General features: G+C 64.4%; 57 protein-coding genes (2 of these 57 only partly in view). 22 read left to right on the forward strand and 35 right to left on the reverse strand.

The genetic code is table 11. The annotated features are described in order from the left end of the window. Positions 1–856, forward strand: partial view of a methyl-accepting chemotaxis protein gene (locus F753_RS47255; RefSeq protein WP_023447053.1) — the 3' portion only. Its footprint begins 779 nt before the window's first position; only the last 856 of its 1635 coding nucleotides appear in the window; its start codon lies beyond the left edge, outside the window; it ends in the stop codon at positions 854–856. A gap of 17 nt (positions 857–873) precedes the next feature. Here the strand turns inward: F753_RS47255 and F753_RS47260 are convergent, their stop codons facing one another. After that, entirely contained in the window at positions 874–1068 is a 195-nt protein-coding gene (locus F753_RS47260) for a hypothetical protein (RefSeq protein WP_023447054.1), read from the reverse strand. 222 nt (positions 1069–1290) lie between these two features. Between F753_RS47260 and F753_RS47265 the strand changes: the two genes are divergently transcribed. The 5 genes from F753_RS47265 to F753_RS47285 all read left to right on the forward strand — a co-directional run bounded on the left by F753_RS47265 (position 1291) and on the right by F753_RS47285 (position 6037). Beyond that, positions 1291–2208 (forward strand): aldo/keto reductase, encoded by a 918-nt coding sequence (locus F753_RS47265; protein ID WP_023447055.1) that lies wholly within the window; start codon positions 1291–1293, stop codon positions 2206–2208. Between the two features lie 7 nt (positions 2209–2215). Further along, the gene (locus tag F753_RS47270) at positions 2216–3541 is read left to right on the forward strand and encodes an NTP/NDP exchange transporter (RefSeq protein ID WP_023447056.1); all 1326 of its coding nucleotides are present in this window, start codon (positions 2216–2218) and stop codon (positions 3539–3541) included. 60 nt (positions 3542–3601) lie between these two features. Beyond that, positions 3602–4024: an HPF/RaiA family ribosome-associated protein gene (locus F753_RS47275; RefSeq protein ID WP_014821952.1), complete on the forward strand. Its 423-nt coding sequence runs from the start codon at positions 3602–3604 to the stop codon at positions 4022–4024. A 111-nt stretch (positions 4025–4135) separates the two neighbouring features. Continuing rightward, positions 4136–4696, forward strand: coding sequence for a histidine phosphatase family protein (locus F753_RS47280; RefSeq protein ID WP_031298447.1), 561 nt, complete (start codon positions 4136–4138; stop codon positions 4694–4696). A gap of 129 nt (positions 4697–4825) precedes the next feature. Then, positions 4826–6037, forward strand: a complete 1212-nt coding sequence (locus tag F753_RS47285; RefSeq protein WP_023447057.1) for an aldose 1-epimerase family protein — start codon at positions 4826–4828, stop codon at positions 6035–6037. Positions 6038–6539: 502 nt separating this feature from the next. Here F753_RS47285 and F753_RS47290 read toward each other — a convergent pair. The 6 genes from F753_RS47290 to F753_RS47315 all read right to left on the reverse strand — a co-directional run bounded on the left by F753_RS47290 (position 6540) and on the right by F753_RS47315 (position 12012). Next, positions 6540–6752, reverse strand: coding sequence for a cold-shock protein (locus F753_RS47290; protein WP_014821949.1), 213 nt, complete (start codon positions 6750–6752; stop codon positions 6540–6542). 685 nt (positions 6753–7437) lie between these two features. Continuing rightward, complete coding sequence (locus F753_RS47295; protein WP_023447058.1) at positions 7438–9387, reverse strand: response regulator; 1950 nt, start codon at positions 9385–9387, stop codon at positions 7438–7440. Then, positions 9377–10249 carry a sensor histidine kinase gene (locus F753_RS47300; RefSeq protein ID WP_014821947.1) on the reverse strand — a complete coding sequence of 291 codons (873 nt, stop codon included), beginning with the start codon at positions 10247–10249 and terminating at the stop codon, positions 9377–9379. The genes F753_RS47295 and F753_RS47300 overlap by 11 nt, the downstream gene beginning before the upstream one ends. Then, on the reverse strand, positions 10242–11252 hold the full coding sequence (locus F753_RS47305; RefSeq protein ID WP_023447059.1) for an ATP-binding protein: 1011 nt from the start codon (positions 11250–11252) through the stop codon (positions 10242–10244). Before F753_RS47305 ends, F753_RS47300 begins: the two co-directional genes overlap by 8 nt. Then, a complete protein-coding gene (locus F753_RS47310) occupies positions 11249–11653 on the reverse strand; it encodes an ATP-binding protein (protein ID WP_003281109.1) in 405 nt (134 codons plus the stop codon). Before F753_RS47310 ends, F753_RS47305 begins: the two co-directional genes overlap by 4 nt. Continuing rightward, positions 11650–12012, reverse strand: coding sequence for an STAS domain-containing protein (locus F753_RS47315; RefSeq protein WP_031298448.1), 363 nt, complete (start codon positions 12010–12012; stop codon positions 11650–11652). The genes F753_RS47310 and F753_RS47315 overlap by 4 nt, the downstream gene beginning before the upstream one ends. Positions 12013–12096: 84 nt before the next feature. Here F753_RS47315 and F753_RS47320 point away from each other — a divergent pair, with 84 nt between their 5' ends. Next, positions 12097–13182, forward strand: coding sequence for an IS5-like element ISPst12 family transposase (locus F753_RS47320; protein ID WP_011913346.1), 1086 nt, complete (start codon positions 12097–12099; stop codon positions 13180–13182). A gap of 164 nt (positions 13183–13346) precedes the next feature. On the opposite strand, the gene F753_RS47325 is transcribed toward F753_RS47320, so the two are convergent. Continuing rightward, positions 13347–14195: an STAS domain-containing protein gene (locus F753_RS47325; protein WP_023447061.1), complete on the reverse strand. Its 849-nt coding sequence runs from the start codon at positions 14193–14195 to the stop codon at positions 13347–13349. A gap of 196 nt (positions 14196–14391) precedes the next feature. Next, positions 14392–15291, reverse strand: a complete 900-nt coding sequence (locus F753_RS47330) for a LysR family transcriptional regulator (RefSeq protein ID WP_023447062.1) — start codon at positions 15289–15291, stop codon at positions 14392–14394. A gap of 102 nt (positions 15292–15393) precedes the next feature. Here F753_RS47330 and F753_RS47335 point away from each other — a divergent pair, with 102 nt between their 5' ends. From F753_RS47335 to F753_RS47350, 4 genes are all read left to right on the forward strand, one after another. Then, positions 15394–16632, forward strand: coding sequence for a 3-hydroxyacyl-CoA dehydrogenase (locus tag F753_RS47335; protein WP_023447063.1), 1239 nt, complete (start codon positions 15394–15396; stop codon positions 16630–16632). 2 nt (positions 16633–16634) lie between these two features. Next, the gene (locus tag F753_RS47340) at positions 16635–18425 is read left to right on the forward strand and encodes an acyl-CoA dehydrogenase C-terminal domain-containing protein (protein ID WP_023447064.1); all 1791 of its coding nucleotides are present in this window, start codon (positions 16635–16637) and stop codon (positions 18423–18425) included. Positions 18426–18633: 208 nt separating this feature from the next. Further along, on the forward strand, positions 18634–19797 hold the full coding sequence (locus F753_RS47345; RefSeq protein WP_014821939.1) for an iron-containing alcohol dehydrogenase: 1164 nt from the start codon (positions 18634–18636) through the stop codon (positions 19795–19797). A 33-nt stretch (positions 19798–19830) separates the two neighbouring features. Then, the gene (locus F753_RS47350; RefSeq protein WP_014821938.1) at positions 19831–20262 is read left to right on the forward strand and encodes an acyl-CoA thioesterase; all 432 of its coding nucleotides are present in this window, start codon (positions 19831–19833) and stop codon (positions 20260–20262) included. A gap of 112 nt (positions 20263–20374) precedes the next feature. On the opposite strand, the gene F753_RS47355 is transcribed toward F753_RS47350, so the two are convergent. The 6 genes from F753_RS47355 to yrfG form a co-directional block, all read right to left on the reverse strand. Continuing rightward, complete coding sequence (locus tag F753_RS47355) at positions 20375–20836, reverse strand: glycine zipper domain-containing protein (protein ID WP_003303059.1); 462 nt, start codon at positions 20834–20836, stop codon at positions 20375–20377. Between the two features lie 196 nt (positions 20837–21032). After that, positions 21033–21881, reverse strand: a complete 849-nt coding sequence (gene fdhD / locus F753_RS47360) for a formate dehydrogenase accessory sulfurtransferase FdhD (RefSeq protein WP_023447065.1) — start codon at positions 21879–21881, stop codon at positions 21033–21035. Between the two features lie 270 nt (positions 21882–22151). Beyond that, positions 22152–24713 (reverse strand): PAS domain-containing hybrid sensor histidine kinase/response regulator, encoded by a 2562-nt coding sequence (locus F753_RS47370; protein WP_023447067.1) that lies wholly within the window; start codon positions 24711–24713, stop codon positions 22152–22154. A 169-nt stretch (positions 24714–24882) separates the two neighbouring features. Then, positions 24883–26118 (reverse strand): formate dehydrogenase accessory sulfurtransferase FdhD, encoded by a 1236-nt coding sequence (fdhD, locus tag F753_RS50265; RefSeq protein ID WP_023447068.1) that lies wholly within the window; start codon positions 26116–26118, stop codon positions 24883–24885. 270 nt (positions 26119–26388) lie between these two features. Next, on the reverse strand, positions 26389–28950 hold the full coding sequence (locus F753_RS47380) for a PAS domain-containing hybrid sensor histidine kinase/response regulator (RefSeq protein WP_023447067.1): 2562 nt from the start codon (positions 28948–28950) through the stop codon (positions 26389–26391). A 169-nt stretch (positions 28951–29119) separates the two neighbouring features. Beyond that, a complete protein-coding gene (yrfG, locus tag F753_RS47385; RefSeq protein ID WP_023447069.1) occupies positions 29120–29800 on the reverse strand; it encodes a GMP/IMP nucleotidase in 681 nt (226 codons plus the stop codon). A 119-nt stretch (positions 29801–29919) separates the two neighbouring features. On the opposite strand from yrfG, the gene nudE reads away from it, so the two are divergent. Further along, entirely contained in the window at positions 29920–30486 is a 567-nt protein-coding gene (gene nudE / locus F753_RS47390) for an ADP compounds hydrolase NudE (RefSeq protein WP_014821934.1), read from the forward strand. Further along, positions 30483–31301 carry a 3'(2'),5'-bisphosphate nucleotidase CysQ gene (cysQ, locus tag F753_RS47395; RefSeq protein ID WP_023447070.1) on the forward strand — a complete coding sequence of 273 codons (819 nt, stop codon included), beginning with the start codon at positions 30483–30485 and terminating at the stop codon, positions 31299–31301. The genes nudE and cysQ overlap by 4 nt, the downstream gene beginning before the upstream one ends. Positions 31302–31378: 77 nt before the next feature. Here the strand turns inward: cysQ and F753_RS47400 are convergent, their stop codons facing one another. Both F753_RS47400 and F753_RS47405 read right to left on the reverse strand, forming a co-directional pair. Then, positions 31379–31831, reverse strand: a complete 453-nt coding sequence (locus F753_RS47400) for a thioesterase domain-containing protein (RefSeq protein WP_003303048.1) — start codon at positions 31829–31831, stop codon at positions 31379–31381. A gap of 182 nt (positions 31832–32013) precedes the next feature. Next, positions 32014–32421, reverse strand: coding sequence for a YkgJ family cysteine cluster protein (locus F753_RS47405; protein ID WP_230358060.1), 408 nt, complete (start codon positions 32419–32421; stop codon positions 32014–32016). A gap of 197 nt (positions 32422–32618) precedes the next feature. On the opposite strand from F753_RS47405, the gene F753_RS47410 reads away from it, so the two are divergent. From F753_RS47410 to F753_RS47430, 5 genes are all read left to right on the forward strand, one after another. Then, entirely contained in the window at positions 32619–35069 is a 2451-nt protein-coding gene (locus F753_RS47410) for a glycogen/starch/alpha-glucan phosphorylase (protein WP_031298456.1), read from the forward strand. A 183-nt stretch (positions 35070–35252) separates the two neighbouring features. Continuing rightward, a complete protein-coding gene (locus F753_RS47415) occupies positions 35253–36263 on the forward strand; it encodes a class 1 fructose-bisphosphatase (RefSeq protein ID WP_014821930.1) in 1011 nt (336 codons plus the stop codon). A gap of 3 nt (positions 36264–36266) precedes the next feature. After that, entirely contained in the window at positions 36267–36869 is a 603-nt protein-coding gene (locus tag F753_RS47420; RefSeq protein WP_023447074.1) for a DUF924 family protein, read from the forward strand. Between the two features lie 81 nt (positions 36870–36950). Then, a complete protein-coding gene (bamE, locus tag F753_RS47425; protein ID WP_023447075.1) occupies positions 36951–37205 on the forward strand; it encodes an outer membrane protein assembly factor BamE domain-containing protein in 255 nt (84 codons plus the stop codon). A gap of 27 nt (positions 37206–37232) precedes the next feature. Then, positions 37233–37769, forward strand: coding sequence for a lipocalin family protein (locus F753_RS47430; protein WP_023447076.1), 537 nt, complete (start codon positions 37233–37235; stop codon positions 37767–37769). 13 nt (positions 37770–37782) lie between these two features. Here the strand turns inward: F753_RS47430 and F753_RS47435 are convergent, their stop codons facing one another. Next, on the reverse strand, positions 37783–38208 hold the full coding sequence (locus tag F753_RS47435) for a hypothetical protein (protein WP_031298458.1): 426 nt from the start codon (positions 38206–38208) through the stop codon (positions 37783–37785). A 78-nt stretch (positions 38209–38286) separates the two neighbouring features. Between F753_RS47435 and pip the strand changes: the two genes are divergently transcribed. Then, complete coding sequence (pip, locus tag F753_RS47440; protein ID WP_014821925.1) at positions 38287–39258, forward strand: prolyl aminopeptidase; 972 nt, start codon at positions 38287–38289, stop codon at positions 39256–39258. Positions 39259–39273: 15 nt separating this feature from the next. After that, entirely contained in the window at positions 39274–39711 is a 438-nt protein-coding gene (gene dtd / locus F753_RS47445) for a D-aminoacyl-tRNA deacylase (protein ID WP_023447078.1), read from the forward strand. A 10-nt stretch (positions 39712–39721) separates the two neighbouring features. Here the strand turns inward: dtd and F753_RS47450 are convergent, their stop codons facing one another. From F753_RS47450 to ubiE, 10 genes are all read right to left on the reverse strand, one after another. Next, positions 39722–40141: a UPF0158 family protein gene (locus F753_RS47450; protein ID WP_023447079.1), complete on the reverse strand. Its 420-nt coding sequence runs from the start codon at positions 40139–40141 to the stop codon at positions 39722–39724. Positions 40142–40314: 173 nt separating this feature from the next. After that, the gene (locus tag F753_RS47455; RefSeq protein WP_014821922.1) at positions 40315–41022 is read right to left on the reverse strand and encodes a 16S rRNA (uracil(1498)-N(3))-methyltransferase; all 708 of its coding nucleotides are present in this window, start codon (positions 41020–41022) and stop codon (positions 40315–40317) included. Next, a complete protein-coding gene (gene tatC / locus F753_RS47460; RefSeq protein ID WP_023447080.1) occupies positions 41019–41822 on the reverse strand; it encodes a twin-arginine translocase subunit TatC in 804 nt (267 codons plus the stop codon). Before tatC ends, F753_RS47455 begins: the two co-directional genes overlap by 4 nt. Continuing rightward, entirely contained in the window at positions 41819–42235 is a 417-nt protein-coding gene (gene tatB / locus F753_RS47465; protein WP_014821920.1) for a Sec-independent protein translocase protein TatB, read from the reverse strand. Before tatB ends, tatC begins: the two co-directional genes overlap by 4 nt. 71 nt (positions 42236–42306) lie before the next feature. Further along, positions 42307–42540: a twin-arginine translocase TatA/TatE family subunit gene (tatA, locus tag F753_RS47470; RefSeq protein WP_014821919.1), complete on the reverse strand. Its 234-nt coding sequence runs from the start codon at positions 42538–42540 to the stop codon at positions 42307–42309. A 20-nt stretch (positions 42541–42560) separates the two neighbouring features. Then, complete coding sequence (locus tag F753_RS47475; RefSeq protein WP_011911574.1) at positions 42561–42893, reverse strand: phosphoribosyl-ATP diphosphatase; 333 nt, start codon at positions 42891–42893, stop codon at positions 42561–42563. Further along, positions 42886–43281, reverse strand: coding sequence for a phosphoribosyl-AMP cyclohydrolase (gene hisI / locus F753_RS47480; RefSeq protein ID WP_023447081.1), 396 nt, complete (start codon positions 43279–43281; stop codon positions 42886–42888). The genes F753_RS47475 and hisI overlap by 8 nt, the downstream gene beginning before the upstream one ends. A 49-nt stretch (positions 43282–43330) precedes the next feature. Further along, positions 43331–44941, reverse strand: coding sequence for a ubiquinone biosynthesis regulatory protein kinase UbiB (gene ubiB, locus F753_RS47485; protein ID WP_023447082.1), 1611 nt, complete (start codon positions 44939–44941; stop codon positions 43331–43333). Further along, entirely contained in the window at positions 44938–45561 is a 624-nt protein-coding gene (locus F753_RS47490; RefSeq protein WP_023447083.1) for a ubiquinone biosynthesis accessory factor UbiJ, read from the reverse strand. The genes ubiB and F753_RS47490 overlap by 4 nt, the downstream gene beginning before the upstream one ends. Beyond that, a complete protein-coding gene (ubiE, locus tag F753_RS47495; RefSeq protein ID WP_023447084.1) occupies positions 45561–46331 on the reverse strand; it encodes a bifunctional demethylmenaquinone methyltransferase/2-methoxy-6-polyprenyl-1,4-benzoquinol methylase UbiE in 771 nt (256 codons plus the stop codon). Before ubiE ends, F753_RS47490 begins: the two co-directional genes overlap by 1 nt. Before the next feature lie 235 nt (positions 46332–46566). Between ubiE and F753_RS47500 the strand changes: the two genes are divergently transcribed. Then, complete coding sequence (locus tag F753_RS47500) at positions 46567–46842, forward strand: polyhydroxyalkanoic acid system family protein (protein ID WP_014821915.1); 276 nt, start codon at positions 46567–46569, stop codon at positions 46840–46842. A gap of 154 nt (positions 46843–46996) precedes the next feature. On the opposite strand, the gene F753_RS47505 is transcribed toward F753_RS47500, so the two are convergent. The 5 genes from F753_RS47505 to F753_RS47525 all read right to left on the reverse strand — a co-directional run bounded on the left by F753_RS47505 (position 46997) and on the right by F753_RS47525 (position 52473). Further along, positions 46997–47371: a gamma-butyrobetaine hydroxylase family protein gene (locus tag F753_RS47505; RefSeq protein WP_023447085.1), complete on the reverse strand. Its 375-nt coding sequence runs from the start codon at positions 47369–47371 to the stop codon at positions 46997–46999. Positions 47372–47419: 48 nt separating this feature from the next. Further along, complete coding sequence (gene hslU / locus F753_RS47510) at positions 47420–48763, reverse strand: ATP-dependent protease ATPase subunit HslU (RefSeq protein ID WP_023447086.1); 1344 nt, start codon at positions 48761–48763, stop codon at positions 47420–47422. 107 nt (positions 48764–48870) lie between these two features. Further along, positions 48871–49407, reverse strand: a complete 537-nt coding sequence (gene hslV / locus F753_RS47515; RefSeq protein WP_014821912.1) for an ATP-dependent protease subunit HslV — start codon at positions 49405–49407, stop codon at positions 48871–48873. Between the two features lie 120 nt (positions 49408–49527). Then, on the reverse strand, positions 49528–51900 hold the full coding sequence (locus F753_RS47520; protein ID WP_023447087.1) for an FdhF/YdeP family oxidoreductase: 2373 nt from the start codon (positions 51898–51900) through the stop codon (positions 49528–49530). Between the two features lie 90 nt (positions 51901–51990). After that, positions 51991–52473 carry a tRNA (cytidine(34)-2'-O)-methyltransferase gene (locus F753_RS47525; protein ID WP_023447088.1) on the reverse strand — a complete coding sequence of 161 codons (483 nt, stop codon included), beginning with the start codon at positions 52471–52473 and terminating at the stop codon, positions 51991–51993. Here F753_RS47525 and F753_RS47530 point away from each other — a divergent pair. Beyond that, positions 52472–52921 carry a hypothetical protein gene (locus tag F753_RS47530; protein WP_023447089.1) on the forward strand — a complete coding sequence of 150 codons (450 nt, stop codon included), beginning with the start codon at positions 52472–52474 and terminating at the stop codon, positions 52919–52921. The two genes, F753_RS47525 and F753_RS47530, sit on opposite strands and share 2 nt — an antisense overlap. A 90-nt stretch (positions 52922–53011) precedes the next feature. Here F753_RS47530 and ntrC read toward each other — a convergent pair whose 3' ends face one another. Beyond that, positions 53012–54448 (reverse strand): nitrogen regulation protein NR(I), encoded by a 1437-nt coding sequence (gene ntrC / locus F753_RS47535; RefSeq protein ID WP_014821908.1) that lies wholly within the window; start codon positions 54446–54448, stop codon positions 53012–53014. Further along, positions 54445–54976, reverse strand: partial view of a nitrogen regulation protein NR(II) gene (glnL, locus tag F753_RS47540; protein WP_014821907.1) — the 3' end only. It continues 551 nt past the right edge of the window; the window shows 532 of its 1083 coding nt (coding positions 552–1083); the start codon falls outside the window, past its right edge — the gene reads right to left on this strand; it ends in the stop codon at positions 54445–54447. The genes ntrC and glnL overlap by 4 nt, the downstream gene beginning before the upstream one ends.

The following is a 54976-nucleotide window of genomic DNA, read 5'->3' on the forward strand; positions in this document are numbered from 1 at the left end:
CAAACTGCAGCCGCTGATCGCCGAGGTAGGACGGGTTACCGCGGAGGTCGAGAGCGCCGCGCGTGGCATGGCGGCGATGGCTGAAACCAACGATCAGCTGATCAGCAGCGAACACGCCGCGGTCGATCAGGTGACCACCGCGGCGACCGAGATGAGCGCAGCGGTGCACGAAGTCGCGCTCAATGCGCAGAACGCATCGGACGCCGCGCGTGCGGCGGAAACCCAGTCACGCCAGGGTGCGTCGGTGGTCAGCAGTACCATCCAGTCGATCCGCCAGCTGGCCGGGGAGGTCGAAGGCGCATCGCAGACCATCGGTGCGCTTGCCGAGGAAACCGCCAGCATCGGCGCGGTGCTGGAAGTGATTCGCGGCATCGCTGAGCAGACCAATCTGCTCGCGCTCAACGCCGCCATCGAGGCCGCGCGCGCCGGTGAGCAGGGCCGCGGTTTCGCCGTGGTGGCCGACGAGGTAAGGGCACTGGCCGCGCGCACGCAGGCTTCGACCAAGGATATCCAGGCGCGCATCGAGCGCCTGCAGAGCGGCGTCGATAAGGCCGTACAGGCCATGCAGATCGGTAGTGACAAGGCGCGAGACAGTGTCGAGCGGGCATCCGGCGTCGATCAGGTGCTGGCGGAAACCTCCGTGTCGGTGCAGCGCATCAACGATATGGCCGCCCAGATCGCCACCGCGTGCGAGGAGCAGAGCAGCGTTACCGAGGAAATCGCGCGCAACATCACCGATATCCGTGACCTGTCCAACGAGGCGGCCACTTATTCCTCGCAGAGCATGCTCGCCAGTCAACAGCTGTCCGGGCTGTCGAAGACGCTGGCGGAACTGGTTGGCCGTTTCCGCACCTGAGGCCGGGCGCGCTGCCGTTACAGCGAGCCCCACAGCAGCCGACCCAGACCGCTGTCGTTCGGCAGCAGAAGCAGGCTGAGAATGAACACCAGCAGCAGTCCGGCGGCATAGCAGAGGCTGCTCAGCCTGGAGCGTGCACGGGGCGGGCGCGACGCGGCAGGTGCTTTGCCGCCGGGGCTCGGCTGGCGCGACTGGGGTAGGTTGCAGGACATGCTCGGCTCGACAGTTATCTACCCGCCGTCAACGCAGCAGGCATCGGAAGCGGCGCAGTAAAGCGCAAATAAAGGCATATTGCCACCACCGTGGCGTCGCTTCCTTACGCCTTGCGTCGCTCTGAAACATCAGGAAAAGCTCCGTACGTCGCCGGGCCGGTATCGCGGGATGGCTCGACCATACTCAGAGGTCGATACCGCAAACGACCGGAGACCCCACCCATGCCGACGCGCCGCCAGATCATTCAACGTACAGCCGTGGCCGCAGCGATGCTGGCGCTCGGTCCGCTGTTGCCGTCGCTGGTGCGGGCAGCCGAGGCGCTGCGTCGACGCGAGATTCCTTCCACCGGCGAGATGCTACCCGTCATCGGCCTCGGCACGTCACGCACCCATGACGTGGCCCTGGACGATCCCGAGATGACGCGGCTGCTCGAGGTGCTGCGCGTGCTGCTCGATGGCGGCGCATCGCTGATCGATACCGCACCGAGCTACGGCAATGCCGAGCGCGTCGTCGGTGAGCTGGTCGAGCGCCACGGCCAGCGCGACAAGGTCTTCCTCGCCAGCAAGGTATCCTCCAGCGGTCGCGAACGCGGCATGGCGCAGATCGAAGCGAGCTTCAAGGCGCTGCAGACCGACACCATCGACCTGATCCAGGTGCACAACCTGCAGGACACCCGCACCCAGCTCGGCCTGCTGCGCGAACTCAAGCAGGAGGGGCGGGTGCGCTACATCGGCGTGACCCACTACCTGGAGTCGGCCCACGACCGCCTGCTGGAGACGCTGAAGCAGGAGAAGGTCGACTTCGTGCAGTTCAACTATTCGGTGGGCGAGCGCAACGCCGAGAAGCAGCTGCTGCCGTACTGCGCCGACCACGGCATCGCCACGCTGATCAACCGGCCGTTTACCCGTGGCAACCTGCTGTCCAGGGTCAAGGACAAGCCGCTGCCGGCCTGGGCGGTGGAGATCGATGCCAGCTCCTGGGCGCAGCTGCTGCTCAAGTTCATCCTTGCCGAGCCGGCTGTAACTGCGGTCATACCGGCGACTTCCAACCCGCGCTACATGGCCGACAACCTGCTCGCCGGCCAGGGGCGGCTGCCGGATGCGCGACAGCGGCAGATGATCGTCGACGCCTTCCGCTGAGCGCCGAATGCCGACTTCGCTAGCCGCTCGCGGGGCCGCTCTGATCAATGCCCGCCCCGGGGAACTGCGTGCCGCGCTGGCCGGGTTCAGCCTGTTCTTCTGCCTGTTCTCTGGCTACTTCATGCTGCGGCCGATTCGCGAGTCTATGGGCATTCAGGGCGGCGTCGAGAACCTGCAGTGGCTGTTTACCGCGACCTTCATCGCCATGCTGGTGGCGGTGCCACTGTTCGCCTGGCTCAACTCGCGGGTCGCGCGCATCCATTACATCGACTGGGTGTACGGCTTTTTCTGCGTCAACCTGCTCGTGTTCGCGGGGCTGTTCTTCCTGCTCGGAGACAGCGTCTGGCTGGCGCGGGTGTTCTACGTGTGGATCTCGGTCTACAACCTGTTCGTGGTCTCGGTCGCCTGGAGCCTGATGGCCGATGTGTTCGACGCGCCACAGGCGCGCCGGCTGTTCGCCTTCATCGCTGCTGGTGCCAGTGTGGGCGGTCTGGTCGGACCGGCGACGAGCGCGCTGTTGGTCGGCGTGCTCGGTCAGTTCGGGCTGATGCTGCTGGCGGCGCTTTTGCTGGTCGTCGCGGTCGCGCTCAAGCACTACCTGATGGTCTGGCGCGAGGAACGGGGTGCCGGCCGTCCCGGCGCCGAACATGCCGAAAGTCCACGGCGACCGGTAGCGGGCAACCCATTCAGTGGCCTGACGCGGGTGCTGGGCTCGGGCTATCTGCTCGGCATCGCGGCGTTCGTGCTGCTGCTGACGTCCGCCAGCACCTTTCTCTACTTCGAACAGGCAAGGCTGGTCGCCGAGCTGTTTCCGGATCGTGCCGAGCAGGTGCGGGTGTTCGGTGCGATCGATTTTGTGGTGCAGGCGGGGGCGCTGTTATCTCAGCTGTTCATCACCGGTCGGATCGCCCAGCGCTTGGGTGTTCGCGTGCTGCTCGCCGCGGTGCCGGCACTAGTTTGCGTGGGCTTCATCGGCCTGGCCCTGGCGCCGACCTTTGTCGTGCTGGCCGCCGTGATGATCGTGCGTCGCGTCGGCGAATACGCCTTCGTCCGCCCGGGCCGCGAGATGCTCTTCGCGCCACTGGATGCCGAGAGCAAGTACAAGGCGAAGAACTTCATCGACACCGTGGTCTATCGCGGCGGCGATGCCCTGAGCGGCTGGGCCAAGAGCCTGCTCGACAGTCTCGGTCAGGGCGTCTGGCTGATCGCCCTGGTCGGCGCCGTGTGCGCGGCGGTCTGGGGCTTGGTGGGCTGGTTTATCGGCGGACGGGCCGACCGCGCTGGCGCCAAGCCGGATGAGCCGCCTCGGTCGGCAACCGGACGAAGCAGCTGAACCTCGCCGACGCACACGCCTCGAACTCTAGTAGGTACGTCATCTATCAGGAGTAGTCGTATGCAAGTGCAGGTCAATAGCAACCACATCCCTGGCAGCGTCGAGCTGCACGAGTGGGTCGGTACGACCGTTGAGGATCGGCTCGAGCGTTTCGACGACTTCCTCACCCGAGTGGAAGTCCATGTCAGCGATGAAAACGCGCAGAAGGCCGGCGCCGATGACAAGCGTTGCCAGATCGAGGCGCGGCCCAAGGGGCATCAGGCGGTGTCGGTGACGCACAAGGCCGAGTCGCTGCAGCTGGCGGTCGATGGCGCGGCGGACAAGATGCAGCACGCGCTGGAGCATCTGATGGGCAAGCTGGACACCCGCGTACTGTCCAGCGGCGAGTTGAATGATCCGCTGCTCGACGAGCAGCCTCAGGCCGTCAAGGATGCGATGCTCGAAGAGGAATTCCTGGAAAAGCAGGACGAGCTCGACAAGTGACCCCGTCGCCCCGGCCGCGTGCCGGGGCGTTTCCACCCCCTTCATCCTCTTTCTATCCCCCTGCTGCCAGGCATGCGCCTTGGCGGCCGGGCCCGTGTATCCGGTAGCCAGATGCAGATCATCCTCGTGCGGCACGGTAGACCCGACCACGGCGCAGCGCGCTGGAGCACGCCGGTTGGCATGAAAACCTGGGTCGAGCGCTACAACGCTGCGGAGGTCGTCGCCGCCGAGCGCCCGGACAGTCTGGTCGCGCTGGCAGGCTCGGTTGGCATCGTGGTCTGCAGCTCCCTGCAGCGCTGCATCGAATCGCGCTCGCATCTTGAATGCGACTGCTGTGAACTACCTGATCCGCTGTTCGCCGAGCCGCACCTGCCGTATCCCGAGTGGGGACTGCCGCTGTTGCCGTCGCGCTTCTGGCGCCTGGCGTTTCGCACCGCCTGGTTTCTCGGCTTCGCCAGCCATACCGAGCACATCCGCGAATCCACCAGGCGTGCCAGCGCAGCGGCTGATCGGTTGATCGAGCTGGCCGAGGCCAATGAAAGCGTGTTGCTGATGGGGCACAAGATCATGAATGCGCTGATCGCCCGGCAACTTCGTCAGCGCGGCTGGCGTGGCCCCGCTCTGCCGCTGCTCACCGGCTACTGGCAGCCGAGTCGCTACAGCAAGGGCTGAAAGCCAAGCTAGAGCACTCCGTACAGCATGCGTTCCGCCTCCCTTCGGTCATTCGGCAACCGCTTTGGCTTGCCAGATGAAACGTTTCAGCTACCTTGATCAGGAGTCATAACAACAAAGGGAACCCCCATGACCCGTTTGCAGCTTCTCCTCGGCCTGGGCATCTGCCTGGCCACTCCTGCCATGGCCTGGGAACAGGTGCTGATCGACCACGACAAGCCGGCGAAGAACTGGCGCATCACCAGCGAAGAGCTGGGCATCGACGCGTCGACGCCATTCTCGGTCAGCATGCGTACCTTGCATGGCGGCCGGCAGGAAGGCGTCAGCCTGATCGAGATCGACAACGGCAGCATGCGCATGACCGTCGTGCCCACGCGCGGCATGAACGTGCTGGAAGCGGTGGCCGGCGATGTACGCCTGGGCTGGGATTCGCCGGTGGATGAAGTGGTCAACCCCGCCTTTATCGAGCTCAACGGGCGCGGCGGGCTGGGCTGGCTCGAGGGCTTCAATGAACTGGTCACCCGTTGCGGCTTCGAGTGGGTCGGCCACCCCGGCGAAGACAATGGCGAACTGCTCACGCTGCATGGCCGTGCGGCGAACATTCCGGCCTCGCGGGTGGTGCTGCAGATCGACGAGAAGCCGCCCTATGCCATTCGCTTGCGTGGCGAGCTGCAGGAGAAGGCCTTCAAGAAACTCGAGTTCGCAATCCTCACCGAGCTCAGCACAGAGCCCGGCCGCACCGGATTCTCGTTGCACGACACGCTGACCAATCAGGGCGACTACGCCAAGGAATATCAGGTGTTGTACCACACCAATTTCGGCACGCCGCTGCTGGAGGAGGGCGCGCGCTTCGTGGCGCCGGTCAAGCAGGTCTCACCGTTCAACCCCCGCGCGGCGAAGGAGCTGAGCGACTGGCAGCGCTATCGCGGCCCAACCAGGGACTACGACGAGACGGTGTTCAACGTGGTGCCCTATGCGGACGAACAGGGCCAGACCCTGACCATGCTGCACAACCGCGCCGGCAATCTCGGCGTCAGTGTCGGCTTCAATACTGCCGAGCTACCGGTGTTCTCGCTGTGGAAGAACACCGATACCGAGAAGCAGGGCTACGTGACCGGTCTCGAACCAGGTACCAGCTTTTCCTACAACCGCCGCTATCAACGGCCGTTGGGATTGGTGCCGAAGATTGAGCCAGGTGAGCAGAAGCATTTTCGCGTGAGTTACGAGCTGCTGGTCAATAGCGCCGCAGTCGACGCCGCGCGCAAACGGATCGAAGCGGTACAGGCCGGTCGCGACACTGAAATTCGTGACGAGCCGCTGGTTGACCTGTCGAAGGACTAATACGTCTGCTGGACAGGTTTCGCGCGTTTTGGATCTCGTCGCAGCGATGCACCGTCGATTACGATGCATCGCTTGCTCAGGATGGCTCTACGTCGGGCCTTTCAGGGCGACTGCGAGGCGTTCCTTGGGTCTGAAAGTTCCCCGGCTCCTGCAGCTATAGCAAAAGGCTTACAAGAGGCTGAGGCGTTCGACCCTTTAACCGTCCACCGCGTGTAATTAATCTACACCCACTCTGAAGCGCAGGACGCGCTCAGGATCAGGAAGATCGACCATCGCCAGGACGGCAATCGAAGGGAATTCGGAAAGGTCAGAAAAAACCCGCTTCGGCGGGTTTTTGCTTTTCTGACGTATTCATATGCCGCTGGCGCTGAACGTCGACCGCGCCTATTTGCGACATTCAGAATTCGCACCCATTATTTTCCGATTATGGGAAAGCCGTTGCGTCAGATATTACGGACGAAAAAAAGCCCCGCCGAAGCGGGGCTTTTTTGTATCAGGCGTCTTAGGAGACTTGAACCTGATCAGCCTGCATCCCTTTCTGGCCTTTGGTAGCCATGAAAGAGACCGCTTGGCCTTCGCTCAGGCTTTTGAAGCCTGTGCTTTCGATTGAACGATAATGAACGAACAGATCTTCGCTGCCATCGGTCGGCGTAATAAAGCCGAAACCTTTTTCATCGTTGAACCATTTGACTGTGCCATTTTGACGAGTAGACATGAGTATCTCCCAAGGTGTTTTAAGGCTGCAGCACTGAAACATTCGGTGCCGAGACTGAGAAGCGAGAAGCAAAACGAACCGAGGAGATGAAACAGAGAAACATCATGCCGGGTGTCGAAGTGTTAATTGCGAAGCAGTGGGGGCGAATATACGTAGATTTAAATATATGTACAGCTTTTATTTGCGATTTAAATAAATTGGCTCCTTTAAGTAAGCCCGCGAACTCAAATATTTAGGGTTTAACTAGTTGTTAATCATCAATATTGTATGGGCTATGGAGGCAAGAGAAATAATTCAACAAATGTTCCACGCTAATAGTTCGTAGCGGGGGCATCGCTTGCCGACAAAGCAGCGGGGGTGCGTGGCCGCGCAAAGGCGCCTTCTGTCCCGCCAGGCTGGTAAACGCGACAGTGAAACGACACGTTCGTTTTAGCTATAGCGAAAGGCTTACAAGAATCCCGGTTTTTGGCTCTTCATTGCCTGCGGCCTGATGATTAATCTAGGCCCACTCTGAAGCGCAGGACGTGCTCAGGATCAGGATGATCGACCACCGCCAGGAAGGCAGCCGGAAGGATTCGGATAGGTCAGAAAGAACCCGCTTCGGCGGGTTTTTTGTTGCCCGCGCCATGCGCATCAAGCGCAGATCGGTGATTTTTAAGCGGCGGTGGATGGCCGGTCGGCAACGTCAGGCTTCGTCGAGCAGGCCGCGGATCTTGATCAGCAGGTCTGCACCTTCGAACGGCTTGAGCACCAGCTCCATGCGCTCATCGACAAATCCCTCGCGACTGGATGCGCCCTCCGCATAGCCGGTCATCAGCACCACCGGCAGTGTCGGACGCTCGCGGCGTGCCCATTCGGCCAGCTGGCGACCGGAAAGACGGGGTAGCCCGACATCGCTCAGCAGCAAGTCAATCGACGGGTCGGCCTCGAGCAGAGACTGGGCGGTTTCCACGTCGCCCGCCTGGCTGCAGCGGTAGCCGGCTTCGATCAGTGTCTCGGCGATCAGCATGCGCACGCTGGGCATGTCTTCCACCACCAGCACGTGCTCGTGGCCGACCAGCCGCATCGAACTATCCGGCGCTGCGGCAGGCGTCGCTGCCTGTTCGCCGTTGGCGGCGGGCAGCAGGAGGGTGACTTCGGTTCCGGCGCCGAGCGTGCTGCGAATGCTCGCATCGCCACCCGACTGCAGGGCAAACCCGTAGATGCTCGATAGCCCCAGCCCTGTGCCGCGGCCCTGCGGTTTGGTGGTGAAAAAGGGATCGAAAACCTTGTCCAGCACGCCGGGATCGATACCCGTTCCGTCATCGCCCACGCACAGGCCGATGTAACGACCTGCGGCGAGTTCCGCCTTCTGGCCGCCATCCGAAGGGAACGTACTGATGCGGATATGCCCGCCTTCGGGCAACGCATCGCGGGCGTTGATCACCAGATTGAGCAGGGCGCTCTCGAACTGGCTGACGTCCACGCGCGCCACCGCGGGCTCGGCGGTGAAGTCGAAGGTCAGCGTTATGCGTTCGCCGATGGTGCGCCGCAGCAGGTCTTCCAGCGAGCGGATGCGTTCGTTGATATCCAGCGCCCGTGCATCCAGCGGCTGTTTGCGAGCGAATGCCAGCAGGCGATTGGTCAGCGACGCTGCACTGCGCGCCGAGCTGAGCGAGGCATCGGCAAAGCGCAGCACGCTGTCGGCGCGGCCTTCGATGATGCGCTGCTTCATCAGCTCGATGCCGGTGATGATGCCGGTGAGCAGGTTGTTGAAGTCGTGGGCGATACCGCCAGTGAGTTTGCCCAGGGCGTCCATCTTCTGCGCCTGCAGCAGCTGCTCTTCGGTGCGCGCTCGCTCGGCGACCTCGTGGGCGAGCTGACTGGTGGTAGTCGCGATTTCCTGGCGCTGTGCGCGTTCACGCAGACGCTGTTCGGTTACGTCCTCGACGAACACCAGGCCCAGGCCCTGTGCGCGGTACGGGGAAATTTGCCACTCGGTCTCGCGGGTATCGCCGTTGACCTGCATTTGCAGCGGCGTTTGCCAGCGCTCGCCGGCCTGAAGATGTGCGCTCAGCTCGGCGAGAATCGCTTCTTGGCCGGCGGCGAAACGTTGCGACAGGGGAGCCGTCGGGCCGACGGCTCCCACCAGCAGTTCAAACGCATGGTTGCACTCGTGCAGCTGCAGTTCGGCGTCGAGCACCGCGATGGGCGCGGCGACATGGAAGAAGATTTCCCGGAAGCGCGCCTCGCTGTCACGCAGTGCGCGCTCGGTATCGCGCACCCGCAGCAGGGTGCGCAGCGTCGCCAGCAGCACGTCGGGATCGACCGGGTGGATCAGGTAGGCATCGCCGCCGGCATCGAGGCCGGTGATGATGTCGTTGGTCTCGATGGAGGCGGCGGACACGTGAATCAGCGGCAGCAGGGCGGTGTTCGCATCGGCGCGCAGCTGGCGGGCGATGTCGAAGCCGCTCATGTCCGGCAGGTTGACGTCGAGGATCAGCGCATCCGGCGCGGCGTTGGCCACCAGTTCCAGGCCTTCGCTGCCAGTGCCGGCTTCCAGCACCTGATAGCCATGGCGTTCCAGTACCCGGCGCATCGCATAGCGCGTCGGCACGTTGTCGTCGACGATCAACAGACGGCTGTCACGCTCCATCGGAAGGCTCCGTATCAATCGCCAGAGGCAGAACTACATAGAACTCCGAGCCCTTGCCTGGTTCGCTTTCCACACCGACACGGCCGCCGAGCAGTTCGGCGAAACGCTTGCATAACGCCAGGCCGAGGCCGGTTCCGCGCAGGCGCTTCTGCAGCGGTGAGTCGACCTGGGCGAAATCTTCGAAAAGCCGGTCGTGCAGCTCGGGGGCAATGCCGATACCGGTGTCGCTGACGGCGAAGCGGACCTGCTGCGGGTTTTCCATCCGTGCCGACACGCGCACCACCCCCTGAGGCGTGAACTTCACCGCGTTGGAGATGAAGTTGCGCAGGATCTGCGCCAGCTTCTTGTCATCGGTATAGAGCCGCGGAATGCCTTCGGGCTCTTCGAAGATGAGGTCGATCGGCGAGCCCTCGACGATGGGGCGGAACATGCCGCGCAACGCCGAGAACAAGTCGAGCATGTCGAACCAGGCCGGGGAAATGCTGACGCGGCCGGCTTCGATCTTGGCCAGGTCGAGCAGATCATCGACCATTTCGCTCAGCTCGCTGGCGGCCGAGCTGACGAAACGCACCTGCGTGTGCTGTTCCGGGCTCAACGGGCCGTCCAGTTCGTCGCTGAGCAGGCGGGTGATGCTGAGGATCGAGCCCAGCGGCGTACGGAACTCGTGGCTCATGTACGACAGAAAGCGACTCTTCAGGTCCGAGGCCTGGCGCAGCTGCTCGGCCTGGGTGTCCAGCTCGGCATACAGCGCCAGTACACCCTGATTGGTTTCTTCCAGTTCGGCGCGCAGCGATTCATTCGCCCGGCGCAGCTGTTCGAGCTGGCCGGCGTCGCCGGTCTCGGGGGACGTCGGATCAGCCACGGGGAGCCTCCAGATTGAGTGCCAGCACGGTCACGTCGTCGCGACCGCGGCAGAAGTCGCGATGCAGCAGTGCGGCAATGATGGCCGGGTGACGGTGAACGAGACCGGGGTAGTCGCGCAGATTCCAGCGTGTTTGCAGGCCATCGCTGTAGAGCACCAGGAGCCGCGCCTCGCCCAGCGGGTAGTCGAAGACATGCGCCTTGCGAAAGCGCACGCCGACGATGCCGGGATGCGAGGCCAGGCCACGCGAGCCCTCGCTAGCGATCAGGCTGGCGCCGATATTGCCGATGCCGGCGAAATCCAGCGTCTGACGCTGGCCGTCGAAGTGCGCGATGGCTGCGGCGCCGCCGCGAGTGCCGTTCATCGCCTGGTGCATGTTGCTGAACAGGGCGAAGGGGGAATCCAGTGGGGATTCTGCAAACGCCACCGCACCTGCCAGCGCGGCCTGCTGGGCAAGCTCGCCATGGCCGATGCCATCGATGACCAGGGCACTGCAGCGCTGCCCATCGAAGGCCAGCTGCCAGGCGTCGCCACAGGCTGTTTCGCCTGGATAGGGATGCTGACTGACGCCGTAGCGCCACGGCGGCGGCTGCGCGCCGCGAGGAAACAGCTGCGCCAGCACCACCGAGCCGCGGGTATCGGAATAGGCATCGAACACCTGGGCCTGACGCGCCAGCGCGCCGAGCCCGATGCCCTGGGTGCCGCGGGTGGAAAATCCGTCGGTCAGGCATTGATCGAGGTCGAAGCCCGGTCCGCGGTCGACCGCGATGATTTCGACGCCGCGCCCCTCTCGTCCAGGAATTACGCGAAGGTGCAGTTCGCCGCGCCCGGCGTGCTTGAGCAGGTTACTGCCCAGCTCGGTGGCGAGCAGGGCGACGCGCCCGGCATCGTTGGTGTCGAAGTCGTGCTGTTCGGCCAGCCGCTGGGCGACCCGGCGGGCATGGCCGATCTGGCTGTTGTCTTCGATCAGCAGGACCTGTGTGACGCTTCCCTGAACGTTCATGTCCACCGCGTGATGGTGATTCGGGTGCCCGCGCCGACCGTGCTGTCGAGTTCGAACTCGTCAACCAGCCGCTTGGCGCCGGTCAGCCCCAGGCCGAGCCCACTGCCGGACGTCCAGCCGTCGGTCATGGCCAGCTTGATGTCGGCGATGCCCGGGCCTTCGTCGCGGAAGGTCAGGCGCACGCCGACCCGCGTGCCGTCCTCGATCAGCTGCCAATCCATGTCGCCACCGCCGCCGTAGACCACGGTGTTGCGCGCCAGCTCGCTGACCGCGGTGACCAGCTTGGTCTGGTCGATCAGGCGCATGGCGCATTCCTGGGTCAGCTTGCGCACGGTCTGCCGCGCCAGCACGACATCCTGTTCGAGGCGCACCGGCTGGCTGCCGCTGCTGCGCACGATCATTGCGCGGCCACGCGGGCGCGCAGCAGCTGCATGCCGCGCTCGACGTTCAGCGCGGTGCTGACGCCGGGCAGTTCGAGGCCGAGTTCGACCAGGGTGATGGCCACGGCGGGCTGCATCCCGACCACCACGGTCTCGGCATCCATGATCCGCGACAGGCCGGAGATGGTGCCGATCATGCGGCCGATGAAGGAGTCGACCATGTCCAGTGCGGAGATATCGATCAGCACGGCCTTTGCCGATGTCACACTGATGCGCTCGGCCAGGTCGTCCTGCAGGGTCATCGCCAGTTGGTCGTGCATGTCGACCTGGATGGTGACGAGCAGAAACTCGCCCATCCGCAGAATGGGTATGCGATCCATTAGCAGGCCGTTGAAAAAAGCCAGAGCCCGCGTGGCTCTGGCAAAATGGCGGCCATCCTCTTCTGCCGAAGCCAGCCCAAGCCGATGCGTGGACTCGACCTCAAACAAAACGAGCTGTTCAGTTATACGACGCTGGAGCAGCGCATCCCGAACGATCACCCGCTGCGTCCCCTGCGAGGCCTGGTCGATACCGTTCTGGCTTCGATGGATCGGGACTTCGACGGGCTGTACTCCACCCTGGGACGGGCCTCGATTGCGCCGGAGCGGCTGCTGCGCGCCTCGTTGCTGCAGGTGATTTACACCATTCGCTCCGAGCGGCAGTTGGTCGAGCAGATTGATTTCAACCTGCTGTTTCGCTGGTTCGTCGGCTTGTCGATGGACGAGCGCATGTGGGATCACTCGACCTTCAGCCAGAACCGTGACCGCTTGTTCAACCAGGATGTAGCGCGGCTGTTCTTCCAGCGCATCAAGTCGCTGGCCGCATGGTCCGAGTACGCCAGCAACGAGCATTTCAGCGTCGATGGCACGCTGATCGACGCCTGGGCCTCGCACAAGTCCTTTATCAAGAAGGATGGCGGCGACCCACCGGAGGATGGCACGCGCAACCCCGATGCCGACTTCAAGGGCGAGAAGCGCAGCAACGCGACCCACCAATCGACCAGCGATCCCGAGGCCCGGCTGGCGCGCAAGAGCAATGGCGATGCCAGTCGTCTGGCGCACATGGCCCACACGATGATGGAGCACCGCAACGGTCTGATCGTGGATGTGGAATGCACCGAGTTCAATGGACGTGCCGAGGTAGAGGCGGCGCTGGAGATGCTGGAGCGCACGGCCAAGCCGGGCAGCACGGTAGGTGCAGACAAGAATTACGACCAGAAGCGTTTCGTGCAGAGGGCGCGCGAGCTGAAAGTGACACCGCATGTGGCGCAGAAGCGCAAGGGCAGCGCCATCGATGGGCGCACCACGCGGCATCCGGGGTATGCCGCCAGCCAGAAGATCCGCAAGCGGATCGAAGAAGGTTTTGGCTGGCTGAAGACGGTTGGCGGCCTGCGCAAGACCAAGCTGATCGGTCGCGCCAAGCTGAGTGCTCAGTTATTGCTGGGTTTCTCGGTCTACAACCTGATCCGACTGGGTAGCCTGTCGGGTTGGTGGCGAGGATCGCATGTATAGGGCGAGTTACGCCCAAAAAACGCCGAAAGGCGTGAACGTGGTGCTGAAACCTGTCAAAAAGGCCTGAAGTCAGGCCTTGTGTGGACTCCGTTAGGCCAAAGCGCTTGAAAAAGCGCCAAACCGGACGGGTTGGGGCAGTTGAAGCCGAGTTTTTCAACGGCCTGTTAGACGGCCTTCGTCACGGTGAGGCCGGAACGGCGCAGGGCCAGGGCCAGGGCGTCGGCTAGGCTGGCCTTGGTGACGATGCCTTGCAGGTCCAGGCCCAGGTGCACGATGGTCTGCGCGATCTGTGGACGCACGCCGCTGATGATGCAGTCGGCACCCATCAGGCGAATCGCGGTGACCGTCTTCAGCAGATGTTGGGCGACCAGGGTGTCGACCGTCGGCACACCGGTGATATCGATGATGGCGATTTCCGAACCGGTATCGACGATGCGCTGCAGCAGCGACTCCATCACCACCTGGGTGCGCTGCGAGTCGAGGGTGCCGATCATCGGCAGGGCGAGCACGCCGTCCCACAGCTTGACCACCGGGGTCGACAGCTCCAGCAACTCTTCCTGCTGACGCTTGATCACTTCTTCGCGGGACTTCTGGAAGGTGCGCACGGTGTACAGCCCGAGGCTGTCGATCAGCTCGGATACCGCCCACAGCTGCTCGGCGAATACTGCCGGCTCATTGGCGTACTCGCTCTGCAGCAGCGCCATCAGCGGACGCTTGATGGCGAAGATGAAGCCGGCGGTCTGTTGCGAATCCATGCCGAGCAGTGCGCGGCTGCGCGAGAGTTTTTCCAGGTACAGGCGCATGCCGTCCCAGGCCGGACCGTTGATATCGGCCGAGCCGTCTGCCGTTCCGCTGATCAGCTGACGGATGAAGTCGACGGTCTGCTGGGCCAGTTCTTCGGGCTTGATGTTGTGATAGCCGCCCAGATTCTGCAGGTCGGACTTCCAGCTGCTGAGCAGTTCGGCCTGATTGCGAGTGATGGTGTCGGTGGTACGTTGCAGCAGGGCCGCCATAGGTCTAGCTCCGGATTTGATTTGATCGTCCATGTTCACCATGGCGCATTAGCAAGAGTAGATATCCACCTTGCTGCGATGTTCCGCGCAGCCGGCCGCAGTCGCCTGCTTTCGGGAAATTCCCGACGGAAACGCTGGGAGATACTAGCAAATGGATATTAGCCAGGCGTGAGATTCGTTGCGCCCGACTCGCGCCTCAGCCAGGCGCCACGGCGTCGATCTGCTCGATAAGCCATTGCAGCGCCGAGTCGTTCTGTCGCTGTGCGACGCTGACGATATCCAGCGCGAAGGTGCCGAGATCGAACGGCAGATCGAAGGTTTGCAGCGGTAGCAGCGTGGCGAAATAGCGCGCCAACTGGGTCGGCAGTACGGCAGCGAGGTCGCTGCTGGCGACGATATGCGCGGCCTGCAGGTAGTTCGGCGTGGTGTAGACAACCTTGCGTTCAAGCCCTTGGGCTTCCAGCCACTGGTCGACCATACCGCGGGTCTGGCCACCATGCACCCACAGGTGGCGCAGGCGCAAAAAGGCATCCAGATCCAGCCCCGCCGTCAGCAGCGGGTGGTCGCGCCGCGCCGCCACCTGCAGCGTCTCGCTGGCCCAGCGACGTACGTGAAAGCGTGACGGCACCTCGAGAAAGCGCCCGAGCACCAGGTCGACCTCGCCGTTGTCCAGCGCTTCGACCGGCAGCGTCGGCGTCAGGTGCTGGATCGCCAGCTGGATGCCGGGTGCGTGCTCGGCCAGTCGCCGCATCAGCGCGGGCATGCAGATCAGCTCCACATAGTCGGTCACGGCGATGCGGAAACGCTGGTGGCTGCGCGCCGGATCGAAGGCTTCGCCAGCAATCAGGCTGTGCTCGATCTGCTGCAGCGCGTGGCGGATCGGTGCTTCCAGGGCCAGCGCCCTTGGTGTCGGCTGCATGGCTCGGCCGGCACGCACCAGCAGCGGGTCGTCGAGCAACTCACGCAAGCGATTGAGCGCGTTGCTGACTGCCGGCTGGCTGAGCGACAGCCGCTCCGCCGCCCGCGAGACGTTGCGCTCGCGCAGCAGGGCGTCCAGCACACGGAGCAGGTTGAGGTCGAAGTTGTAGATATTCATTTGGTGAATCCGAAACATCACAAGACTAAATTTCAAAAATAGTAGCGTCTTCGTCTATGGTTGGTCTCCAGTTTTTCCAGCCTTGCAACGAGGACAGCTGCAATGAGCCAAGACCGCTTCGATATCCAGACCGCCGCCGTGATCGGCGCGGGCACCATGGGCCGCGGGATCGTCATGAGCCTGGCCAACGCCGGCGTGCAGGTGCGCTGGCTGGACAACAATCCCGAGATGCTGGAACAGGCGCTGAGCGTGGTAGCTGACACCTACGCGCACAATGTGCGGCAGGGCCGGATCGACGAGACTCAAGCGGCGGCACGACGCGCCTGCGTCAGCAAGGCGGCCGATTACCAGGCGCTGGCTGATGTGGATCTGGTAGTCGAAGCGGTCTACGAGAATCTTGAGCTCAAGCAGAATATCTTCCGCGAGTTGGACGGCATCGTGAAGCCGAGCGGCATCCTTGCCAGCAATACCTCCGCGCTGGATATCGACGCCATCGCCGCAGTCACTGGCCGCCCCGAGCAGGTTGTGGGTCTGCACTTCTTTAGCCCGGCGCACATCATGAAACTGCTGGAGATCGTCCGCGGCGCGAAGACTTCCAAAGCGGTGCTCGAAGCATCCACCGAACTGGGCAAGCGCATGGGCAAGGTCAGTGTGGTCGCCGGCAACTGCCCGGGCTTCATCGGCAACCGCATGCTCGCCACCTATGTGCGCGAGGCGCGGATGATGCTGCTCGAAGGTGCCTATCCACATCAGGTCGATGCTGCGCTGCAGGGCTTCGGTTTTGCCATGGGCCCGTTCCGCATGTATGACGTGGTCGGCATCGACCTGGAATGGCGCGCCCGCGAACTGGCCGGCAAGGGCCAGGATGAGGCTGAAGTGCAGATCGACAACCGCCTCTGCGAGCTGGGCCGCTTCGGCCAGAAATCGCGCATGGGCTACTACCGCTACGCCGAAGGCAGCCGCCAGGCCGAGCACGATCCGGAAGTGGACGCCTTGGTGCAGCGTGAGTCCGAGCGGCTCGGCTATGAGCGCCGCGAGATCGGCTCGGAGGAGATTCTTGAGCGCTGCTTGCTGGCGCTCGTCAACGAAGGCGCGAAGATCCTGCAGGAAGGCATGGCTGAGTCCAGCGCCGATATCGACACCGTCTACCTCTACGGTTACGGCTTCCCGGCCGAAGTCGGTGGGCCGATGACCTGGGCCGATCGTCAGGGCCTGCCGGCCATTCGTGATCGCCTGAATGCCTTGGGCCAGCAGCACGGCGAGCACTGGAAGCCTGCCGAACTGATCGACAGCCTGGCCACTCTCGGCGGTCGTTTCGCCGACCACAAGAAGGAGGCGTGAGCATGGAATACAAGGCCCCCCTGCGTGACATGCGCTTCGTGCTGCACGAGCTGTTCGACGCCACCGGCCATTGCGAGCTGCTCGGTAACGGCCTGGACCGCGAGCTGATCGACGGCGTGCTGGAAGAAGCGGCGCGCTACACCGGCGGCGAGATCGCGCCGCTCAATCGCAACAGCGACGAAGAGGGCGTGACTCTGGAAAACGGTGAGGTCCGCACGCCGCAGGGTTTTGTCGAGGCGTACAAACAGTACGTCGACAACGGTTGGGCGAGCATGACCGGGCCGACCGAGTACGGCGGTCAGGGCTTTCCGCAATTGGTGGCCTGCAACTTCCACGAGATGCTGATGGGCGCGTCCCTGTCCTTCCGCATCTACTCGGGCCTCACCGAGGGCGCGGTGCTGGCGCTGTACAAGCACGGCAGCGACGAGCTGAAAAATGCCTATCTGGAAAAGCTGGTCAGCGGCAGTTGGAGCGGCACCATGTGCCTCACCGAGCCCCAGGCTGGCACCGACCTCGCGCTGCTGCGCACCCGGGCCGAACCCCAGGCGGACGGTAGCTACAAGGTCAGCGGCAGCAAGATCTTCATCTCCGGCGGCGAGCACGACATGAGCGAGAACATCGTGCATCTGGTGCTGGCGCGCCTGCCGGATGCACCGGCCGGTGTTAAAGGCATCAGCCTGCTGCTGGTCCCCAAGTTCATCGCCAACGCCGATGGCACGCCGGGCGTTCGCAACGCGCTGTCCTGTGGTGCCGTCGAGCACAAGATGGGCATCAAGGGTGCGGCGACCTGCGTGATGAACTTCGATGGCGCCACCGGCTGGGTCGTCGGCGAGCCCAACCAGGGACTGGCGTGCATGTTCACCATGATGAATGACGCGCGTTTCCAGGTGGGGCTGCAGGGCCTTGGGATCGCCGAGCAGGCCTATCAGGGTTCGCTTGCCTATGCTCGTGAGCGTCTGCAATCGCGCGGACTGGCTGGCGCGCAGCACCCGGACAAAGTGGCTGACCCGATCATCGTGCATCCGGACGTGCGGCGCATGCTGCTGACGCAGAAGACTCTGGTCGAAGGCAGCCGCATGCTGGCCGCCTACTGCGCCCGGCAGCTGGACCTCGAACACGGCCATCCCGAGCCGACTTATCGCAAGGCGGCGAGCAAGCGCGCGGCGCTGCTGATTCCGATCGTCAAGGCGTTCTTCACCGATATGGGCCAGGAAGTCGCCAGCCTCGGCGTGCAGGTCTACGGTGGCCACGGCTATATCCGCGAGTGGGGCATGGAGCAGTTGATGCGCGACAGCCGCATCACCCAGCTCTACGAGGGCACCAATGGCATCCAGGCGCTGGACTACATCCGCCGCAAGCTGCTCGGCGATGGCGGCGCGGAGTTGTCGGCGTTGCAGGCGGAGTTCAGCGAGGTCTGTGATCGGCAGATCGACCGGCCGGCACTGCACGACATGGCCAGCAAGGTGCAGGCACGTATCGGCGAATGGCGCGAGCTGAGTGCCGAGATCATTGCGGCGACCGGGCGCGATCCGCAGGAGATCGGCGCGGTTTCGGTGGATTTCCTCCAGTACTCCGCCTATGTCTTGTTGGCCGGGCTGTGGCTGCAGGCCGCGGCGAGCGCACAGGATGCGCTGGAGCAGGGGACCGGTGAAGAGGCGTTCTATCAGGCCAAACTGGGCAGTGCGGACTTCTATCTGCGTCGTGTACTGCCGCGGGCCAGTTCGCATCGGGAAGCGATTCAGGGTGGGGCCGAATGTTTGATGGCGCTGCCGGAGACGGATTTTGCGTTTTGAGTGAGGTTGGAAGGGCGAGTGCGACAGCCCCTCACCACTACACCTCTCCCCAAAGGGGAGAGGGGGTCGACCGAGTGAGGGCCAGGCCCCGCGGTTGGGCAACAACACAGAACTACCCCCTCTCCCTCCGGGAGAGGGCTGGGGTGAGGGCGCTTTTTTCACGTTGACTGCCTTTGCCAAAGCCGAATAAAAACAGTCAGGAGGCAGCATGCATCCGTTCAGCTTTGCCACAACCGCGCAATTGATCTGTGAGCCCGGCTCTTCTCGCCGTTTGGCTAGCCTCTGCAAGGAGCGCGGGGCGCGTTCCGTATTGGTCGTCACCGATCCGGGCATCACCCGTTTCGGCCTGCTCAATGATGTCTTGCCTGGCTTCGAAAGCGAAGGCTTGGCAGTTGCGATCTACGATCAGGTCATCGCCGATCCGCCGGAACACATCGTCATGACGGCGGTGGAGCAGGCTCGGGCAGTGGGAGCCGATCTCATCATCGGTTTCGGCGGTGGCAGCTCCATGGACGTCGCCAAGCTGGTGGCGTTGCTGGCGCATCCGGCCTGTGCCCAATCGCTGCAGGATATCTACGGGGTCGGCAATGCCAAGGGCCAGCGCCTGCCGCTTATTCAGGTGCCGACCACCGCCGGCACCGGCTCGGAAGTCACGCAGATCGCCATCATCACCACCGGCGAGACGACCAAGATGGGTGTGGTATCGACCCTGTTGCTGCCCGATCTGGCATTGCTGGATGCCGACCTCACCCTTGGCCTGCCGCCTGCAGTCACCGCAGCGACTGGCATCGACGCCATGGTGCACGCCATCGAGGCCTATACCAGCGCGCTCAAGAAAAACCCCATGTCCGACCTGTTGGCTCGCGAGGCGCTGCGCCTGCTGGCGGCGAACCTCGACGAGGCGGTGCACAAAGGCAGCAACCGGGAGGCGCGTCAGGCCATGCTGCTCGGCGCGTGCCTGGCAGGGCAGGCGTTCGCCAATGCGCCAGTAGCGGCGGTGCATGCCCTGGCCTATCCGCTGGGTGGCAATTTCCATATCCCGCACGGGCTGTCGAACGCGCTGGTACTGCCGCAGGTGCTGCGATTCAACGTCAGCGCGGCGACCACGCATTACGGCGAGCTGGCGCCGATCATCCTCGGCGACCGACTGCGCACGGACGACCCTTCGACCTACGCCGAACAGCTGATCGAGGAGTTCGAGCAGATGAGCGCACGCGTTGGCCTGCCGACCCGGCTGCGCGATGCCGGCGTGCCGGAGGAGATGCTGCCGCAGCTGGCCAAGGAGGCGATGCTGCAGCAGCGCCTGCTGGTCAACAACCCGCGCGAAGTCACCGAAGCCGATGCGCTGGCAATCTATCAGGCGGCGTATTGAGCGCCTTTTTACTACTGCACGCGGAAACCACCCATGCCTGAGCAACCTAAGCACCTGCGCCACGATTACCGGCATTTCCAGCCGATCACCACGCGCTGGCACGACAACGATATCTATGGCCACGTGAACAACGTCGTCTATTACGGTTTCTTCGATACCGCGGTGAACAACTATCTGATCCAGCAGGGCGGGCTGGATATCCAGGGCGGTGAGATCGTCGGTTTCGTGGTCAGCTCCGCCTGCGACTACTTTGCGTCGATCGCTTATCCGGACGTCATCGAGGTCGGCCTGCGGGTGGCCAGGCTGGGCAACTCGTCGGTGCAATACGAGCTGGCTATCTTCCGCGAGGGTGAGCAGGAGGCCTGCGCCGCGGGCCGCTTCGTGCATGTCTTCGTCGAACGCGCAAGCAACCGTCCCGTCGCCATTCCCGGGCGCTTGCGCGCCGCGCTGGAAGCCTTGAGCTAACCCGCTCGGCGCATACAGCAGAAGCCGTAAAAACGAGATCGCCCGGAGCGGCTGGGCCGGTCCGGGCGATGCGGTGGCGCTGCGAGACGGCAATGCCTGCCGTCTGCGGCCCTCAGTGATGCTTGTGTTTGTGCTTGTAATGACCTTTGGCTTTGCCTGGATGGCCGTAGTAGCGGCGATCATCCCGGTAGCGACGGTCACGCCGGTAGTCATCATCATCGTCGCCGTAGGCATTGCCGATCGCGCCGCCAGCGCCGCCGCCCACGGCTGCGCCGATCAGCCCACCCGTGCTGCCACCGACCTGCTGGCCGATGACATTACCGCCTGCCGCGCCGAGGCCACCACCAATGGCCGCTTCGGTACGGCTGCGTTTGTCCGCACCGACCATGCCGCCGGCCGCGCCGCCAACGCCGGCACCAATGGTGGCGCCGGTCGAGCCCCCCAGATGCTCTCCCACCACTGAACCCAGTGCACCGCCAAGCGCGCCGCCGACGGCGGCTTCGGTGTTGCTGCCGGCGAAGGCTGCAGCGCTGAGCAGACTGGTGGACAACAGGAAAATCGAGGCGTACTTCATGGAGTGATCCCGTATGTGGATTGCGCCGCGATCCTCACGTGCCGCTGCGCTTGCGGCAAGAGCGATCCGATGAAATGCGTGATCCGGTTGGCGTTTGCTAACTATTTGATTTTGCTTAGGAACAAGAGGTGTTTCGAGTGGTCTTAGCTCGCTTGTGGGGCCTGCGCGCAGGGCCTTTACCCGCTCGGAATCAGCATCAGCCTTGCGCGCGCACCGCTGCGGCAGGGCTGTAGATCCGCGGCGGGCTGTGCTGTGGCAGGGGGGTGAGGGTGAGGGTATGCCGCTGCGCCCACTGGGCGGCCAGGCCGGTGGGTGAAGACAGGCTCACCAGCGCTGGAATCCCGGCCCGCTGCACTTTCTGCACCAGCTCCAGGCTGCAGCGGCTGGTGACGATCGCCAGACCACCGGCCGCTGCACAGCCGGAGCGGGCCATGGCACCGATCAGCTTGTCCAGCGCGTTATGCCGCCCGATATCCTCGCGGCCCAGGCGGATCTCGCCGTTGGCGTCCATGAACAATGCGGCATGCACCGCCCCGCAGTCGCGCCCCAGCGGTTGAAACGCTTCGATACGTTGACGCAGGTCCTGCAACCAGTGCGAGGGCGGCAGTGGCGCTGCCGGCATGACCGGCAGGCGCGGCAGTGCCTGCTCCAGCGCTTCGACCCCGCAGAGCCCGCAGCTGCTGTTGCCGGGTAGCTGGCGGCGTTGCTGCTTGAGGCGCCAGAACGCGCGGCTGGCGATGTCCAATTCGGCGCGCCGCGCACTGCCGCTGCCGTGCAGGCGAATGTCGTAGATATCATCCAGCGACTCGACGAAGCCATTGGCCAGGCTGAAACCAACCACGAAATCTTCCAGATCGGCCGGCGAGATCATCATCACCGCCTGGCTCATCCCGTTGTAGGCGATCGCCAGCGCGCACTCCTCGGCAAGATCGACTGCGCATTGCGCGACATCGTCGATCGGCTGGTAGCAGTAGCGCTGGCTGGCGCCGGCAGGTGGTTGCGCGGCACTGGCGACGCCGGCATTCAGGCGAGACGGGGCGTTCATCGGCGATTCGGTCCGGTTAGTGGCCTGTTTAGTAGTTCGGTTGGTCAATTTCGGCGTCCATGGCCCCGATACTGGGTTGCTGCTCCTCGCCATAGCCCGCTATGACTCGTCGCAGCGCCTTGTCTCGGCCATTTACATCCGAACTTGCCTCAACCCACTCACCGCACAGGTCACGAGGTCTGACGAGACCGGCGTTCTGCATCGCTGCAACTAGCAGTGCATGCTCGCCGCCGGTGGATAGGTTTATGACCCCAGCCGGCTGCGGACGATTCACCGCTGGTCGTTATCCGCCAGCATGTCGCGTACGCGCTTGGCCAGCGCATCAAGGTTGAACGGCTTGCTGATCATGTCCATGCCCGGTTCGAGGAAGTCCGCGCTGGCGGCCTGCTTGGCATAGCCGGTCATGAACAGCACCGGCAGATCGGGGCAATGCTGGCGCGCGACATCCGCCAGTTGCCGGCCGTTCATGCCGGGCAGTCCGACATCGGTGACCAGCATGTCGATGGTGGGCGTGCTCTCAAGCAGGCGGATCGCCGCATTGCCGTCGGCGGCTTCCAACGTCTGATAGCCGAGCATCTGTAGCACGTCGATGACCAGCAGGCGCACCGCCGGATCATCCTCGACCACCAGGACGGTTTCGCCTTGCTGGGCCTGAAGCGGGCCGTCGTCTTCGCCGGCTGGCGCGACGCTGACGCCTTGGTCCTCGAATACGGGAAGGTACAGGCTGACCTGGGTGCCTTCGCCCGGTTCGCTGGCGATCTGGATATGGCCGCCGGCTTGCCGGGTGAAACCGTAGACCATGGAAAGGCCGAGCCCCGTGCCCTGGCCGATGGGTTTGGTGGTGAAGAACGGTTCGAAGACGCTGGCCAGTACCTTGGGGCTCATGCCGCAGCCGCTGTCGGTCAGGCAGAGGATGACGTAGCGCCCGGCGGCCAGATCGCCCACATCGCCTTGCCTGTACAGTTCGACATTGCGAGTTTCCAGCAGCAGGGTGCCGCCGTCAGCCATGGCGTCGCGGGCGTTGATGACCAGGTTGAGCAGCGCGCTTTCCAGCTGGTTTTCGTCGCTGGAAACCGGCCACAGACCTTGCTGCAACTGATTGCGGATGTGGATATGGCTGCCCAGCGTGCGGCTGAGCAGGTCGTGCATCGACTCGATCAGCTGGTTCAGCTCGACACGCTTGAGATTCAGCGGCTGGCGCCGGGCGAAGGCGAGCAGGCGGTGAGTCAGTGCCGCGGCGCGATTGGCCGAGGTGACCGCGGCATCGATGAAGCGCTGGGTTTCGCCGTGGCGGCCGGACTGGATGTAGCGCTGGATCAGGTCCAGGCCGCCGATGATGCCGGTCAGCATGTTGTTGAAGTCGTGGGCGATGCCGCCGGTCAGCTGGCCGACCGCTTCCATCTTCTGCGCCTGACGCAGCGCTTCCTGTGCCTGCTCGCGGCTGGCCATTTCCTTGAGCAGGCGTTCGTAGACTTCCGCCAGTGCCTGGGTGCGCTCCTGAATACGGCTTTCCAGTGTCTCGTTGAGTTCGCGCAGAGCCTGTTCGGCGCGCCAGCGCTCGGTGACATCCAGTGCCATGACGAAGAAGCCGAGCACGTTGCCCTGGCCGTCGCGGCGCGGCAGGTAGTGCACCAGCATGCGTCGGGCCTGGCCGTCACGGTGCGGGCTATGGGCCTCGAAGGTCACGTCGCGGCCGGCGAGGGCGTCACGGATGCTTGTCTGGCGCTCGGCATAGCCGCGTTCACCGAGCACTTCGCGGGCGGTCTTGCCCAGCAGCCATTCGGTCGAGTGGCCGAACCAGTCGGAGTAGTAGCGGTTGTTGAAGCGAAAACGTTCCTCGGCGTCGACGTAGCCGATGAGCACCGGCAGAGCGTCGGTGACCATCTTCAACTCGGCTTCGCTCTGGCGCAAGGCATCTTCGCTGGCCTGCTGTCCGGTGATGTTCATCACTGCGCCGGGGAAGCGCTGTGGCCAGCCCTGCTCGTCGCAATGGCAGCGCCCGCGCGCCAGCGCCCAACGGGTGACGCCATCGTCGCTGCGCAGCCTGTAGCGCTCGTCGAGCGTACCGCGCTCGACGATGCAGCGCTCCAGCGCGGCGCGCAGGCGTGGCACGTCGTCGGGATGGACATGATCGAAAAAGGCTTCGCTGCTCAGGCCGTTCGGCCCGGACTGGGCCACCGGCAGGATGCGGGAAAGCTCAGCCCCCGCCGGAATCTCGCTGGCCTGGATGGCCCAGTCCCAGATGCCGATCAGATCGCTGGCCTCGAGCGCCAGTTGCAGGCGCTGTTCGCTGGCGCGGTGCACCTCCGCGCTGAGTTTGTAGTGCAGGGCGGTCTGCGACAGGCGGGTTTCGGTGCGCACGCGTTCGCTGGTTTCGCTGAGGCACAGCAGCAGGCCGCCGATGCCGTGCGAGGCGTTGCGAATGGGGCTCAGGGCGAGGTCGAACCAGGCTTCCACCGGAGCGCCATCGCGTTCGATGACCAGTTGCTGATTGCGCAGCACTCGTGGCTCACCGCGCCGGGCAGTGTCGCAGGCCGGCTCCAGCAGTGCCCAGGTCGCGCCCCAGCGGTGGCAAGCGGGCTGGCCGAGTTCGGCCGGGTGGCGATCGCCGATCAGTGCGGCGTGGGCGTCGTTGTACAACTGCAGCGCCTGGTCGCCCCAGAGGATGCACATCGGCAGGGGCGCTTCGAGAATGGTGTCCAGCAGCAGCCGTAGCGAAGCCGGCCAGGCGTCAGGAGTTCCGAGCGCAGTCGCACCCCAGTCATGCCGGCGGATTCGCTCACTCATCTCGCTGTGACTATGGGGCCAGAATTCGGCGCCTACTGCTGCCATGTTGCTTCCTATCGATCATCCGTGGGCGAACTACGAGCGGCAGGGCATGTGCTGCGCACCGCTGCGCTGTTTCGATGCGTGCCGGCCCGGGCTCGTCCTGAGCCGGTTCCCGCCGACGGCAACTGTTGCGTAGTGTAAAGCTTCCGGCTGCCGAAGGCAGCGCCAGCCGTCACGCTGGACCGCCGTGCAGGCTGCGGATCAGGTCGAGGTAATCGTCAACCGCGGCGAATTCCTCGGTGTCCTTCGGTGCGCGGCGACTGTCCGGCTCGCGCACCGCCAGCAGATGCACAATGCCGAAGCGCTGCGCACTGCGCAGGATCGGCAGGCTATCGTCGATGAACAGGGCGCGTGCGGGCTCGAACTCCAGATCCTGGCGCAGTGCGTGCCAGAATTGCGGCTCCTCCTTCGGATAGCCGTAGTCGTGGGAGCTGATCAGGCGGTCGAACCAGGGCGCCAGTTCGATCTTCTCCAGCTTCAGCGACAACGAGTCGCGGTGCGCATTGGTGATCAGCACCACGCGCTTGCCGGTATGGCGCAACGCGGCGAGAAATTCGTCGGCATTTGGTCGAAGGGCGATCAGCTCGGCGATCTCGCGTTTCATGTCGCGGATCGGCAGGGTGTGGATGAGGTTGAGGTTATGCCGCTGCGCCCACTGGGCGGCCAGGCCGGTGGGTGAAGACAGGCTCACCAGCGCTGGAATCCCGGCCCGCTGCACTTTCTGCACCAGCTCCAGGCTGCAGCGGCTGGTGACGATCGCCAGACCACCGGCCGCTGCACAGCCGGAGCGGGCCATGGCACCGATCAGCTTGTCCAGCGCGTTATGCCGCCCGATATCCTCGCGGCCCAGGCGGATCTCGCCGTTGGCGTCCATGAACAATGCGGCATGCACCGCCCCGCAGTCGCGCCCCAGCGGTTGAAACGCTTCGATACGTTGACGCAGGTCCTGCAACCAGTGCGAGGGCGGCAGTGGCGCTGCCGGCATGACCGGCAGGCGCGGCAGTGCCTGCTCCAGCGCTTCGACCCCGCAGAGCCCGCAGCTGCTGTTGCCGGGTAGCTGGCGGCGTTGCTGCTTGAGGCGCCAGAACGCGCGGCTGGCGATGTCCAATTCGGCGCGCCGCGCACTGCCGCTGCCGTGCAGGCGAATGTCGTAGATATCATCCAGCGACTCGACGAAGCCATTGGCCAGGCTGAAACCAACCACGAAATCTTCCAGATCGGCCGGCGAGATCATCATCACCGCCTGGCTCATCCCGTTGTAGGCGATCGCCAGCGCGCACTCCTCGGCAAGATCGACTGCGCATTGCGCGACATCGTCGATCGGCTGGTAGCAGTAGCGCTGGCTGGCGCCGGCAGGTGGTTGCGCGGCACTGGCGACGCCGGCATTCAGGCGAGACGGGGCGTTCATCGGCGATTCGGTCCGGTTAGTGGCCTGTTTAGTAGTTCGGTTGGTCAATTTCGGCGTCCATGGCCCCGATACTGGGTTGCTGCTCCTCGCCATAGCCCGCTATGACTCGTCGCAGCGCCTTGTCTCGGCCATTTACATCCGAACTTGCCTCAACCCACTCACCGCACAGGTCACGAGGTCTGACGAGACCGGCGTTCTGCATCGCTGCAACTAGCAGTGCATGCTCGCCGCCGGTGGATAGGTTTATGACCCCAGCCGGCTGCGGACGATTCACCGCTGGTCGTTATCCGCCAGCATGTCGCGTACGCGCTTGGCCAGCGCATCAAGGTTGAACGGCTTGCTGATCATGTCCATGCCCGGTTCGAGGAAGTCCGCGCTGGCGGCCTGCTTGGCATAGCCGGTCATGAACAGCACCGGCAGATCGGGGCAATGCTGGCGCGCGACATCCGCCAGTTGCCGGCCGTTCATGCCGGGCAGTCCGACATCGGTGACCAGCATGTCGATGGTGGGCGTGCTCTCAAGCAGGCGGATCGCCGCATTGCCGTCGGCGGCTTCCAACGTCTGATAGCCGAGCATCTGTAGCACGTCGATGACCAGCAGGCGCACCGCCGGATCATCCTCGACCACCAGGACGGTTTCGCCTTGCTGGGCCTGAAGCGGGCCGTCGTCTTCGCCGGCTGGCGCGACGCTGACGCCTTGGTCCTCGAATACGGGAAGGTACAGGCTGACCTGGGTGCCTTCGCCCGGTTCGCTGGCGATCTGGATATGGCCGCCGGCTTGCCGGGTGAAACCGTAGACCATGGAAAGGCCGAGCCCCGTGCCCTGGCCGATGGGTTTGGTGGTGAAGAACGGTTCGAAGACGCTGGCCAGTACCTTGGGGCTCATGCCGCAGCCGCTGTCGGTCAGGCAGAGGATGACGTAGCGCCCGGCGGCCAGATCGCCCACATCGCCTTGCCTGTACAGTTCGACATTGCGAGTTTCCAGCAGCAGGGTGCCGCCGTCAGCCATGGCGTCGCGGGCGTTGATGACCAGGTTGAGCAGCGCGCTTTCCAGCTGGTTTTCGTCGCTGGAAACCGGCCACAGACCTTGCTGCAACTGATTGCGGATGTGGATATGGCTGCCCAGCGTGCGGCTGAGCAGGTCGTGCATCGACTCGATCAGCTGGTTCAGCTCGACACGCTTGAGATTCAGCGGCTGGCGCCGGGCGAAGGCGAGCAGGCGGTGAGTCAGTGCCGCGGCGCGATTGGCCGAGGTGACCGCGGCATCGATGAAGCGCTGGGTTTCGCCGTGGCGGCCGGACTGGATGTAGCGCTGGATCAGGTCCAGGCCGCCGATGATGCCGGTCAGCATGTTGTTGAAGTCGTGGGCGATGCCGCCGGTCAGCTGGCCGACCGCTTCCATCTTCTGCGCCTGACGCAGCGCTTCCTGTGCCTGCTCGCGGCTGGCCATTTCCTTGAGCAGGCGTTCGTAGACTTCCGCCAGTGCCTGGGTGCGCTCCTGAATACGGCTTTCCAGTGTCTCGTTGAGTTCGCGCAGAGCCTGTTCGGCGCGCCAGCGCTCGGTGACATCCAGTGCCATGACGAAGAAGCCGAGCACGTTGCCCTGGCCGTCGCGGCGCGGCAGGTAGTGCACCAGCATGCGTCGGGCCTGGCCGTCACGGTGCGGGCTATGGGCCTCGAAGGTCACGTCGCGGCCGGCGAGGGCGTCACGGATGCTTGTCTGGCGCTCGGCATAGCCGCGTTCACCGAGCACTTCGCGGGCGGTCTTGCCCAGCAGCCATTCGGTCGAGTGGCCGAACCAGTCGGAGTAGTAGCGGTTGTTGAAGCGAAAACGTTCCTCGGCGTCGACGTAGCCGATGAGCACCGGCAGAGCGTCGGTGACCATCTTCAACTCGGCTTCGCTCTGGCGCAAGGCATCTTCGCTGGCCTGCTGTCCGGTGATGTTCATCACTGCGCCGGGGAAGCGCTGTGGCCAGCCCTGCTCGTCGCAATGGCAGCGCCCGCGCGCCAGCGCCCAACGGGTGACGCCATCGTCGCTGCGCAGCCTGTAGCGCTCGTCGAGCGTACCGCGCTCGACGATGCAGCGCTCCAGCGCGGCGCGCAGGCGTGGCACGTCGTCGGGATGGACATGATCGAAAAAGGCTTCGCTGCTCAGGCCGTTCGGCCCGGACTGGGCCACCGGCAGGATGCGGGAAAGCTCAGCCCCCGCCGGAATCTCGCTGGCCTGGATGGCCCAGTCCCAGATGCCGATCAGATCGCTGGCCTCGAGCGCCAGTTGCAGGCGCTGTTCGCTGGCGCGGTGCACCTCCGCGCTGAGTTTGTAGTGCAGGGCGGTCTGCGACAGGCGGGTTTCGGTGCGCACGCGTTCGCTGGTTTCGCTGAGGCACAGCAGCAGGCCGCCGATGCCGTGCGAGGCGTTGCGAATGGGGCTCAGGGCGAGGTCGAACCAGGCTTCCACCGGAGCGCCATCGCGTTCGATGACCAGTTGCTGATTGCGCAGCACTCGTGGCTCACCGCGCCGGGCAGTGTCGCAGGCCGGCTCCAGCAGTGCCCAGGTCGCGCCCCAGCGGTGGCAAGCGGGCTGGCCGAGTTCGGCCGGGTGGCGATCGCCGATCAGTGCGGCGTGGGCGTCGTTGTACAACTGCAGCGCCTGGTCGCCCCAGAGGATGCACATCGGCAGGGGCGCTTCGAGAATGGTGTCCAGCAGCAGCCGTAGCGAAGCCGGCCAGGCGTCAGGAGTTCCGAGCGCAGTCGCACCCCAGTCATGCCGGCGGATTCGCTCACTCATCTCGCTGTGACTATGGGGCCAGAATTCGGCGCCTACTGCTGCCATGTTGCTTCCTATCGATCATCCGTGGGCGAACTACGAGCGGCAGGGCATGTGCTGCGCACCGCTGCGCTGTTTCGATGCGTGCCGGCCCGGGCTCGTCCTGAGCCGGTTCCCGCCGACGGCAACTGTTGCGTAGTGTAAAGCTTCCGGCTGCCGAAGGCAGCGCCAGCCGTCACGCTGGACCGCCGTGCAGGCTGCGGATCAGGTCGAGGTAATCGTCAACCGCGGCGAATTCCTCGGTGTCCTTCGGTGCGCGGCGACTGTCCGGCTCGCGCACCGCCAGCAGATGCACAATGCCGAAGCGCTGCGCACTGCGCAGGATCGGCAGGCTATCGTCGATGAACAGGGCGCGTGCGGGCTCGAACTCCAGATCCTGGCGCAGTGCGTGCCAGAATTGCGGCTCCTCCTTCGGATAGCCGTAGTCGTGGGAGCTGATCAGGCGGTCGAACCAGGGCGCCAGTTCGATCTTCTCCAGCTTCAGCGACAACGAGTCGCGGTGCGCATTGGTGATCAGCACCACGCGCTTGCCGGTATGGCGCAACGCGGCGAGAAATTCGTCGGCATTTGGTCGAAGGGCGATCAGCTCGGCGATCTCGCGTTTCATGTCGCGGATCGGCAGGTTGAGTTCGCGGGTCCAGTAGTCCAGGCAATACCAGGTGAGTTTGCCGACGTGCTCGTTGAACAGTGGCGCCAGTTCCAGCTCGGCCATGGCGCGGCTGATGCCGTGCAGCTCGGCGTAGCGTTGCGGCAGCAGTTCGAGCCAGAAATGATTGTCGAAATGGAGATCCAGCAGCGTGCCGTCCATGTCGAGCAGGACGGTATCGATGTCGGACCAGGGCAGGTTGGCGGTCATGTGCGGGCTCGCGTCAGCGGTGTATGGACGGGACGGCGTCGGTCAGCTGGTCGTAAAGCACTCACGGCCAGCGCAAAAAGCCGGGTTATGATAGCCGCTCGCGTTTCCAGGAGTTTCCCATGCGCCAGAAACCCACCGTGCTAGCCCGTGAGATCGTCGCCAGCAGCCGACTGTTCCGTGTCGAGGAGCTGCAGCTGCGTTTTTCCAATGGTGTCGAGCGCACCTATGAACGCCTGGTCGGCAAGGGCAGCGGTTACGGCGCGGTGATGATCGTGGCGCTGGCCGATGCGGAGAATGCACTGCTGGTCGAAGAATATTGCGGCGGCACCGACACCTATGAGCTGTCGCTGCCCAAGGGCCTGATCGAGCCGGGTGAAGACGTGCTCGAAGCGGCCAACCGCGAACTCAAGGAGGAGGCCGGCTTCGGCGCGCGCCGCCTGGAGCTGCTCACCGAGCTGTCGTTGTCGCCCGGTTACATGAGCCAGAAGATTCAGGTGGTGCTCGCGCGCGATCTGTATCCGGAGCAGCTGCCAGGCGACGAGCCGGAGCCGATGCGACTCGACAAGGTCAACCTGCACGAACTGTCCAGTCTGGTGCAGCATCCGCAGTTCAGCGAGGGGCGCGCATTGGCCGCGTTGTACCTGGTCAAGGATCTGTTGACCCAGCGCGGAGAGTTCGGCCAATGAGTCATCCCTATCTGTCGTCAGTCATCGATCTGGTGCGTCAGGCGGGCGAGGCGATCCTGCCGCACTGGCGCAGCGAGCTGGATGTCCAGACCAAGACCGACGAATCGCCGGTGACCGTCGCCGATATGGCGGCGCATCAGGTGTTGCTGGACGGCCTGATGGCGCTGGATAGCGCCATCCCGGTGCTGTCCGAGGAGGATTGCGAGGTGCCGCTGAGCGAGCGCGCCGGCTGGACGCGCTGGTGGCTGGTTGACCCGCTGGATGGCACTAAGGAATTCATCGCCGGCAGCGAGGAGTTCACGGTCAACGTCGCGCTGATCGAGGCAGGCAAGGTGCGCTTCGGCGTGGTCGGCATTCCGGCATCCGGACGCTGTTACTACGGTGGCGAGGATTTCGGCGCCTGGCGCAGCGAAGTGTCCGGCGCGACTCAGCCGCTGCGCGTGCGCCAGCAACCGGAGCAAGCGTTTACCGTGGTCGCCAGCCGGCGCCACAGCAGTCCGGCGCAGGAGCAGCTGTTGAGTCGTCTGGGCGAACGTTTCGGTGAGCTGGCGCTGGCGAATGTCGGCAGTTCGCTGAAATTCTGCCTGCTGGCCGAAGGTGCTGCGGACTGCTACCCGCGCCTGGCGCCGACCTCGCAGTGGGATACCGCTGCCGCGCAGGGGGTGCTGGAAGGTGCCGGTGGCGAGGTGCTGGATGTCAGTGGTGCGGCGCTGCGCTATGACGCGCGGGAAAGCTATCTGAACCCATCTTTCCTGGCCCTGCCCAGAGGCGTCGGCTGGCGCGACTGGCTGATCGAACTGGCCAATCGCGAGTAATCCCGGCGCGCCTGCCTGGAGCGGGCATTGCGCCGACTGAGCAAGCCGCCGCAGACGCGTGCAATGTAATCCTTCGCTTATTTGTGCAGCACGAACTGCCCGGTGAAGCGCACCGCGTCACGGCCGTCGGCCGCCAGGATGCGGCTTTTCAGCTCCAGCCGCGAACGGCCACGGCGACGATAGATCGATTCGAAGCGCTCCCAGGCCTCGGGGCTCGGCGCTGAACAGATGGCGATTGCATCGTCGACCACCGGCAGCGGGTACTCGATCTGCCCTTCGTGGATGACGATGTGCCCATCCTCGATGCCCGCCTCGCGCAGCCGCAGATGCAGCCAGCCCCAGCCTGCGAGCACCGAAGCGCAATACAGACTGCCGCCGAACATACTGCTCTTGTGGTTGATGTTCGGCTGCAGCGGTACCTGCAGGCGCAACTCGTGGTTTTCCCACTGCTCGACGCGCAGCCCGAGCGAGCGGGTCAGCGGAATGTCGTGATGGAGGATGGCTTCCAGGTAGCGGCTATCGCGGCTCATGCCGGGGAGGTTCCTAAACGTTACGAAGATACAGACAGACGCCAAGCATGACTCCTGAGTCACGCTTTGGCCAGTCCGTTCAGGCTATCCGTGGCGACGAATCCGGGCACGCCGCGCTGCTGTCTGCGGTGTTCCGCATCGGTGCTGGAGGGTGCAGCGGCGATATCCGATGGTGCGCCGCGTCAGCCGGCGGTTTTGCTTCGGTAGGCGCAATAACCTGGGCGCGGGCCGATACGCGGGTGGTTGCGGCAGGTGTCCGGGCGCTTGGCATAGACCGTGCAAAGCCGCGTCTTGCGGTCCAGATAGAGACAGTCGCCATTGGTCAGGCGGGTCAGCGTGAAGATCTCGTGCTTGTGATTGAAGTGCTCGACGATGCCCGCCTTGCTCAGGCGCTTGGCGATGTTCTTCGCCGGCTCGTCGCGCTCGAAGGCATCGACCAGGTCCAGCCGGATCAGGTCGTCGATGCGTACCTCCACCGGCAGGGTGCAGCAGGTCGCATGGCAGTCGCGGCACAGGCCGGCGCTGTAGCGCACCCAGGTTTCCAGGCGTTCCGGGTCGGCGGAGGCGATCAATCTTGTCTTCACGGGCAGTCTTCGGTGCGTTCGGGCGCGCGGATCATAACGAGTCGCGCGGCGATTGCCAGCGTCTTCCGACGGCGGCGACCGGACGGGCGGTAGCGCAGATGTAAAGGAAACCTGCAACGCTTTTTCTGGAATGTCGAATGGAGGTGAACGGGCATGGCTGCCGCGAGTCCCTCTTGTGTGTCTTCGCTAACCGAGGTCTGTCCATGACGCAGGAAACAGCCATTGCCACCGCTGAAGAAATTGCCGCTTTCCGTGAGCGAGTGTTGCGCAAGCTCACCTACTCGGTTGGCAAGGATCCGGAGAACGCCTCCGATTACGACTGGTTCCATGCGGTAGCCTTGGCTACTCGCGACAGCACCATCGACCGCTGGATGGATTGCACGCGCGAGGCTTACACCAGCGGGCAGAAGCGGGTTTATTACCTCTCTCTGGAGTTTCTCATCGGCCGCCTGCTGGTCGACAGCCTGAGCAACCTCGGCCTGTTCGACGTGGCGCGTGAAGCGCTCGCCGGGCTCGACGTGGATATCGAACGCATCCGCCTGCTGGAGCCTGACGCGGCGCTCGGCAATGGCGGCCTCGGCCGGCTCGCGGCCTGCTTCATGGAGAGCATGGCGACCCTCGGCGTGGTCTCCCATGGTTACGGCATCCGTTATGACCACGGCCTGTTCCGCCAGGCCATCGTCGATGGCTGGCAACACGAGCAGACCGAGACCTGGCTGGATTTCGGCAACCCCTGGGAGTTCGAGCGCTCCGAGGTGAAGTATCTGATCGGCTTCGGCGGCAGCGTCACGGCGGCCACCAACGAGAAAGGCGAGGTCCAGCACTTCTGGCACTGGGCCGAAGGGGTACGGGCGATCGCCTATGACACCCCCATCGTCGGTTGGCGCGGCGCCGGGGTGAACACGCTGCGCCTCTGGCGTGCGCGACCCGAGGCGGATTTCCATCTGGCGCGCTTCAACGCCGGTGACCATATCGGTGCAGCGGCCGAAGAGGCCCGCGCCGAAAGCATTTCACGGGTGCTCTATCCGGCCGATAGCACCGAGGCCGGGCAGGAGTTGCGCCTGCGCCAAGAGTATTTCTTCGTCGCCGCCTCGCTGCAGGACCTGCTGCGTCGCCACATCAAGCAGCGCGGTTCGCTGGACAGCCTGCCCGAGTACACCGCCATCCAGCTCAACGACACCCATCCGGCGATTGCCGTGGCCGAGCTGATGCGCCTGCTGGTCGACGTGCACAGCTACGGGTGGCAGCACGCCTGGCGGCTGACGACGGCCACGCTGTCCTACACCAACCACACGCTGCTGCCCGAAGCGCTGGAAACCTGGCCGGTGGGCCTGATGGAGCGCCTGCTGCCGCGGCACATGCAGATCATCTACCTGATCAACGCCTACCATCTCGACCAGCTGCGCGAGCGCGGCGTCCACGATGCCGAGCTGCTGCGCTCGGTATCGCTGATCGAGGAAGATCACGGTCGCCGGGTGCGCATGGGCAATCTGGCCTTCCTCGGTTCGCACAGCACCAATGGCGTATCCGGGCTGCACACCCAGCTGATGCGCAATACCGTGTTCACCGATCTGCACAGCCTTTACCCGCAGCGGATCAACAGCAAGACCAACGGTATTACCTTCCGCCGCTGGCTCTACCAGGCCAATCCGCAGCTGACCCAGTTGCTGGTGGAGCATGTCGGCGAGGAAGTACTCGATGAGCCGGAAACCCGCCTGCGCGAGCTCGAACCCTTTGCCGAACAGGCCGCGTTCCGCCAGCGCTTCGCCGAACAGCGGCTGGCCAACAAGCGTCATCTGGCTAATGTGATCCAGGAGCGGCTGGGCATCAGCGTCGACCCGGCCGCGCTATTCGACGTCCACGTCAAACGCATCCACGAGTACAAGCGCCAGTTGCTCAACCTGCTGCACACCGTCGCGTTGTACCAGGCGATTCGCTCCGATCCGGGCGGCAACTGGGTGCCGCGGGTGAAGATCTTCGCCGGCAAGGCGGCGGCGAGCTATCACCAGGCCAAGCTGATCATCAAGCTGACCAACGACATCGCCAATACCATCAATGCCGACCCCACCGTGCGCGGCCTGCTCAAGGTGGTGTTCCTGCCCAACTACAACGTCAGTCTGGCCGAGGACATCATCCCGGCGGCGGACCTGTCGGAGCAGATTTCCACCGCCGGCCTGGAGGCTTCGGGTACCAGCAACATGAAGTTCGCCCTCAACGGGGCGCTGACCATCGGCACCCTGGACGGCGCCAACGTGGAGATGAGCGAGCAGATCGGCCTTGAACACATGTTCATCTTCGGCCTTACCGCGCAGCAGGTGAATGTGCGCAAGCAGGCCAACGAGTACAACGCCGAAGCCATCATCGGCGCTTCGCCGCGGCTCAGCGAAGTGCTCTCGGCGATTCGTGGCGGTGCCTTCTCGCCGGGTGATCCGGGCCGCTACACCGGGCTGGTGGATGGCATCAGCTGGCACGACACCTTCATGGTCTGCGCCGATTTCGAGGCTTACTGGCAGGCGCAGCTGGATGTCGAGGAGTGCTGGCGTGATCCGGCACGCTGGTGGCGTTCCTCCGTGCTGAACACCGCCCGCACCGGCTGGTTCTCGTCGGACCGCACCATTCGCGAGTACGCTCGGGAGATCTGGAAAGTGCTGTGATGGCCGGCGCGCCGGAGGGTCATCCGCCGGCGCGCAGCCACAAATGGCGAGGGTTGCCGACCGTGCTGGCAATCTGGCCGCCGCTTCGCTGAACTCTGCAGGGGGCGGACCTGTCTGAGGGGAGTTAGTTTTCCTACGGCCTGCTAAACTGCGCGGGTTTATCCTTCCTCCGGAGTCATTTCCATGTCACGCGTAACCCTCAGTCGCTACCTCATCGAGCAGACTCGCAGTAACAACACGCCTGCTGATCTGCGCTTTCTCATCGAGGTCGTGGCACGAGCGTGCAAGGAAATCAGCCACGCGGTATCCAAGGGCGCCCTCGGTGGCGTACTGGGTAGCGCCGACAGCGAGAACATCCAGGGCGAAGTGCAGAAGAAGCTCGACGTGCTCTCCAACGAAATCCTGCTGGAGGCCAACGAGTGGGGCGGTCACCTGGCCGGCATGGCGTCCGAGGAAATGGACAACGCCTACCAGATTCCCGGCAAGTACCCCAAGGGTGCCTATCTGCTGGTCTTCGATCCGCTGGATGGCTCGAGCAATATCGACGTCAACGTCTCGGTCGGCACCATCTTCTCCGTGCTGCGCTGCCCAGATGCCTGTTTCAGTCAGAACGACGCACTCGGCGAGGAAGCCTTCCTGCAGCCGGGGACCAAGCAGGTTGCCGCCGGCTACGCCATCTACGGCCCGCAGACCATGCTGATTCTGACTCTCGGCCACGGCGTGATGGGCTTCACCCTGGATCGTGAGCTGGGCAGCTTCGTGCTTACCCACGAGAACCTCAGCGTTCCGCAGAGCACCGCCGAATTCGCCATCAACATGTCCAACCAGCGCCACTGGGAAGAGCCGGTGCAGCGCTATGTCGGCGAGCTGCTGGCCGGCAAGGACGGCCCGCTGGGCAAGAACTACAACATGCGCTGGATCGCCTCGATGGTGGCCGACGTGCATCGCATCCTCACCCGCGGCGGCCTGTTCATGTACCCGCGTGACAACCGCGACCCTTCCATGGCCGGCAAGCTGCGCCTGATGTACGAGGCCAACCCGATGGCGATGATCGTCGAGCAGGCCGGCGGCGCCGCCACCAACGGTACGCAGCGCATCCTGGAAATTCAGCCGGAGTCCCTGCACCAGCGCGTGCCGGTGTTCCTCGGTTCGAAGGAAGAAGTCGAGCGCGTCACCGGCTACCACCAGGGCTGACCGATGCAGGCGCCCTGGCAGGACTTGCTCCACTGGTGGTTCGGCCAGGGCACCAGCGCCAGCGAGATCGCGGCTGAAAAGCAGCGACTCTGGTTTGGCTACCGCGCAGAACAGGACGACGAGGCGCGCCAGTGCTTCGGCGCACTGGTCGAACAGGCTCTGAACGGCGAGCTGCAGGACTGGGCCGAATTGCCCGAGGGCTGGCTCGCGCTGGTACTGCTGCTCGATCAGCTGCCGCGCATGATCCATCGCAACACGCCGAAGGCGTTCGCCGGCGACGAGCGCGCCCAGCACCTGGTTCGCGATGGCCTGGCCCATGGCGGCGACATGCTGTTGGCGCCGATCCAGCGCGTGTTCATCTACTTGGTGCTTGAGCACGCTGAGAACCTGGCAACCCAGGATCTGGCCGTCGCGCAGTTCACCGCCCTGCGCGACATTGCCGACGAGTCGGAACAGCCGCTGTTCGTCGGCTTTCTCGACTATGCCGAGCGCCACCGCGAGGTCGTCTCCCGCTTCGGTCGCTTCCCGCATCGCAATGCAACTCTCGGCCGCGAAGCCAGCGACGCCGAGCGACTATTTCTGGAGCAGCCGGGCTCGTCCTTCTGAGCGCGGATGCCATTTCCGGCCAACGCTCCGCGGCACCGCTTCCGCGGGGCATTGAACCTTAGAACAAGCAAGGAGCTCGATATGCCATTGCGTACCCCATTGCTGATTGCCTGCGTCGTCCTGCTGGCTGGCTGCAGTCCGATCACCCAGGAAAACTTCGCCAAGCTCAAGCCCGGCATGGAACGGGTGGAAGTCGAGCAGCTGCTCGGCAAACCCTCCGAATGCGCCGGTGCGCTGGGGATGTCGAGCTGCACCTGGGGCGAGAAGAATCGCTTCATCAGCGTCCAGTTCGCGGGCGACAAGGTGATGATGTTTTCCGGCAAGGGGCTGAAATAACTGCTGATTTAACTCAGGAGAGATCCCATGCGTGCGAGTGTCGTTGCCCTTCTGTGCCTGATGCTGTTGAGCGGCTGCGCAGGAGGCGGGCGCGAACAGCCCCCTGAAACGGTCGGCGAGGTCGACCTTCAACGCTATCAGGGGACTTGGTACGAGCTGGCGCGCTTGCCGATGTTCTTTCAGCGCAATTGCATACGCTCCGAAGCGAAGTACCAGTTGCAGGCCGATGGCAGCGTGGCGGTGACCAACCGTTGCGAAACAGAAGACGGCGACTGGCAGGAGGCCAAAGGCGAAGCGGTGCCGCAGGAAGCCGGTATTACCGATCGGCTGTGGGTGCGCTTCGACAACTGGTTCAGCCGGCTCTTTCCCGGTCTGACCAAGGGCCACTACTGGGTGCTCTATCTGGACGAGGGCTATAGCACTGCGCTGGTCGGCAGCCCGGATCGCAAGTATCTCTGGCTGCTTGCGCGGGACACCGAGGTCGACCAGGCGACCCGCGATCGCCTGCTCTCCGAGGCCGAACGGCGCGGTTACGACACCAGCGAACTGATCTGGCGCCAGTAATCGTTTGGCCTGCTCAGTCCCATTCCAGACGCGCCAGCTGCCATTCGCCTCGCTCCTGGCGCCACTCGAGTCTGACCTGATAATGCCCCGCCTGCTGCGGCAGGAGTGATTCGGCGCCGGCGAGCGTCACCTGTGCCTCGGTATGGCCGCGATCGGGATAGGTCGGATCGACCCAGCTGCGCTGGCTGAGGGCGATTACCCGGACATTGCGATGGCGCAGGAACATCAGTGTTGCCGTGCGCCGCGCCCATTCCTGATCGTACTGCCGCTGCGCCTGGAAATCTGCGTGCAGCAGTTCCATCAGGTCGCCGACCTGCTTGTTCTCCAGGGTCGTCTGCAACTGCTCGGCGGCCTGCTGCAGCGCTGCTTCCGGGTCGTCCCGGCCGCAGCCGGCCAGAGTCATTAATAGCGCCAGTGCCGCTATTTTCCATGCTGACATGCTCAACTCCGTGAACCTCGTTATGATGCCGCTAACGTCATGGGGGCCAGCCGGCCCGCCGCAGATCAGGAGTGTGCCATGCAGACCTTGTATCCGGAGATCAAACCCTACGCCCGACACGAGCTGGCGGTGGAAGAACCGCATGTGCTCTATGTCGACGAGAGTGGGTCGCCGGATGGTCTGCCCGTATTGTTCGTCCATGGTGGTCCCGGCGGCGGCTGCGATGCCCTCAGCCGCCGCTTCTTTGATCCGACCCTGTACCGCATCATCACCTTCGATCAGCGTGGCTGCGGACGCTCGACGCCCCATGCCAGCCTGGAGAACAACACCACCGCACATCTGATCGCCGACATGCAGCGCATCCGCGAGCATCTGGGCATCGACAAGTGGGTGCTGTTTGGTGGTTCCTGGGGCTCGACGCTCTCCCTGGCCTACGCCCAGCGCTATCCCGAGCATGTGCATGCGCTGATCCTGCGAGGCATCTTCCTCTGCCGTCCGCAGGACCTCGCCTGGTTCTATCAGGAAGGCGCCAGCCGGCTCTTCCCGGACTACTGGCAGGACTTCCTCTCGCCGATTCCGCTGGAGGAACGCGACGATCTGATGCAAGCGTTCTACCGCCGTCTCACCGGCAACGACCAGATCGCCCAGATGCACGCCGCCAAGGCGTGGTCCTGCTGGGAAGGTCGCACCGCCACGCTGCGGCCGAATCACAACGTGGTCGAGCGGTTTGCCGATGCGCACCGGGCGCTGTCGATGGCGCGGATCGAATGCCACTACTTCGTCAATCAGGCCTTTCTCGAGCCGGATCAGCTCTTGCGCGACATGCCGAAGATCGCCCACCTGCCGGGCATTATCGTGCACGGCCGTTACGATGCCATCTGCCCGCTGGACAATGCCTGGGCGCTGCATCAGGCGTGGCCGAACAGCGAGTTGCAGATCATTCGCGACGCCGGGCATTCGGCGGCGGAGCTAGGCATTACCGATGCGCTGATACGGGCGACCGGTGAGATCGCCCACCGCTTGCTCGATCTGCCTCCGACAGACGCCTGACGGAGCCGCCCAGCGATGAAAGCATTGATCCAGCGTGTCCGTCAGGCACGGGTCGAGGTCGCAGGCGACGTGGTCGGTGCCATCGATCAGGGCTTGCTGGTGCTGGTGGGCGTCGAGCGCGAGGACGATCATGCCCGCGCCGACAAGCTGTTGCACAAGCTGCTCAACTACCGCGTCTTCAGCGACGAGCAGGGCAAGATGAATCGCTCGCTGAAGGACATCGATGGTGGTCTGCTGCTGGTATCGCAGTTCACCCTGGCGGCCGATACCCGCAGCGGGCTGCGGCCGAGTTTCTCCAGCGCCGCCCCACCAGCGCACGGCGAAGCGCTCTACGACTACCTGCTGGCCCAGGCCCGCCAGCAGCATCCACAGGTGGCCTGCGGACGTTTCGGCGCCGAGATGCAGGTGCATCTGGTCAACGACGGTCCGGTGACCTTTCTCCTCGAAAGCTGAAGCGCGTGAATCAGTGCCGGACCGGTTCCAGGTCGTTGTCGCGCAGCCAGGTGATCGCGTACTCGCGCAGCTGCACGGTCTGGTAGTCCAGCCAGGCCTCTCTCACCGCAGGGAAATCCTCCAGCTTGAAGTCGAAGGTGCGCAGTGGCTTGCGGCCGTTCAGCGCACTGCTCAGCACCGCGTGGGCGATCGGGTCGTGTTGGGTGAAGAGGAAGGCCTCACGCATCGCCATGGATTGCGCGAGCTCCAGCGGTTCGATGTGCAGATAGCGATCCTGCTGTACGTCGTATTTCTCCATGACGCCGGGGGCTGGCTCGCTGGGAAAAACGGCGCGGATGGCACCGCTTTCCAGGTCCAGGTAGTACTCGGCGCTGTCGCGTCCATCCAGAGCGTACTCCAGACGGTGCATGTCGATGGTCAATGGTCGCATGGCAAGAACGGCTCTTTTAGGGATTCGTTGGAGTGTCGAGGCCGCAGCGCAGACGCACTGAAGCGTGAGCAGTCCTAATCTGTGACTCCCTTGCACCGGGTGGGTGCGTTACGTTCATCGGGGCGCATCGGTCAGGTGGCGAACGGTGACGGTGGTGAGTCAGCCGTTCAGGCTCAGAACAGTCGGGCCAGCAGCGCGCTGACCGCCGTTTCCACGCGCAGGATGCGCTCTCCCAACTGAACCGGTCGCAGGCCGGCGGCAGCCAGTTTGTCTACCTCGTAGGGGATCCAGCCGCCTTCCGGGCCGATCGCCAGGGTGACAGGCTGCGTTACGGCACGGGGGCAATGGGGAAAATCGCCGGGATGGCCGACCAGCCCCAGGGTGTCTGCGGCAAGCTGAGGCAGGCGATCCTCGACGAAGGGCTTGAAGCGCTTCTCGATAATGACCTCCGGCAGGACGGTGTCACGCGCCTGTTCCAGGCCGAGGATCAGCTGCTCGTGGATGGCGGCGGGCTCGAGGAATGGCGTTTGCCAGAAGCTTTTCTCGACGCGATAGCTGTTGAGCAATACCAGCCGCGGCACGCCCATGGCGGCCACGGTCTGCAGCACGCGGCGCAGCATCTTAGGTCGTGGCAGCGCCAGTAGCAGGGTCACCGGCAGCTTCGCCGGCGGTGGTTGGTCGAAGCTGACCTGCAGCTCTGCCTCGTGAGCATCCAGGCGCAGGAGCTGTCCGCTGCCCATGTTGCCGCCCACGCGGCCAACTCTGAGCTGCTCGCCCGCCTCGGCGCGATGGACCTGCTGCAGATGAGTCAGGCGCCGGTCACGCAGCAGCACGCGGTTATCGGCGACGAAATCGGCCGTGTCGAGCAGCAGCAGGTTCACGGGCGCGGCGCGGGCGGCTGGTCGCCGGGTTCTGCCGCGTCCTGCTCGGCATCGCCACGGAAATCTTCGTCGCGCTTGTTGATCATGCTGCCGCAGATCACCCCGGCTTCGAACAGCAGCCACATGGGAACGGCCAGCAGCGTCTGCGAGAACACATCCGGTGGCGTCAGCACCATGCCGACGGCGAAGCAGCCGACGATCACATAGGGACGGCTCTTGCGCAGGGTGGCGACATCGACGATGCCCACCCAGATCAGCAGGAAGGTCGCTACCGGAATCTCGAATGCCACGCCGAAGGCGAAGAACAGCGTGAGCACGAAGTCCAGGTACTGGCCGATGTCCGTCATCATCGCCACGCCTTCCGGCGTCACGCTGGCGAAGAAGCCGAACATGATCGGGAACACGACGAAGTAGGCGAAGGCCATGCCGGCGTAAAACAGGAAGATGCTCGACACCAGCAGCGGCACGGCGATGCGTTTTTCGTGCTTGTACAGGCCGGGGGCGATGAAGCCCCAGATCTGGTGCAGGATGATCGGCATCGATAGGAACAGCGCGACCATCAGGGTCAGCTTGAACGGCGTCAGGAAGGGCGAGGCGACGCCGGTGGCGATCATGGTCGCGCCTTCCGGCAGATAGGCGCGTAGCGGTGCCGCGACCAGCGCGTAGATCTGCTGGGAGAAGTAGAACAGCCCGCCGAATAGCAGGCCGATGGCCACGACGCAGCGCAGCAGGCGCTTGCGCAGTTCGGTCAGATGAGCGATCAGGGGCATTTCCTGATCATCGATGGAAGACTGGCTCATGGTTCTGGCGATCTGTCGGGGCGGGGGGTAGGTGCAGGTTCAGCAACAGGTGCAGCTGGCGGCACTTCCGGGCTGGGCGTAACGGCGGCGCCGGTACTGTTCGCCGTGTCGTTAGCCGGGCTTTCGGTCAGCGGCGGCTTGGCGGTGCTCGAACTGGTGGTCGAGGTCGGCGGCATGATGCTCTGCTTCATTTCCCGTTCCAAGTCGAGGATGCGCTCGTTGTGCAGCTGCCGACGGATCTCGTCGGCACCGATCTCGCGCTCCACCTCGGCCTTGATGTTACTGAAGCTGCGTTTCAGCCGGCCAACCCACAGTCCCGTGGTGCGAACCGCACCGGGCAGGCGCTCCGGGCCGAGCACCAACAGCGCCACCAGGCCGACCAGTAGCAGTTCGGTGAAACCGATATCGAACATCAGGACGTGCTCACATCAATAGGGAGAGCGGCCGGGCAGCGAAGGTCGCCGCTCGGCCGCATGGAACGTAATCACTGGTCTTTCTTGGTCGGCTCTTCGACCTTGCGCGCCTGTGCGTCAATGGTCTGGTTCTGCTTGTCCTCGACGCCGGGCTTCTCCTCGTCGGTGCCCATGGATTTGCGGAAGCCCTTGATCGCATCACCGAGATCGGAGCCGAGGCCTTTGAGGCGCTTGGTGCCGAACAGCATGATGACGATGAGCAGGATGATCAGTAGTTGCCAGATGCTGATGCCGCCAAAACCCATGGTGATATCTCCGATGTGAATCAAGTTTGCGGACGCGCGGCCTTTTCCGCGTGTCCGGAGAGACCGAAGCGCCGGTCCAGTTCATCCAGTACGGCCTGGGGGTGCTGGCCGAGAGCGGCGAGCATGACCAGGCTGTGGAACCAGAGGTCAGCGGTTTCGTAGATCAGGTCGCTGGAGTCGCCACTGACGGCGGCGTCCTTGGCGGCGAGAATGGTTTCCACCGATTCCTCGCCAACCTTCTCGAGAATCTTGTTCAGGCCCTTGTGGTACAGGCTGGCAACGTAGGAGCTGTCCGGCGCCGCGCCTTTGCGGGCTTCCAGCACCTCGGCCAGACGGGTCAGGGTGTCACTCATGCTTGTGCTCCGCATAGATGGCGTGCGGGTCCTTGAGGACCGGCTCGACGACCTTCCAGGCGCCGTTTTCGAAAACGCGGTAGAAGCAGCTTTCCCGACCGGTGTGACAGGCGATGCCGCCGATCTGCTCGACCATCAGGATGATCACGTCGGCGTCACAATCCAGGCGCAGCTCGTGCAGCTGCTGCACATGCCCGGACTCCTCGCCCTTGCGCCAAAGCCGGTTACGCGAACGCGACCAGTAGATGGCGCGGTTTTCCTGCGCGGTCAACGCTAGGGCTTCGCGATTCATCCAGGCCATCATCAGCACGCGGCCGGTCTTGTGGTCCTGGGCGATCGCCGGCACCAGACCGTCGGCGTTCCAGTTGATTTCGTCCAGCCAGTTCATCGGATTCTCCGCTCAATGGGCCAAGTGTGCCAGCCTGCACCAGGGATGGCTATCGGCGCACCACGATGAAGATGCCGGCTACCAGCATCACCCACGCCGGCCAGGCGGTTACGGCGGTCAGGCTGTCGGCGCTGGCCGCCAGGGTCGCGCCGCTGCCGAGCAGTACGGCGCCGATCAGACGCAGCGGCCAGCCGTGGTGGCGCTCGCGCCAGGGCGGCGGTGGGTTGTTCGCGTGCGGGTGCGCCATGCGCTCGAGCAGCTCGCGGGTCATGTTAGCCAGGTGCGGCAGTTGTTCAATCTGCGCGTGCACGTTCTTGATCAGCTGCTTGGGGCTCATGCGCTCGCGCATCCAGCGCTCGAGGTACGGCTGGCCGGTGCTCCAGAGGTCGAGATCCGGGTACAGCTCACGGCCGAGACCTTCGATGTTGAGCAGGGTCTTCTGCAGCAATACCAGCTGTGGCTGCACTTCCATGTTGAAGCGCCGTGCCACCTGGAACAGGCGCACCAGCAGCTGGCCGAAGGAGATGTCCTTCAGCGGCTTCTCGAAGATCGGCTCGCAGACGGTGCGGATCGCGGCCTCGAATTCGTTGACCTTGGTTTCCGCCGGCACCCAGCCCGAATCGATGTGCAGCTGCGCGACCTTGCGGTAGTCGCGCTTGAAGAAGGCCATCAGGTTGCGCGCCAGATAATCCTGGTCCTCCGGCGTCAGGCTGCCGACGATGCCGAAGTCCACCGCGATGTACTGCGGGCTCCAGGGCTGGTGGGTGCTGACGAAGATGTTGCCGGGGTGCATGTCGGCGTGGAAGAAGCTGTCGCGGAACACCTGGGTGAAGAAAATCTCCACCCCGCGCTCGGCCAGCTGGCGCATGTCGGTGTTCTGTCGTGCCAGCCCAGCCATGTCGGTCACCGGTACGCCGTAGATGCGTTCCATCACCAGCACCTGCGGGCGGCAGTAGTCCCAGTACACCTGCGGCACGTAAAGCAGCGCCGAGCCCTCGAAGTTGCGCTTGAGCTGGCTGGCGTTGGCCGCTTCGCGCAGCAGGTCGAGCTCGTCGTAGATGGTCTTGGCGTAGTCGTCGACCACTTCCACCAGGTGCAGGCGGCGCGCGTCGATGGAAATGCGCTCGGCGCTGTTGGCCAGCATGAACAGCCAGGCCAGATCCTGGCTGATGATCGGCCGGAGGTTCGGGCGCACCACCTTGACCACCACTTCCTCGCCGGAACGCAGCTTGGCCGCGTGCACCTGCGCCACCGACGCGGAGGCCAGCGGTTTGCTGTCGAAACGGGCGAAGATTTCCCCTACCGGAGCGCCCAGCTGGCGCTCGATGAGTGCCGTGGCGACGGCTGAATCGAAGGGCGGCACGCGGTCCTGCAGCATCGCCAGCTCTTCGGCGATATCCGGCGGCAGCAGATCGCGGCGGGGGGAGAGGATCTGCCCGAACTTGATGAAGATCGGCCCCAGGCCCTCCAGTGCCAGGCGCAGGCGTGCGCCGCGCGACAGCTCGCTGTGGCGTCGCGGAATCCAGCGCCAGGGCAGCAGGTAGCTGGTGGCACGCAACCACCAGGGCATCGGCAGGTCGAGGATGATGTCATCGAGGCGGTAGCGGATCACCACCAGCAGGATGCGAAACAGGCGGCGTGCGGCGGCGAACAGCTTCATTCGGGGCGATCTGGATTCAGGTTGAGGGCGAGGCGCTCGATGCGGGCTTCGAGTCGGTCGAGGGCAAGTTTCATGTCATCCAGCTCGTTGAAACGCGCCTGGGCTTCGGCCTGGCCGACCAGCATCCGCGATTCCTCGCTGAGGTAGTCGGCAAGGTCCTGACGCAGCGAGTCGGCGCTGTCGCGCACCCAGTCCACTGGGCTGCGCAGGCTGGAGCCGAGCAGCTGTGCGCCGACCGGGCCGAGCCAGCGGGAAATTTCGTATTCCCAGTCCAGCTCCAGATCCTGCAGCACCTCAGCGAGGTTCATCAGCAGCCCACTGTCGCCGTCGATCTCGACCTCGGGGCCATGCAGCACGGCGGTCTTGTTGCGGCTGACGGCCAGGCGCAAGAGGCTGCTCGCAGGCGCGCGCAGGCGGCAATCGGCATCCGCGCCCCAGTTGCTGGCCAGGCGCAGGCCTTCGTCGTCGGCAAGGATGAACAGCCGCCAGGCCGGCGCCGTGCAGTCGATCTCGATGATCCGGCCGCTCAGGCGTGCCAGTCGTGGCAATGCCGTGGGGTCCAGGCGCAGGACGCGATTGATGCCACGCTCGGCACCGGCCAGCAGGGCAGCGCGCAACATCAGGGTTTGATGCCGCGGTGCAGGGCGACGATGCCGCCGGTCATGTTGTGATAGCTGACGCGCTCGAAACCGGCGGTCTCCATCATGCCTTTGAGCGTTTCCTGATCCGGGTGCATGCGGATCGACTCGGCCAGGTAGCGATAGCTCTCGGAGTCGTTGGTGATCAGCTTGCCCATCATCGGCAGCAGGCTGAACGAGTAGGCGTCGTAGGCCTTGGAAAACAGCTGGTTGGTCGGCTTGGAGAATTCCAGTACCAGCAGGCGGCCGCCCGGCTTGAGCACGCGCAGCATCGACGCGATTGCGTCTTCCTTGTGCGTCACGTTGCGCAGGCCGAAGGCGATGGTGACCACGTCGAAGTGATTGTCCGGGAAGGGCAGCTTCTCGGCATCGGCCTGAACGAACCTGACGTTGCCGGCCACGCCCTTGTCCAGCAGCTTGTCGCGGCCGACCTTGAGCATCGAAGCATTGATGTCGGCCAGCACCACCTCGCCGGTGGGGCCGACGATGCGCGAAAACTGGCGGGTCAGGTCACCGGTGCCGCCGGCGATGTCCAGGATGCGATTGCCGTGGCGGGCGCCGGACAGCTCGATGGTGAAGCGCTTCCACAGGCGATGCACGCCACCGGACATCAGGTCGTTCATCAGGTCGTACTTGGCGGCCACGGAGTGGAACACCTCGGCCACCTTCTGCGCCTTCTGGCTTTCCGGCACGTTCTTGTAGCCGAAATGGGTGGTCGGTTCTGCGTCATGCGCTTTGCGAGGGTCGGTCATGTCACTTTCGCCGGAAAGAATGTGCCCGGCATTCTAAACCTAAATAGGCGGCTGATAAGCGTCGAGCTGGCGGTCGCGGGCAAAAGGGCTAGCGGCGACATGTCGCAGGATGGCGCTGGCGGCGACAGGCCTGGGGGACAGAGGGTTCAATGGCATGAGCAGGCGGGGCGGCCAGGCGATCGGCGGCGCCGCTTTGCTATAGTGCGCGCCTTTTCGGGCGCAGCCAGGAGTCCTCATGGCCCAGATCATCGTCGAACGTACCCACAATCTTGGCCGCGAGGCCGCACGCGAGAAGGCCGACGAACTGGCTGCACGCCTGGCTCGCGAGTTCGGTGTGAGCTGTCAGTGGCAGGGCGATGTGCTGGCAGTCAAGCGCAGCGGCGCGGATGGGCGTATCGAAGTCTACGAGGACAGCGTGAAGGTCCTGCTCAACCTCGGCCTGCTGCTCTCGGCCATGGGCAGCAGCATTCAGGGTCAGATCGAGCGGGCGCTGGACAAGGCGCTGGCCTAAGCTGGCGGTCAGCCTGGCGGGCGCCTCGATAAGGTGCCGGGCGTAGGGTGGATGTCGCTATTTACATCCACCGCGACTCCAATCGGTGGGCCGCCACCCGGTGGATCGTCACCCGGTGGATCGGTGAAGCGTGATCCACCCTACGGGTTCGCCCTCACAACATCAGCTTGACGACCGATTCATTTGGGTCGCGCGACTTGCCGGCGGCCGCCAGTGCCGCGAGATAGTCCTCCCACAACGTCTGCTGATTCAGCGCCAGGCTCTCCAGGTAATCCCAGGTGAACAGGCCGCTGTCATGGCCGTCGCTGAAGGTCAGCTTCAGCGCGTACTGGCCGGCCGGTTCGATCTGCTCCAGGCCTACGTTCAGCTTGCCGGTCTGCAGCACCGGATTACCGTGGCCCTGCACCTCGGCCGAGGGTGAATGCACGCGCAGGAATTCGGCGGACAGCACATGGTGCTCGTCGCTGCCATATTCCAGCTCCAGGGTTTTCGACGCCTTGTGCAGCTTGATTGCGGTGGGGATGCGCATGCAACGCTCCGGAAGAACCGGCCGTGGCGATTGCCACGGCCGCGACGGTTAGAGGATGTAGCGCGACAGGTCTTCGTCCTGCGCCAGCTCGCCGAGATGCTCGTTGACGTAGGCAGCGTCGATGCGGATCGCCTCGCCGTCCTGTTTGGCGGCGATATCGGCAGCGCTGAAGGAAACCTCCTCCAGCAGGCGCTCGAGCAGCGTGTGCAGGCGACGCGCACCGATGTTCTCGGTCTTTTCGTTGACCTGCCAGGCGATCTCGGCGATGCGTTTGATGCCATCTTCGAGGAATTCGACGTGCAGGCCTTCGGTCTTCAGCAGCTCGCGGTACTGCTCGGTGAGCGCCGCGTGCGGCTCGGTGAGGATGCGCTCGAAGTCTTCCGGTGACAGCGCCTTGAGCTCGACACGGATCGGCAGGCGACCCTGCAGTTCCGGCACCAGGTCGCTGGGCTTGGACAGGTGGAAGGCGCCGGAGGCGATGAAGAGGATGTGGTCGGTCTTGACCATGCCGAGTTTTGTGTTGACCGTGCAGCCTTCGATCAGCGGCAGCAGGTCGCGCTGCACGCCCTCGCGGGAGACATCGGCGCCGCTGGTGTTGCCGCGCTTGGCGACCTTATCGATCTCGTCGATGAAGACGATGCCGTGCTGCTCGACCGCTTCCAGGGCGCGGGCCTTGAGGTCTTCTTCGTTGACCAGGCGCGCGGCTTCTTCGTCGCGGATCAGCTTGAAGGCTTCCTTGATCTTCAGCTTGCGGCTCTTCTTCTTGCCCTTGCCCATGTTGGCGAAGAGGTTCTGCAGCTGGTTGGTCATCTCCTCCATGCCGGGCGGTGCCATGATTTCCACGCCGGCCGGGCTTTCGGCGACCTCGATGTCGATTTCCTTGTCATCCAGCTGGCCTTCGCGCAGGCGCTTGCGGAACAGCTGGCGGGTGTTGGAATCGCTCGCCTGCATCGGCTCCTCGGAGAAGCCCACCGGACGTGCTGGCGGCAGCAGGGCGTCGAGAATACGTTCCTCGGCGGCGTCCTCGGCGCGGTGGCGCATCTTGTGCACCTCCTGTTCACGCAGCATTTTCAGCGCGGCGTCCGCCAGGTCGCGGATGATCGACTCGACGTCGCGGCCGACATAGCCGACCTCGGTGAACTTGGTCGCTTCCACTTTCAGGAATGGCGCATTGGCCAGCTTGGCCAGGCGGCGGGCGATCTCGGTCTTGCCGACACCGGTCGGGCCGATCATCAGGATGTTCTTCGGGGTGACTTCCTGGCGCAGCTCGGCCGGCAGCTGCATGCGCCGCCAGCGGTTGCGCAGGGCGATGGCCACGGCGCGCTTGGCGTCGTCCTGGCCGATGATGTGGCGGTTGAGTTCGTGGACGATCTCGCGGGGCGTCATGGACATTTTTTCGATACTCCGGGAGCTGGGCAGGGAACGAGCAGGCAGCTTGAAAAACCTAGGCGAGGCGGGCAACGCATTATTGCCAACGCAGCTGGTTTTTCATCGGCCTGTCAGATCGCGCTGTCCAGCTCCTCTATGGTCAGGTTCTGGTTGGTGAACACGCAGATGCTGCCGGCGATGTTCAGCGCCGTCTCGGCGATTTCCTGGGCCGACATGTCGGCGCCGGCCTTGAGTAGCAGGGCCTTGGCCGCGGCCTGGGCGAAGCCGCCGCCGGAGCCCATGGCGATCAGGTCGTCCTCGGGCTGCACCACGTCGCCATTGCCGGTGATGATCAGCGAGGCGTCCTTGTTGGCCACCGCCAGCATGGCTTCCAGGCGACTCAGGGAGCGGTCGGTACGCCAGTCCTTGGCCAGCTCGACGGCGGCGCGGACCAGGTGACCCTGATGTTTCTCCAGCTGCCCTTCGAAGCGTTCGAAGAGGGTAAAGGCGTCGGCGGTGGCGCCGGCGAAGCCCGCCAGAACCTGGCCGTGATAGAGGCGGCGGACCTTCTTGGCGTTGCCTTTCATGACGGTGTTGCCCAGGGAAACCTGGCCGTCGCCGCCCATGACGACTTTGCCGTTGCGGCGCACTGAAACGATGGTGGTCAAAGGAAAATCTCCACACTGCGGGGCGATGAATGCCCGAATGCGGTTGATATGGGGGACTGCTGCCGGCTTTTCAACGGCTGTCGGCGAGGTTCATCGACAGCCGTGGTTCTGCACGAGGCGCTAGGCAGGCCCGGGTTGTTCGCTGCGCTGCGGGCGACTGGGCTGGCGCGGCACGTCGCCGGCAACCGACGCGGCGATCAGCTTGCGCAGGCGCACCGGAATCGACTTGGCCGCCGGCACCTTGCTGCGTTCGGCATGGTGCCAGACCGGCAGCAGCGCGTTGCATTCCGGGTAATAGCCGGCGCAGCAGCCTTCGGGGATATCGTACGGCGTGACCCGCAACGGGCTGACCGCGCGGTGCACGCCATCGTCGACCACGGTGATCGCCTCGATGCGGTCGCCTTCGGCCAGGCCGAGGCGGACGATGTCGTTGCGGTTCATCAGGATCACCGCGCGAGTGCCATGGATGCCGCGGAAGCGGTCGTCGTAGCCATAGACGGTGGTGTTGAACTGGTCGTTGCTGCGCAGCGTCATCATCTGCAGCACGTCGTGCTGCTCGTGGCCGTCATCTTCGGTGTCGGGGTCGGCAACCAGCGATGGCGGGTTGATGAAGTTGGCCTTGCCGGACTCGGTATCCCAGCGTCGCTCGCTGGCGCCAAGCGGGCGATGAAAGCCGCCGGGCTCCATCATGCGCACGTTGAAGTCGTGGAAGATCTCCGGGTAGCTCTCGGCAATGGCGTCGCGTATCAGGCTGTAGTCCGCGACCCAGGCGTCCCAGTCCAGCATCGGGTTGGGTGTCAGTGTGGCCTTGGCCAGCCGCGCGATGATTGCCGGCTCCGATAGCAACAGTTTGCCAGCGGGTTCTGCGACGCCGCGCCAGGCGCGGATACAGCCGGTGCTGTCCTCGGTGGTGTGACGCTGCTCGCCGGTGGCCTGACGGTCGATCTCGGTGCGCCCCAGGCAGGGCAGGATATAGGACACCTCGCCGGTGATCAGGTGGTTGCGATTGAGCTTGGTCGACACCTGGACCGACAGCCGCAGCCTGCGCCAGGCCGGCTCCATCTGCAGGGTATCGGGAATGGCGCGGACGAAGTTGCCGCCCAGGCCGATGAAACCGCGGACGCTGCCATCGAGAATGCCCTCGCAAGCCTCCACGGTGTTCACGCCGTCATCGCTTGGCGGCTCGAAGCCGAACTGCCGGCGCAGGTTGTCCGCCGGCACCTTTGCCGCCTTTTCGGTGATGCCGACGGTGCGCTGGCCCTGCACGTTGGAGTGGCCGCGCACCGGCAGGATGCCTGCGCCTTCCTTGCCGATGTTGCCGCGCAACAGCAGCAGGTTGACCAGCATCTGGATGGTCTGCACGCCGTAGCGGTGCTGGGTCAGGCCCATGCCATAAGGCGCAATCACCCGTTCGCAGCGTGCATAGACGGTCGCTGCCGCTTCCAGCGCGGCGCGGCTGAGCCCCGAACGGCGTTCCAGCTGCGCCCAACTGTAGCTGCGGATGCGCTGTTCGAAATCCTCGAAGCCATGGGTGTGCTGCTCGATGAAGTCCACGTCGAGCACGCGCTTGCGACCCTCGGCGACGGCCTGGTCGTCCATTTCGAACAGCGCCTTGCACATGCCGGCGATGGCGGCAATGTCGCCGCCGATGGCGAGCTGGTGATACTGGGTGCTGATCACCGTGCTGTCTGGTGTGAGCATTTCGCGCGGTGACTGTGGATTGACGAAGCGCTCCAGCCCTCGCTCGCGCAGCGGATTGAAGGTGACGATCTGCGCGCCGCGTTCACGGGCTTCCTGTAGCTGATGCAGCATCCGCGGGCTGGAGGTGCCGGTGTTGTGGCCGAAGAAGAACAGCCCGTCGGTGTGCTCGAAATCGTTCAGGGTGACGGTCGCCACCGGCACGCCGATGCTCTCCGGCAGCGCCACCGAGGTGCTCTCGTGGCACATGTTGGAGCTGTCCGGCAGGTTGTTGGTGCCGTACAGCCGCGCCAGCAGGCCATACATGTAGGCCGTTTCCAGCGCCGCGCGCCCGGACATGTAGAACACCACCTGATCGGGCTCGGCCATGGCCTTGAGCTCGGCACCGATCTCGGCGAAGGCTTCATCCCAGCTGACCGGCTGATAGTGATCGCTGGCGGCGTCGTAGCGCAGCGGATGGGTCAGCCGGCCCTGCTGCTCGAGATCGTAGTCGCTCCAGTTGAGCAGCTCGCTGACGCTGTGCCTGGCAAAGAATTCCGGGCCGCAGCGCAGCGACGTGGTTTCCCACGCAGTCGCCTTGGCGCCGTTCTCGCAGAAGGACAGTGGTCGTGACGGATGCGGCTTGGCCCAGGCGCAACTGACACAGGCGAAACCGTCGATAGGTTTGTTCTGCTTGAGCAGCAGACCGATACCGGCCGGCGAAACGCGCTCACGCAGCAGGATGTTGGCGACGGAGTAGGCTGATCCCCAGCCGCCCGCGGGCGCGTGGTAGGGCCTGAACTTGGTCTGGGACACGTCGTTTCTCCTGCTGCCAAGGGAGCTTGTCTGTTTACGACGGGGACCGCGGCGGATCGTTCAGGACCCTTTGTCACAAGGTTGTACCGCTCACTCCATGGCGAAGCCGTGCTGGCGCCAGGCCTCGTACACTGCGACGGCCACGGTGTTGGACAGGTTCAGGCTGCGGCTGTCGGGGCGCATCGGCAGGCGCAGGCGTTGCTCGTTGGGCAGTGCGTCGCGGATCTCCGGCGGCAGGCCGCGGCTCTCCGGGCCGAACAGCAGCGCATCGCCGCGCCGATAGCTGACTTCGTGAAAGGGCTGCGAACCCTTTGTGGTGAATGCGAACAGCCGCGGGCCGTCCGCGTTTGCGGCGTCGATGCCGATCCGCGCGAGGCAGCTCGGCAGGTCGGCGTGGCGCTCCAGCGTGGCGTACTCGTGGTAGTCGAGGCCGGCGCGGCGCAGGCGCTTGTCGTCCAGCTCGTAACCCAGCGGCTCGATCAGGTGCAGGTGGCAGCCGGTATTGGCGCAGAGCCTGATAATGTTGCCGGTATTGGGCGGAATTTCCGGTTGGAACAGGATCACGTGAAACATGCGCAGCACCGAGGTTGAAGACCGGCGGCATTCTACCGGGGCGCAGGACCCGATGCGCCGCATACGCCGGACCTTTTTCGGTTCGCTGGTGCTGATCGGCCTGCTGGTGGGGCTGATGATCGGCCGGCTCACCGCGCCCGGGCCGGTGCAACTGGCACTGGTGGAGGTGCAGCCGCAAGGCCTTTCGTTGCAGTTCGACCGCGAACCCCAGGTATATGACGAGCATCTAGAAGGGGCGTTCGCCCTGCTGTTCCAGGCCGAAGGCGAGCCACAATCCGGACAACTGCAGATCGACGGCATGCCAGTGGCCTGGCGCGTGCAGCAGACCGGGAAAGGCCTTTTGCTGCATCTGGTGGCCGCACGGCGGCTGCTGGGGCAATGGCACGGCGAACGCCACGATGGCGGCTGGCGCATCGCCGTGCAGGTGGCGGCGGACAAGCAGCCATGAACCAGGTGACGCCCTTGGCAGCGCGCTAAAAACGATGAACCCCGCCAAGTGCGGGGTTCATCGTTACGCTCGATGCGGTGTCAGCCGCGCTCAGCTGTCGTCGCCGTCATCGTCATCGCTGCCATCGACGCGCATGCCCAGCTCCTTGATCTTGCGCGTCAGGGTGTTGCGTCCCCAGCCGAGCAGCAGCGCGGCGTCGCGACGGCGACCGGCGGTGTGCTTGAGCGCGGTCTCGATCATGATGCGTTCGAAGGCTGGCACCGCCTCGTCGAGCAGGTTGCTCTGGCCGCGCGCCAGGGCCTGATCGGACCAGTTGCGCAGCGCCTGTTCCCAGTTGTGCGCGGGCTGTGCCTCGGCCTGCTGGTTGAGCAGCTCCGGCGGCAGGTCGTCGACATGCACTTCACGGCCGGATGCCATCACCGTGATCCAGCGGCAGGTGTTCTCCAGCTGGCGCACGTTGCCCGGCCAGGGCAGGTGCTGCAGGTATTCCTTGGTTTCCGGCTTGAGCACCTTGGTTTCCACCGAGAGCTCCTGCGCGGCGCTGGCGAGGAAGTGCTCGGCGAGTGCCGGGATGTCCTCGCGGCGATCGGACAGGCGCGGGATGTGGATGCGGATGACGTTCAGGCGGTGGAACAGGTCCTCACGGAACTTGCCGGCCTGCACCAGGGTTTCCAGGTCCTGATGCGTCGCGGCGATGATGCGCACATCGACCCGCACCGGCGTGTGGCCGCCGACGCGGTAGAATTCGCCATCGGCCAGCACGCGCAGCAGACGGGTCTGCGTATCGGCCGGCATGTCGCCGATCTCGTCGAGAAACAGAGTGCCGCCGTCGGCCTGCTCGAAGCGCCCGCGGCGCTGGTTGGCCGCACCGGTGAAGGCGCCTTTCTCGTGGCCGAACAGCTCCGACTCCATCAGATCCTTGGGGATGGCCGCCATGTTCAGCGCGATGAATGGCGACGCCGAACGCGGGCTGTGGCGGTGCAGGGCATGGGCCACCAGCTCCTTGCCGGTGCCGGACTCGCCGTTGATCAGCACGGTGATGTTGGAATGGCTGAGCCGGCCGATGGCGCGGAACACCTCCTGCATCGCCGGCGCCTCGCCGATGATCTCCGGGGTGTGGTGGCGGTTGGCCGGTTCCTGCTGGTTCTGCTGCTCCTGGGCGTGCTGATTGGCGCGCTTGACCAGCGAGACGGCGTCGTCGACGTCGAACGGCTTGGGCAGGTATTCGAAGGCGCCGCCCTGGTAGGAGGCCACCGCGCTGTCCAGATCCGAATGCGCGGTCATGATGATCACCGGCAGGCGAGGGTACTGCTCGCGGATCTGCGAGAGCATGTCCAGACCGCTGAGGCCGGGCATGCGGATGTCGGAGATGATCACATCCGGCTGCTGGCGAGCGAGGCGGGCCAGCACACCGTCGGCGCTGTCGAAGCTCTGCGTGGCCATGCCTTCCTGTTGCAGGGCCTTTTCCAGGACCCAGCGGATGGAGCGGTCGTCATCGACGATCCAGACGTTTTCGCTTCGGCTCATGCTGATGTGGCTCCTTGTTCCAGCGGTAGGAAGATCGAGAACACGGTGTGGCCAGGATGGCTCTCGCATTCGATCAGACCCTGGTGCTGACTGATGATGTTCTGGGTGATGGCAAGGCCCAGGCCGGTTCCGTCCGGGCGGCCGCTGACCATCGGGTAGAAGAGCGTGTTCTGCAGTTCGGCAGGTATGCCCGGGCCGTTGTCGATGATCTCGATGCGTGTCACCAGGCGATGACGAATATGGCCGATGGTGAACTGCCGCAGTGTGCGAGTGCGCAGGGTGAGACGGCCGAGGCCCAGCTCGTTCTGCCCGGCCAGTGCCTGCATGGCGTTGCGCATGATATTGAGCACGGCCTGGATCATCTGTTCGCGGTCCATCAGGACTTCGGGAATGCTTGGGTCGTAATCGCGCACCAAAATGATGCTTCCCTGGCATTCCGCCTCGATAAGGCTGGCGACATGCTCGAGCACTTCGTGAATGTTGGTCATCGATAGCGACGGCAGCTTATTAGAGCCGAGCATGCGGTCG

Source organism: Stutzerimonas chloritidismutans AW-1, from assembly GCF_000495915.1.
Lineage (GTDB): Bacteria > Pseudomonadota > Gammaproteobacteria > Pseudomonadales > Pseudomonadaceae > Stutzerimonas > Stutzerimonas chloritidismutans.

Bases quoted from the DNA above. Each gene is read 5' to 3' on its own strand.
- F753_RS47475 (WP_011911574.1), bottom strand. From the start codon at position 42,893: ATGAGTGACACCCTGACCCGTCTGGCCGAGGTGCTGGAAGCCCGCAAA.
- fdhD (WP_023447065.1), bottom strand. From the start codon at position 21,881: ATGAACGCCCCGTCTCGCCTGAATGCCGGCGTCGCCAGTGCCGCGCAA.
- F753_RS47290 (WP_014821949.1), bottom strand. From the start codon at position 6,752: ATGTCTACTCGTCAAAATGGCACAGTCAAATGGTTCAACGATGAAAAA.
- F753_RS47350 (WP_014821938.1), top strand. From the start codon at position 19,831: ATGCCTGAGCAACCTAAGCACCTGCGCCACGATTACCGGCATTTCCAG.
- tatA (WP_014821919.1), bottom strand. From the start codon at position 42,540: ATGGGTTTTGGCGGCATCAGCATCTGGCAACTACTGATCATCCTGCTC.
- F753_RS47400 (WP_003303048.1), bottom strand. From the start codon at position 31,831: ATGAGCCGCGATAGCCGCTACCTGGAAGCCATCCTCCATCACGACATT.
- F753_RS47380 (WP_023447067.1), bottom strand. From the start codon at position 28,950: ATGGCAGCAGTAGGCGCCGAATTCTGGCCCCATAGTCACAGCGAGATG.
- F753_RS47415 (WP_014821930.1), top strand. From the start codon at position 35,253: ATGTCACGCGTAACCCTCAGTCGCTACCTCATCGAGCAGACTCGCAGT.
- yrfG (WP_023447069.1), bottom strand. From the start codon at position 29,800: ATGACCGCCAACCTGCCCTGGTCCGACATCGATACCGTCCTGCTCGAC.
- F753_RS47525 (WP_023447088.1), bottom strand. From the start codon at position 52,473: ATGTTTCACGTGATCCTGTTCCAACCGGAAATTCCGCCCAATACCGGC.
- F753_RS47310 (WP_003281109.1), bottom strand. From the start codon at position 11,653: ATGATCGTGCGCAGCAGCGGCAGCCAGCCGGTGCGCCTCGAACAGGAT.
- tatB (WP_014821920.1), bottom strand. From the start codon at position 42,235: ATGTTCGATATCGGTTTCACCGAACTGCTACTGGTCGGCCTGGTGGCG.
- F753_RS47260 (WP_023447054.1), bottom strand. From the start codon at position 1,068: ATGTCCTGCAACCTACCCCAGTCGCGCCAGCCGAGCCCCGGCGGCAAA.
- F753_RS47315 (WP_031298448.1), bottom strand. From the start codon at position 12,012: ATGGATCGCATACCCATTCTGCGGATGGGCGAGTTTCTGCTCGTCACC.
- F753_RS47505 (WP_023447085.1), bottom strand. From the start codon at position 47,371: ATGCGCATCCCCACCGCAATCAAGCTGCACAAGGCGTCGAAAACCCTG.
- F753_RS47270 (WP_023447056.1), top strand. From the start codon at position 2,216: ATGCCGACTTCGCTAGCCGCTCGCGGGGCCGCTCTGATCAATGCCCGC.
- F753_RS47410 (WP_031298456.1), top strand. From the start codon at position 32,619: ATGACGCAGGAAACAGCCATTGCCACCGCTGAAGAAATTGCCGCTTTC.
- F753_RS47420 (WP_023447074.1), top strand. From the start codon at position 36,267: ATGCAGGCGCCCTGGCAGGACTTGCTCCACTGGTGGTTCGGCCAGGGC.
- F753_RS47430 (WP_023447076.1), top strand. From the start codon at position 37,233: ATGCGTGCGAGTGTCGTTGCCCTTCTGTGCCTGATGCTGTTGAGCGGC.
- F753_RS47320 (WP_011913346.1), top strand. From the start codon at position 12,097: ATGCGTGGACTCGACCTCAAACAAAACGAGCTGTTCAGTTATACGACG.
- F753_RS47345 (WP_014821939.1), top strand. From the start codon at position 18,634: ATGCATCCGTTCAGCTTTGCCACAACCGCGCAATTGATCTGTGAGCCC.
- ubiE (WP_023447084.1), bottom strand. From the start codon at position 46,331: ATGACCGACCCTCGCAAAGCGCATGACGCAGAACCGACCACCCATTTC.
- nudE (WP_014821934.1), top strand. From the start codon at position 29,920: ATGCGCCAGAAACCCACCGTGCTAGCCCGTGAGATCGTCGCCAGCAGC.
- F753_RS47285 (WP_023447057.1), top strand. From the start codon at position 4,826: ATGACCCGTTTGCAGCTTCTCCTCGGCCTGGGCATCTGCCTGGCCACT.
- F753_RS47305 (WP_023447059.1), bottom strand. From the start codon at position 11,252: ATGAACGTTCAGGGAAGCGTCACACAGGTCCTGCTGATCGAAGACAAC.
- bamE (WP_023447075.1), top strand. From the start codon at position 36,951: ATGCCATTGCGTACCCCATTGCTGATTGCCTGCGTCGTCCTGCTGGCT.
- F753_RS47500 (WP_014821915.1), top strand. From the start codon at position 46,567: ATGGCCCAGATCATCGTCGAACGTACCCACAATCTTGGCCGCGAGGCC.
- F753_RS47450 (WP_023447079.1), bottom strand. From the start codon at position 40,141: ATGCGACCATTGACCATCGACATGCACCGTCTGGAGTACGCTCTGGAT.
- ubiB (WP_023447082.1), bottom strand. From the start codon at position 44,941: ATGAAGCTGTTCGCCGCCGCACGCCGCCTGTTTCGCATCCTGCTGGTG.
- F753_RS47280 (WP_031298447.1), top strand. From the start codon at position 4,136: ATGCAGATCATCCTCGTGCGGCACGGTAGACCCGACCACGGCGCAGCG.
- cysQ (WP_023447070.1), top strand. From the start codon at position 30,483: ATGAGTCATCCCTATCTGTCGTCAGTCATCGATCTGGTGCGTCAGGCG.
- F753_RS47325 (WP_023447061.1), bottom strand. From the start codon at position 14,195: ATGGCGGCCCTGCTGCAACGTACCACCGACACCATCACTCGCAATCAG.
- F753_RS47490 (WP_023447083.1), bottom strand. From the start codon at position 45,561: ATGTTGCGCGCTGCCCTGCTGGCCGGTGCCGAGCGTGGCATCAATCGC.
- dtd (WP_023447078.1), top strand. From the start codon at position 39,274: ATGAAAGCATTGATCCAGCGTGTCCGTCAGGCACGGGTCGAGGTCGCA.
- F753_RS47340 (WP_023447064.1), top strand. From the start codon at position 16,635: ATGGAATACAAGGCCCCCCTGCGTGACATGCGCTTCGTGCTGCACGAG.
- F753_RS47370 (WP_023447067.1), bottom strand. From the start codon at position 24,713: ATGGCAGCAGTAGGCGCCGAATTCTGGCCCCATAGTCACAGCGAGATG.
- F753_RS47295 (WP_023447058.1), bottom strand. From the start codon at position 9,387: ATGGAGCGTGACAGCCGTCTGTTGATCGTCGACGACAACGTGCCGACG.
- hslU (WP_023447086.1), bottom strand. From the start codon at position 48,763: ATGTCCATGACGCCCCGCGAGATCGTCCACGAACTCAACCGCCACATC.
- F753_RS47530 (WP_023447089.1), top strand. From the start codon at position 52,472: ATGCGCAGCACCGAGGTTGAAGACCGGCGGCATTCTACCGGGGCGCAG.
- F753_RS47275 (WP_014821952.1), top strand. From the start codon at position 3,602: ATGCAAGTGCAGGTCAATAGCAACCACATCCCTGGCAGCGTCGAGCTG.
- F753_RS47265 (WP_023447055.1), top strand. From the start codon at position 1,291: ATGCCGACGCGCCGCCAGATCATTCAACGTACAGCCGTGGCCGCAGCG.
- tatC (WP_023447080.1), bottom strand. From the start codon at position 41,822: ATGAGCCAGTCTTCCATCGATGATCAGGAAATGCCCCTGATCGCTCAT.
- F753_RS47435 (WP_031298458.1), bottom strand. From the start codon at position 38,208: ATGTCAGCATGGAAAATAGCGGCACTGGCGCTATTAATGACTCTGGCC.
- F753_RS47355 (WP_003303059.1), bottom strand. From the start codon at position 20,836: ATGAAGTACGCCTCGATTTTCCTGTTGTCCACCAGTCTGCTCAGCGCT.
- F753_RS47330 (WP_023447062.1), bottom strand. From the start codon at position 15,291: ATGAATATCTACAACTTCGACCTCAACCTGCTCCGTGTGCTGGACGCC.
- hisI (WP_023447081.1), bottom strand. From the start codon at position 43,281: ATGAACTGGCTGGACGAAATCAACTGGAACGCCGACGGTCTGGTGCCG.
- pip (WP_014821925.1), top strand. From the start codon at position 38,287: ATGCAGACCTTGTATCCGGAGATCAAACCCTACGCCCGACACGAGCTG.
- fdhD (WP_023447068.1), bottom strand. From the start codon at position 26,118: ATGAACGCCCCGTCTCGCCTGAATGCCGGCGTCGCCAGTGCCGCGCAA.
- ntrC (WP_014821908.1), bottom strand. From the start codon at position 54,448: ATGAGCCGAAGCGAAAACGTCTGGATCGTCGATGACGACCGCTCCATC.
- F753_RS47335 (WP_023447063.1), top strand. From the start codon at position 15,394: ATGAGCCAAGACCGCTTCGATATCCAGACCGCCGCCGTGATCGGCGCG.